The sequence below is a fragment of the Faecalispora sporosphaeroides DSM 1294 genome (genome assembly GCA_000383295.1).
GTDB classification, from domain to species: domain Bacteria; phylum Bacillota; class Clostridia; order Oscillospirales; family Acutalibacteraceae; genus Faecalispora; species Faecalispora sporosphaeroides.
Genome location: KB911072.1, coordinates 57,672 through 115,342 on the forward strand (window position 1 = coordinate 57,672; position 57,671 = coordinate 115,342).

Below are 57,671 nucleotides of genomic sequence, written 5' to 3' on the forward strand. Positions count from 1 at the left end.
TGCCGGCCTCCTGGCAGCCCTGCGTCATGGCGCGCACCTGCTCCGGCGTTTTGTCCTTAAAGCTGTCCGCCCCAAAGAAAAAGCCGCCCGGCTGGTATTCGGTTATTGTCTGAACCTCCCCTTCGGTCGGGGCACGGAACAGAAAGACCTGTCCCACCTTTTCTTTCAGAGACATTCCGGCCAGCGTCTGCGCGGCCTTGGGATAAGCGTCCTTAAAAATGCCCGTCCCCTCCGCCACCGGCACGGAGGAGGCCTGCGAAGCTGCCTCCGAAGACTGCGGCTCCGAACGGGAGGGAGCGCTTGTCTGGGGAGTGCCCGGCTGAGAGACGCCCGGCAGCGGATTTTGAATTACAAACGGCGAAAACGGGCCAAGCAGGGCAAAGGCCCCTGCCCCTGCCAGCAGAATGCCTGCCAGCACGAGCATGGGGACGATGCTTCTTCTTCGTCTGGTGTACTGAGGTCTGTAATGCTTTCTACTCACTGTTTCAGCAGCTCCCTGTAAAGTCGGATGTATTCATTGGCCGAACGGCCCCAGCTGTTGTCGCACGCCATTGCACGGCGCACCAGAATCTCCCAGCCCGCCCTGTTTGCGTAGCCCTCCAGCGCGCGGTACAAGGCGTACAGCATATCGCCGCTGTCGTAGGTCTGGAATGTAAAGCCGTTGCCCTCGCCGTCGCCGCTGTCCTGAATGGAATCCTTCAGGCCGCCGGTTTCGCGCACAACCGGAATGGCGCCGTAGCGCAGGGCGATCATCTGCGATAGGCCGCAGGGCTCGCTCTTCGAGGGCATCAGGAAGATGTCGCAGCCGGCGTACACACGGCGCGAAACCTCCGGCACAAAGCCGATATACGTACACACGCGGCCGGGGTAGCGGCCCTGCATCTCGCGGAAGAAGCTCTCGTACTCGTAATCTCCGGAGCCGAGCAGCACAAACTGCGCGTTTGTTTCCGCCATGATGCGCTCAAACGACTCGCGCACCAAGTCAAGGCCCTTCTGCGCGACCAGCCGGGTCACCATGCCAACCAGCGGGGTATCCGCATCCTGCAAAAGGCCAAGCTGCTCCTGAAGCGCGCGCTTATTCTCCGCCTTGCCGGTCAAATCCTCCGCGCTGAATGGCACGGGCAGCGTGGCGTCGTTTTGCGGGTCGTAATGCACGGTGTCGATACCGTTCAGAATCCCCGAGAGCTTCCAGGAGCGTGAATTCAGAATTCCCTCCAGTCCATAGGAGAACCAGGGGTCCAGAATCTCTTTTGCATAAGTAGGGCTGACCGTCGTTATCCAGTTGGCGCACTCAATGCTGCCCTTGAGCATGTTGACGCATTTGTCGTATTCCAAAAGCTGCGCGGCAGAATCCGGAATGCCGAGAACATCGCGCACCAGCTCCATGCCGTATTTGCCCTGATACTGAATATTATGGATCGTCATGACCGTTTTGATTCCCTGATACCACGGGTTATTGGCGTAAAAGAGCCGGAAATACACCGGAACCATAGCGGTCTGCCAGTCGTTGCTATGGATGATGTCCGGCTTAAAGTCGATGGCGGGCAGCATTTCGAGCGCCGCGCGCGACAAAAACGCAAACCGCTCCGCGTCGTCGTAGTGGCCGTACAGGCCGGGGCGCTTAAAGTAATACTGGTTGTCGATCAGATAGTAGATCACCCCGCCCGCTCTCGCCTCAAACACGCCGCAGTACTGTCTGCGCCACGCCACCGGCACCGAAAGGCTGGTGACAAAGTGCATCCGGTCGCGCAGCTCCTGCGGAATATCGTCGTAAAGCGGCATCACTACCCGGCAGCCGATCAGGCGGCGGCGCAGGGCCTGCGGCAAAGAGCCGGCCACGTCGCCCAGCCCGCCGGTAGCGGCAAAGGGCAAAGCCTCACTGGTGCAATATAATACTTTCATCACTACGCCTCCTGTCAGTTACACGCATCGTCCACAATACGGCAGAAATGAAATTTTGCTTTCTCTCCGCCTGTTTTGCAGAAGATTTCGTTATACAATGCTCCCCTTGCTGATAAAGACCGGATAGGACTGGAACCCCATCAGAGAGCGCTCTTCCTTGATCTCCACATCCTTGTCGATGACCACGTAATTCAAACGGCTGCCGCGTCCGATAATGCTGTCCTGCATAATCACGCAGTTGTCGAGCTTTGCGCCCTTCGCCACCTTGACGCCGCGGAACAGCACGCAGTTATGAACCTCGCCATCCACCTGGCAGCCGTCCGCGATGAGCGAATTGGTCACGTGGCAGCCAAGGCCGTAGCGCGCGGGCATGTCGTCGCGCACCTTGGTGTAAATCGGGCGGTCCGGGCAGAAGAGCTGGGCGCGCACCTGCGGCAGCATGAGGGCCATATTGGCCTCGAAATACGCGTTCATTGAGTTGATGACCTGCATAAAGCCCGTAAATTCATGCGCGTACACGCGGTAATGCGGTATATTGCGTTGCAACAGATCGCGCGGAAAATCGTACAGATTGCGGCTGATGCAGTCCTCCACCAGCTTCATCAGCAGCTGGCGGTCGATGAGGATGATATTCATGCTGAAATTGCATTCCCCCTCCATGTGAGGGTCGATCAGCATATCGCGCACACGGAATTCGGGGTCGAGCTGCAGAACGCCGATATTCGACACCTTCGGCGGAATCTTGCCGTAGCGGTACACAATCGTAATATCCGCCTGCTTTTCCATATGGGAGGCAATCACCTTTTTCAGGTCGATGTTCGCGACGATGTCGCAGTCGCTGAGCAGCACGTATTCCTCTTTTGAGCTGGAGAGGAAGCGGAACGCGGCGGAAAGCGAATCGATGCGGCTGTTGGAAATCGAGCTTTGCGTGCCAAAGGGCGGCAGCATGTACAGCCCCTCGCGTTTGCGGGACAGATCCCACGCTTTGCCGGAGCCAAGATGATCCATCAGCGACTGATAGTTGCTCTTGGTCAGCACGCCGACCTTATTGATGCCGCAGTTGACCATGTTGGAAAGGGGAAAATCGATCAGACGGTAACGCCCGCCGAACGGCACGGAGGCCATTGCGCGCTTTTCCGTCAGTTCGCGCACCCTTTCTTCGTGAACATTCGAGAACAATAACCCTACCACATTATTTCCGCGCATTATTTCGCCACCTCCTCCGCGTCGATCATCGCCTTCGCCGGCACTACGGTATCCGGCGTGATCACGCAATTTTCGCCTACCACGGCGACGCCCCATTGGGATTTATCGTCCATCTCTTCGGGCCGTGCGCCGACGACGGCGCCCTTGCCGATGACAACATTTTCAGAAACAATCGCATACTGAACCACGGCGCCCTCTTCCACCCGGCTGCCCGGCATGATGATGGAGTCGCGCACCACGGCGCCCGGCGCGATATAAGTGCCGGCAAACAGCACCGTAAAATCCACCTCACCGTACACGTTGCAGCCCTCGGCGATCAGCGAGTTCTGCACCATGGCCTCCGGGGCGAGGTAATGCGGCGGCATCACCGGGTTGCGGGAATAAATCTTCCACGAGGGCTCGCCCAGATCAAGCTCGGTGTGCGGGTTGAGAAGATCCATGTTCGATTCCCACAGGCTCTCAATCGTTCCCACGTCCTTCCAGTAGCCGTTGAACTCATAGGCGAACATCCTCTCGCCCGCCTCCAGCATCGCGGGCAGCAAATCCTTGCCAAAATCGTTGGAGGATTTGGGATTGGCCTCGTCCTGCTCCAGATATTTGCGCAGCTTGCCCCACGAGAATACATAAATGCCCATCGAGGCCTTGTTGCTCTTCGGCTTTTTGGGCTTCTCGTCAAACTCGTAAATCGAACCGTCCTCGCGCGTATTCAGGATGCCGAAGCGCGGAGCTTCTTCCCACGGCACCTCAATTTGAGCGATGGTGCAGTCCGCCTCTTTCTCCTTATGGTATGCGATCATTTTGGAATAATCCATTTTATAAATATGATCACCCGAAAGAATCACCACATAGTCCGGGTGATATCGTTCAATAAAGGGAATATTCTGATAAATGGCGTTCGCCGTGCCCTTGTACCAATCGGCCTTGCGCCCGCGCTGATACGGCGCCAGCATGTGAACGCCGGCGTCCATGCTGTCAAGATCCCAGGGCTGGCCGCTGCCTATGTAATCATTTAGTACCAGGGGCTGGTACTGAGTAAGCACTCCGACCGTTTCAATGCCCGAATTGACGCAGTTGGAGAGCGGGAAATCGATGATGCGGTATTTTCCGCCATAAGGCACCGCGGGCTTTGCCAGATTTTTGGTCAGCACCCCCAGACGGCTGCCTTGCCCGCCGGCCAGCAGCATGGCCACAACTTCTTGTTTTGGCAACATCGTAAATTTACCTCCTTGGCTTGTGTTTTGAAAAGCGCCGCCGTTTATGATGGCTGTTTTGCCTGCTTTTGCAGCCTTCCGCCGCTCTTTTTCGGGCGACGGCGCTTGCATTTTAAATAGAAGACGGACATGGGAGGCAGCGTGAGGCTGACGCTCTGCTCATACCCGTGCATTGGAATCGGGTGAGAGGAAATAGCATCCCCGTTGGTGATGCCGGCACCGCCGAACTCCGCCTGATCGGAGGAGAAAACCTCCTCATAGACGCCGTCCCATGGCACGCCGATACAGTAGTTTTCCCTTTGAACCGCCTGAAAATTACATACGACAATGAGTTCTTTCCCCGCCTGATCGATCCGGCGGAAGGAAATGACGCTCTGGGTGTAGTCGTCGTTTGAAATCCAGGAAAAGCCCTCCCACGAAAAATCGATCTGCCACAATGCGGGATTCTCCAAATAAAAATGATTCAGCGCTTTAAAGAAGCACTGGGCCTGCTGATGCAGCGGATATTCCAGAAGAAACCATTCGAGCTGCTTTTCGTTGTTCCACTCCACAAACTGGCAGAATTCCGTACCCATAAAAATCAGCTTTTTCCCCGGGTGCGCCATCATATAGCTCATAAACGCGCGCACACCGGCAAACTTCGCTTCTTGATCACCGGGCATTTTGTTGATCAGCGAGCATTTGCCGTGCACCACCTCGTCATGCGAGATGGGAAGAATAAAATTCTCAGAAAAGGCGTACATAAACGAAAATGTGAGGTTGTCGTGATTATATCTGCGGTAAATGGGGTCGAGCGACATATACCGGAGCATGTCGTTCATCCAGCCCATATTCCACTTGTAATTGAAGCCGAGACCACCGCAGTAGGTGGGGCGGGAAACCAGCGGCCACGCGGTGGATTCCTCCGCGATCATCATCACATGGGGGGACGCCTCAAACACCGCCTCATTGAGCTTTTGCAGGAACGTGACGGCCTCCAGATTCTCCCGGCCTCCCTTCTCATTCGGGATCCATTCCCCCGCCTTGCGGCTGTAATCGAGGTACAGCATCGACGCGACCGCGTCTACCCGGATTCCATCCACATGGTACTGCTCCAGCCAGAACACCGCGCTTGAGATCAGAAAGCTGATCACCTCGCTGCGTCCGTAATCGAACACGAGCGTTCCCCAGTCCCTATGCTCCCCCTTTTTGGGGTCCGCATATTCATAGCAGGGGGTGCCGTCGAAGCGGGCCAGGCCGTTTTCATCCTTGGGGAAATGCGCGGGTACCCAGTCGAGAATCACGCCGATCCCCGACTGGTGGCACTGATCCACAAAATACATAAAATCCTTCGGCGTGCCATAGCGGGAGGTCGGGGCGAAATAGCCCGTCACCTGGTACCCCCAGGAGCCGTCGAACGGATATTCCGTCAGGGGCATCAGCTCAATGTGCGTATACCCCATCTCCTTCACATACGGCAGCAGCTCTTCCGCCAGCTGACGGTAGGAGTAGGTGCTGCCGTCGGGATTTTTACGCCAGGAGCCCGCGTGCAGCTCGTAAATATTGACCGGCTGGTTGTAGTGGGGCTTTTGCGCCTGCCGCCGCTTCCATGCCGCATCCTTCCACGGAAAGCCGTCCAGCGAATAATATTTGGACGCATTGCCGAAGCCGTCTTCAAAATGAAACGCATAGGGGTCGCTTTTAAACACCTTGGTGCCGTCCGCCTGCTCAATGCAGAACTTATACGACATATACTCCGGCAGAACAAAAGGCAGATGCCCCTCCCAAACGCCCTGGCTGATCTTCTCCATTGGATACTCGTCGGCATCCCAGCCGTTGAACTCTCCCGTAACAGAAACCGAGAGGGCGTTCGGCGCCCAAACCCGGCACACCATGCAGGGGGACCCGTCCCGTTCCGTTTCGTGCATGCCCATATACTCATAGGCCCTGCAGTTCGTCCCCTGATGGAACAGATAAAGCGGCGTACCGGAGCCCAGTGTTTTTGATGACATGTGAATCCACTCCCTTCCAGAGCTTTCTAGTTCCATCATACCATAAATCTTTAAAATTTCAATAGTTTTTAGTAATTCTCTTAAAACAATTCAATTTGATTCATCTGTAATTTGTATATATACAACAAAAAATTGCAAAGTCGATTAGGTAATGGGCAATAGAATGAAACCAGAAAACAAAACGGAAAATAAAACGGTGCGTTTTCAAACCGCATTACTGTATCTTACCGGATGATTGGTGTCAGATTTTAGAAAAAAAGAGGACGCGCTGTATTTTAGCACTGAATGCCTTATTTGCTACTGGCGCATGAAAAACGGGGCCGATTGCGTTCCCCCTGCTCACAATGAGGCGGCTTTTACGGCTTCCAGTTCCGTTCCCGAGCTTCTCTTTTGAGAAGCCGAATGAAATAGCGAATTTATTTTTCGTAATTCTCGACTGTCTTTGCCGATAGCCTTCTGCAATCACAATGGAACCGAAACTCCTTTCATGCATCCTCCAACAACATAAAAAACCGCTCCTTTCAGATCAGACAACTAACCTGAAAAGGAACGGTTCTATTTTTGTATCGTTGTCTCAATTCAGTGGAACTTATCGCACCAGAAGAAACAAAACACAATTACCGATATTCTGTTGTAGTACCAGAATTTGGCTTACCCATGCGGTTTTTATTTATGATCGACGCTGAACATGTGGGAAATCAGGTCAAGCACCTTGTTGCTGTAGCCCCACTCGTTGTCGTACCAGGAAACCAGCTTGACGAAATTCGGGTTGAGCATGATGCCCGCTTCCGCATCGAAAATGGAGGTGCGGGGATCGCCCAGGAAATCGGAGGATACAACCGCGTCCTCGGTATAGCCCAGAATACCCTTCATCTCGTTTTCGGAGGCATCCTTCACCGCCGCGCAGATCTCCTCATATGTGGCGGATTTCTCCAGACGGCAGGTCAGGTCGACCACAGACACATCGAGGGTGGGAACGCGGAAGGACATGCCGGTCAAGCGGCCCTTGAGCTCGGGGATGACCAGAGTCGCAGCCTTCGCCGCGCCGGTGGAGGAGGGAATGATATTGCCGGAAGCCGCTCTGCCGCCTCTCCAGTCTTTCGAGGAGGGGCCGTCTACGGTCTTCTGAGTTGCTGTGGTGGAGTGAACCGTCGTCATCAGGCCTTCCGCAATGCCGAACTTGTCGTTGATGACCTTCACCAGCGGCGCCAGGCAGTTGGTAGTGCAGGACGCGTTGGAAACGACCGTCATGTCGGAGGTATAGACATCGAGGTTGACACCGCACACAAAAGTGGGGGTATCATCTTTAGCGGGGGCGGAAATAACAACCTTCTTTGCGCCCGCAGCAATGTGTGCCGAAGCCTTTTCTTTTGTGGCGAACACACCGGTGGATTCCACCACATACTCCGCGCCGTCAGCACCCCACGGAATATTTGCGGGGTCTTTCTCCGCGTGAACGTTGATCGCCTTGCCGTTTACCAGCAGCTTACCGTCCTGTGTGCCGATTTCGCCCTCAAATCTGCCATGCATCGTGTCATATTTTACCATATACACCATGTAGTTCAGGTCGATAAAGGGATCGTTGATCCCGACGATCTCGAATACATCCGGCTGTGCAACCGCCGCACGGAAGACCAGACGGCCGATACGGCCAAATCCGTTGATGCCAATTTTAATAGACATAGTACAACCTCCTAAAATCGATTTAAAGCTTTCCTTGTCTTACCATTATTTTATATGATTTTCGGGAATATTACAAGACTTTGGGAAAATTTTAACTAATTAAAACTCTTTTTTTCATATCTGGCATCAGCATTCCCCATGCAGGTCAGCTTTACACCCAGCGTGAGCAAAAACAATGCGATCACCAGGTACAAAACGCTGCTCTCCATGCTCATGGAGCAGAACTCCCCACGGCCCATGGCGTACATTAAAATATTCGGCACCGTAACGGTCAGCGCCAGCAGGCCGTAGCACATGCCGGCAGACACCATCAGCCTGCGGCTGCGCAGGTCGTCCACACCCGCCCAAAATCGGGACTCGGCAAACAGGCATAGGAGCAAAAAAATCACCATAAACATGGAATACAGGCTCTCGATCGTGTTGACCACCTCGGTGTACCTGACGAACATCACCGTCAAATCAAGGCAGGACCACAGCGGCACCATCAGTGCGCCGGCCGGCAGCGCGGCATAGGGATTTCTCCCCACGGCCAGGCCCCAGGTGAGCACCAGAAAATTGATGGCCGCCAGTGCCCCAAGCAGCCCCAGCGCCCCGTAAAGGCCCGGGTGCTGCACCCAGATCGGCAGCTGCTCCAGCGTGTCGTCGTACCAGGTGTCGCGCCCGGCGGCGACCAGCATCAGCTGGCGCAGCGAATAGATCAGCAGCGCGGCGCCGCTGAGTCCGCCGAAAATCACGGCCGGAAATCCGGACAAATCCCCAAAGGTGAACGAAATGGACTTCTCCCGGTGCGAGAGCAGCAGAATCCCCGCGCAGCCCAAAATCAGCGCGGCGGATACAATCCCCGCCGTCACGTTCCCATCCGTAAAAAATCCTGTCTTACTGTCTACAAAGTTCATCAGCTGATACAGGCGAACCGGTATCGCCAAAATACATGCGACCGCAAACGCGATCCACATTTTCTTCATCATGCTTTCTGGCCCTTTCTCATCTTGTTCGGCGGTCGCGCAGCGATGTCCCCCGTTTTGGCAGTCTTTCAAACCTATGACCCATTTTATATCACGCATCCCGCAAAGTCAATACAGGCGACCGCTTTGCGGGGAAAGGAGCCCGTATGAAAGGAAAAACCGCATGGTGCATGATTTTATTCTTACTGCTGCTGCTGATCCCCCTGATCGCGCTGGGCGCAAAGATACCGGACAAAGAATCCGGGCCGCCCACATCTTCCGCAGCGGAGAACAGGCCGCCCGCGCCGCAGTCCGCGGCCAGCCAAGAGAGCACGCGGACATCCGCCGTTTTTAAGATACTGGATGAGCCTACCGGTGAAGTGCTGACCGTGGACGACAAGGAATTCCTCTACGGAGCCGTTGCGACAGAGATGTCTCCCGAAAGCCCGATCGAAGCCCTGAAAGCGCAGGCAGTGAGCGCCTACACCTATTACAGCCGCCTGCGGACGCAGCAGAAGGAGAAACCGGACGCCTCTCTCAAGGGCGCGGATTTTTCGGCGGACATATCCGGCTGGAAGCTCTACACCACCAAAGCGGAAATGCAAAAGCGCTGGGGCGGCAAATTCGACACCTACTACCAAACTCTTGAAAAGGTAGCGGACGCGGTTTACGGACAAACGCTGCAAGAGGACGGCCAATTGATCTGCGCAACGTACTATGCCATCTCTTCCGGTAATACCGAAGCCGCTAAAGACATTTGGGGCGGCGATTACAGCTACCTGGTGCCGGTTGCAAGCCCCGGCGACCTGTACGCGAGCGGTTACAGCACCACCGTCGCGTTAGCCCCTCAGCAGGTACAGCAGGCATCGCAGAAGCAATGGGGCATTTCTTTGAACGGCGACCCTTCCAAATGGTTCGGTAAGGCGGAGCGAACCTCCTCCGGCTCCGTAAAGAACCAAACGCTCGGCGGCAAAACCGTGAAGGGCGGCGAGGTTCGCACGGCGTTCGGCCTGCGCTCCGCAAATTACACGGTCACTTACGCCAACGATAAATTCACCTTTTCCGTAAAAGGCTACGGGCACGGCGTGGGCATGAGCCAGGCCGGGGCGGAATACATGGCCCGGCACGGCTCCGACTACAAGCAAATCCTCGAGTGGTATTACCCCGGCGCGAAGTTAGTTTCTGTTTGATAAACTCGATGAAGCATAGATTCAAACTCAATCTGCGAGCATAAAGAAAGGGACACGGCAGTCGCCGTGTCCCTCCTTTTGTCACGTTTCGCGCAGATACGCACAAAGCGGCGGTCTGGAAGATGAAGTCCAAACCGCCGCCACGCAAATACAGCTAACAGAAATGATTCAGTTCGTTATGAACCCTTAATTACTTCAGGGTGGAAACGTTGTTGCCCTTTACACCGACAGAAGCTGCGCCATTGGCGACAACAAACTTAACGGATACATGGGTGTTGCCAACCTTAGCCACTACAAAAGCAGTGCCGGGGTTCTGAGCTGTTACTCTGTACACGCCGTTGCCACGGGGAGCGATGGAAACAACCTTACCATTTACGGTAACAACCGGAACAGCAGTTGTGCCGGTGGTGGAGAATTTCACATCGTACACTTTGCCGGGAGCAAAGGTGTAAGAAGTAGTATCAGCCTTCAGTGTGCCGTTTACCTTTACTACAGTTACAGCCAGAGTTGCGGTAGCGCCGTTAGCATCAGTTGTGGTGATGGTAGCAGTACCCTCAGCAACGCCCTTAACCTGGAACTTGTAGCCGCGGGGATCAGCAGCGTTGAACAGCTCAACGGTTGCGATCTGAGTATCGGAAGAAGTAGCGGTCAGAACCGCGCCGGAGGAGGACTTCGCAATGTACTGGTACACAGCGCCGGTGCCCAGAGTTACGGGCTTGGTGGTGTCCAGAGTTACCTTGGAATCGGGCTTCTCAATCGCAGTTACGTTGATAGAAGCTGTGAGGAGATCCTCAACCTCGTAGCCATCTTCGTCAATGACAGTAGCAGAAATGGTACCCTGATTGTCAACTGCACGGTCAGCATTGTAATCAACAGCCTTCACGGTAGCTACATTGCCCTCAGTGGTTACGGTGATGTAATCGTCGTTTACATCAACATCCCACTCAACAGTATAGCCAGCCGGCAGAGCTGTGCCAGCAGGATAATTTGCAACAGTAACAGTTTCGGACTGGCCCTTAGCAATTCTCAGGTCAGTTTTATCGAACTTTACACCAGCAAATTTCACAGAAGTAATCACATGCTTATCAGTGGAGCTATTTGCAGATTTTGTCTCCAGAGTATAGCCTACTGTGTTCAAGTCTTCTCCGTCTACAGAACCTTCACCAGAAGTAAAGGCAGTTGTGCCAACAGCCAGATCATCTGTAATAACCAGCTTGGTGGCATCATCGATACCGCCCTCAACGTACAGCTTACCTGCGGGGAATGCGAACTGGCCTTCACCGCTGATCGCGCCAAGATTGGCCTCAGAAACAGTTACTTTAGAATCTTCTTCGATCTCCAAAGAGTCAACACTCAGCTTGCCACCAATGGTAACAACTGTTTCACCGTTTGCTTCCACAGTGGTATCATCGCCACCGTTGATCACGGCCTTAATAGTGCCAGAGAAGTCTTCCAAGATCAAATTGTTATCATAATCGACATCTACATTGCCCAGAGTAACGTTGTCGCCAGCCAGCTTAATGTCACCATTTTCGCCCTTAAGCGTACCTTTAACGGTAACAGTAGCGTCGCTGGAAGCATCAACTTCAATCGCATTATCAACACCATCATCATTGTCCGCGGTCACATTGCCACTGATCACAGTGTCGATATCGTCATCCTCTGCGTCGATCTGGATGTTATCGACATCAACATTACCACTGATCTCGCCGCCTTCAATGACAGCTGCAGCCTTGTCTGCGTCGATTGCTTTTACTTTACCACCGGAAATGGTAATCTGTTCTGCCTTATCTTTAATGGTACCAACAGAACCGTCCTGTACCTCAACCGTTTTAGCTTTCAGATCACCGGTTGTACCATCTTCAACGATAATAGAGCCATTTCCAGCTTCCAAATTGCCGATCGTTCCACCCAGTACTTTTACGCTGTCATCACCGACAACGATCTTGTCATAGGAACCAACGGAAACAACACCATCGAGAGCGTTTTTGCTATCTTTGAACGCGTCACTGCTGTCCCAATCCAAACCAGCCTTGACCAGATAGGTCTTGCCACTCTTCTTATTGATTTCCCAATTTGCTGATACCGGAGTGAAACCATCATTCAGACTCAGGTTAGCGTCGTATTTCTTTTCCGCATATACCTTGATGTCCTGCTGAGAGCTGTCAATATCATCATACTTAGATCCATCAGCAACTACTTTACCCAACTTGATTTCGAGGGTATTGTTGCCAGTAGACAGCAACTTCGCGGATTTACCACGTTCACTCTGATTGGGAGCGGCTTTGGGTTCCTGTCCCTCGAACTCCGTCACCAGACGAATCGTGTTGCTCGAAATCGGTCCGCCATTCGTAACGTCTGCGTCAAGAGTAGAACCAGTAGTTACAGTTGTGTTCGCCAACACAACCTTCTCAAAGATTTTACTGGAATTTTTCAGATCCAGACTATCTTCAATCACGCTCGTTACAGTACCGGATGTTGTGCTGTAAACGGGAGTCACACCATCTTCGCCCTTAACAGTTGTCAAATCCAGAGCAGCATAAGAAGCTCTGATTTTCTGAAGATTCGTAGCACTGCCTTGAGGAACCGCATAGTAGGCACCGATGTCCAGATACTTCTGGTTGACCGCAGCCTTCGGTACATCATCAGGTCTGTCGGTTACACCGGTAGCTTCATCGGCTTCGCCGAGAAACACCTCGCCTGCTTCGTCGCAGTACACAGTAATGTCCTTATCGGCTCTTACGGTATACTCCTTGTCGTCGCGGTCGTAGGTCGCAGTGTAGCGGATGTTCAACACTTCTTTACCAGAAGCATTACCTCTAACAACGAAATAGTAATCATCGCCATCTTTTTCAACGCTCAGGATCTTGTCGCCTGAAACATGAGAGGCTTTGTCAAACTCCACATCGGAAGCATCCTCGTTGTCGTAGGTTTCTACGGTGACGTTGCCAAGAATGTCTTCGACGGGAACTCTATCGCTCTTAGAATCTTGGCTTACCAGAAATGCTTCTTTGTCTTCGTTCAGAACATGGCCAGCACCGGTCTCCAGATGGAGAGTACCAGTTTCGGTTCTGGTAGCAGCGGATGCAAAGTTCAGGGAAGAAAAGCTAGACACGACCATGGCGGAAGCCAGGATCAGTGACAAAACTTTGCTTTTGGTTTTGTTCATCCTTTTTAGTCCTCCTTAAAAATTTGTTTTGTTGTGCGTATTTGCGTTGTGCTTATGAAACGTAAACATACATGGCAGCCCCGGGTTTCGCCCCCCGGGACAAGCGGAAGCAGCCAGCGTTTCGTAAGAAACAAACAGCCACACCGCTTATATGTTTAGTTGAATTATAAGGGATGAGGGACAGAATGTCAAGGACATTTTTGCCTTTTTTCGAAATTTTAACACCCCGCAAAGCCTTGGTACGCCTGGATTTCTCAGGATTTTCCTTGGCAAAATCAGTTATGTCCAATTCATAGACGAAATGTTAACAATTTATGAATTATTACATTTTTCTGTCTTTTTTCTTTCCATCGCTTTCTTGGTATTTTTCTGGTGAAAGCGCACGCGCGGGCAGGCCGTTTTCATAATAAATCCCTGAAACCGGTTCGCCGTTCTGCCACTGGCCAGTGAATTCGATTTGCCCGTCGGCGGAATAAGAGGTGCCCATTCCGTGGCGCTCCCCGTTCTGCCACCGGCCGGTATAGCGGATGCGGCCCTCGGCATCAAACAGCGTGACGCCGCCGCAGGGGATGCCGTTTTGCCACCGGGCGACCAGCAGTGCGCCGTCTTTGGCGTGAAAGCTGGCCCCCACGCCGTGGCGCCGCCCGTTTTCAATCGCGCCCGCGTAGCAGACGGAGCCGTCCGGGCCAATCACCGCGCCGGAGCCGCCGGGGCGGTCGTTCCGCCAGGTGCCCGCGTAAAGGCTGCCGCCGTCCGGCCGAAAGCCGACTCCCGCGCCCTCGCGGCGGTCGTTTCGCCATGCGCCCGCATAGCACAGGCGGCCCGTTTTGTAGTAGTAAGCGCCCAGGCCGTCGCGCCTGCCGCGGGAATAGGTGCCCTCATACGCGGTTTTGCCGTCCGGCATTTCCGTGCGGCCCCGGCCGTGGCGCAGGCCATCCAGCATCTCGCCGAAATAGCGGTAGCGCTCCGTTTGGCTGAGGACGATCGACTGCACCGCACGCGGGATTTCCTCGGCGGCCTCCGGCGGCACGGGATGCACTCCGGAACAAAGACCCGGCGCACGGACGGCACCGTCCGCCCCGCGTTTTGCCACCGTGTAGCGGGCAGCTGCGCGCCCCCCGGGCGGCTCCGAACGCAGTTCGCCGGCCAGCTTGGGAACATCCGGCTGGGTGGATTCTTTTTTTGGAAAATTCTGCATTTTTTCCGGTTCGGCACATAAACGGCCCCGAACCATACCCAATTTTTCTTCCATTTTCTGAATCTGCTCCATTAAATCAGAAACCGCAATCTCCTGCGGCTGCGGCAAAACCGGGGGAAGCGCTTCTTCCTGCGCGCGTTCTTCTTCCTGCGCGTCCGCCGGTTCGGGCAAGGGCTTGTCCGGTACGAACACAGGGATGGTCGAAATCGCGCCGCTGCCCAGCCGCTCCCGCAGCTCGTCGCGCCGGCAATATTCCTCCTCCGTGCAGTAGCAGAAGTCGCCGTCCAGCCTTGCCGCGAGAATCTGCGGCTCACCCGCTTCGGAATCGATCATCGCCTGCTCCGCCGTGCCCATTTGAACCGGGCAGGCGCGCAGAACCGTTTCGGTCTGCTCTCCGTTTGCCTGCCGGCGCGTCCACAACAGCTCGTCGGGGTGCTCCGCTATTATGGAAAGAGACTCCTGCACTTCGCCGCCGGGCGCGAAATACTCCGCGCGCCGCAGATGATGCTCCCCGTCGTATTCGGTACGGCTGCGCACGCCTCCGTTTTCATTATAAAAAGAAAGGGCCCAACCGCCCGGTATGGAGCTTGCCCGCTCGGTCAGGCGGCGATCGCTGTGCTTCTCCCAGACAAAGCTCCCCCCAGAGATTGCATAGCGCAGCTGCACCTGCATTCCGTCCTCCTGGTCTGAAATGCGCCCTTTTTTATGTACACCGTCCCGAAAAAAATCGCGGCGCGCCTGATACAGCGCCCCGTGCAAAGAGGTAAGGGCGCTATATCCTTTCCTGTAAATCGTCAATATCTCGTGCTCCGAAACCTGCATGGCTCGAAATCCTCCCAAGGCCGGGCCGTCCGCCCGATCCGATGTAAATCCGCGCCTTCCACCCGCGGCGGGCGCGTCTTCTACTGAGTAGTTTATCTGATTCAAAAGTCTTTGGCAAGGGAATCGTGCCGGTTTTTCGCATATTTTCCCAAAACGAAAGCTGCCGTAAAACGGTGCGAAATTTCACATCCGTTTTACGGCAGCCGTGCCTGGGCCGTGTTTATTTGAACATATACTCCATGTTATCCAGCACACCATTCACTTTGCGCATCGCCTTGCCCGCGGTACGCTTGAGCTGACGGTTGCTTTTCATCGCCTTGCTGCTGACGCTGGCTACTGCCAGGCCGGCCACCAGCCCCGCACTTATGCCCTTTACAAATCCCTTTGTTTCGTTATACATATCGCATACCCTCCATATGGTGTAGATCATTTTCAGACCCAACATTATTTATTCCCTCCACATTCCATAGATAATCAGAAAGATTATGGCAAAACCAATTTTCATATTGAGCTTTTCCAAATGCTTTGCAATAGATCATCTGCTTTGCGCACCTGCGCGGATCGCCTGTTTGCTCTCCCGCCCGCGGCGGAAGGGACGCGGCTTTTCATTTTTTAACGATGGATTTGCAATTTATAGATGGACTTTTCGCCCCGCTTGGATTATGATTGGTATGACAAACGACAATTATTCCCAAACGAAACCCGAAAGGATACCCCGAATCATGGCAACCCTGAACATTGTTATGGTAGAACCGGAAATCCCCCAGAATACGGGCAACGTGGCGCGCACCTGCGCCGCAACCGGAGCTACCCTGCATTTGGTGGGGCCGATGGGCTTTACCATCGACGACAAAAAACTCAAACGCGCTGGGCTGGATTACTGGCATTTGCTCGATATTCGTTACTACGTTACTTTGTCCGATTTCTTCAAACAAAATACCGGTGATTTTTTCTATTTTTCGACCAAAGCGCCGCGCACCCACACGCAGGTTTCTTACCCGGACAACAGCTACCTGGTGTTCGGCAAAGAGACCGCCGGGCTGCCGGAAGAGCTGCTGCGGCAAAATCCCGATTCCGTTGTGCGCATCCCCATGCTGGAGGAGGCGCGCAGCCTGAACCTTTCCAACGCGGTGGCGATCGGCGTATACGAGGCGCTGCGCCAATGGGATTACCCCCGTTTGACCCGCATTGGCCACCCGCGCAGCTTTACGTGGTGATTTTTTTCGCAAATCGAATTTATATTGGTTCGCGCACTTGAAAACACGGCAAAAATAGGATAAAATGGGATCGGATAATTAATAATTTAACAATATTGATCGGCAGCCCCCATCCGGCCGGATCGGATGATGAGAACCGCTCATTTGTTGTTCCAAGAGTTGACCCAAACAATGGTTTTTCTCCCCGCCTGCGGCCGGGAATCGAAATCGACCATCTGCTTCACAGAGAATCCATATATCATAAAAAATGAAGGAGTGCAGCTTATGAACTATCTGAACAAAAAGAGTGTGGAAGATATTGATGTTGCGGGCAAACGCGTTTTGGTCCGCTGCGACTTTAACGTTCCTTTTGACGGCGAGGGAAACATTTCGGACCCCAAGCGCATCGATGAAGCGCTCAAAACCATCCGTTATCTGCTCGACCATCACGCTAAGGTGATCCTTTGCTCTCACCTGGGCCGCCCCAAGGGCGAATTCAACCCCAAATATTCTTTGGCCCCCGTGGCGGAATACCTCTCAAAGGTGCTCGGCCAGCCCGTGCAGATGGCGAAGGACGTGATCGGCGACAGCGCCAAGGCGATTTGCGCCTCCTTGAAGGAGGGCGAAGCGGCTCTTCTGGAAAACGTGCGCTTCCATAAGGAAGAAGAAAAAAATGATCCGGAATTCTCGAAGGCGCTGGCCTCTCTGGCAGAGATCTACGTCAACGACGCGTTCGGCACCGCGCACCGTGCACACGCTTCCACCGCGGGCGTGGCGGCCTACCTGCCCGCCGTATGCGGCTACTTGATTCAGAAGGAAATCACCGTCATGGGCAACGCTCTGGCAAACCCGAAGCGCCCGTTCATCGCGATTCTGGGCGGCGCGAAGGTTTCGGATAAAATCGGCGTGATCAGCAACCTGCTGGACAAGGTGGACACACTGATCATCGGCGGCGGCATGGCCTACACCTTCATGAAGGCGCTGGGCTACTCCATCGGCACCTCGATCTGCGAGGACGACAAGCTGGATCTCGCGCAGGAAATGATGGCGAAGGCCAAGGATAAGAACGTCAAGTTCCTGATCCCGCTGGATAACGTGGTCGCCGACAAATACGACGAGAACGCGAACCATCAGATCGCCGATTCCGACCAGATTCCGGACGGCTGGATGGGCCTTGACATCGGGCCGAAAACGCAGGAGCTGTTCACCTCCGCCCTGAAGGGCGCTGGAACGGTGGTATGGAACGGGCCGATGGGCGTGAGCGAGTGGAAGAACTTTGCGGCCGGTACGGTGGCGGTCGCGAAAGCCGTGGCCGAAAGCGGCGCGGTTTCCATCATTGGCGGCGGCGATTCCGCCGCGGCTGTGGAGCAGCTCGGCTTTGCGGATAAAATGACGCATATCTCCACCGGCGGCGGCGCTTCTCTAGAATTCCTGGAGGGCCTGGAGCTGCCCGGCATTGCCTGCCTGAACGATAAAAACTGAGGAGAAAAGGGGCAGGCGGAGGTCTGCCCTTTTTTTAACCGGGGCCGCCCCGCCGTTCCATTGCCGGGAGTCGCTCCGATACCGATCAAAACTAGAAAGGATGAAACTCCTATGAATAAAGAATTGAGAAAAGCTGTCATCGCCGGAAACTGGAAGATGAATAAAAACCCCGAGAAGACCAGGGCATTGCTGGCCGAGGTCGCCCCGCTGGTCAAGGATGCCAAGTGCGAGGTTGTCGCCTGCGTTCCGTTTATCGATCTTCCCGCGGCGGTCGAAGCCGCGAAGGGCACAAACATTCAAATCGGCGCGCAGAACTGCCACTGGGAAGAAAGCGGCGCCTTTACCGGAGAAATCGCGGCAAACATGCTCACCTCCATCGGCGTCTCCCATGTGATCATCGGCCACAGCGAGCGCCGTACCTATTTCGGCGAAACCGACCAGACCGTCAATAAAAGGATCCGCGCCGCGCTCGACGCCGGGCTTTCCGTGATCCTGTGCGTCGGCGAAACGCTCGAGCAGCGCGAGCAGGGCGTCACCGAAGAGCTGGTCGCACTCCAGACAAAAATCGCTCTGCTGGGCGTAACGAAGGAAGATCTCGCCCGCGTCATCATTGCTTACGAGCCCATCTGGGCCATCGGCACGGGCCGTACCGCCACCTCCGCGCAGGCGGGAGAGGTCTGTAGGGCCATCCGCAGCGTAATCGCAGCGCTCTACGGCAAACCGGCAGCCGACGCTTTTACCATTCAGTACGGCGGTTCCATGAACGCCAAAAACGCCGCGGAGCTGCTGGCGCAGGGCGACGTGGACGGCGGCCTGATCGGCGGCGCGTCGCTGAAAGCCGCAGATTTTGCGGAAATTGTCCGCGCGGCTTCTGAGGGCTGACCCCCAACTGTATCACAAAGGAGAACTGTTATGAAAAAACCTCTGATCTTAATGATTCTGGACGGCTTTGGCATCGCCCCCGAGTACGGCAACGCCATCATGGCCGCCAAAAAGCCGAATCTGGATCGTCTCTTCCGCGAAAATCCCCTCTCCCAGATCGGCGCATCGGGCCTGAATGTCGGCCTGCCGAACGGGCAGATGGGCAACTCCGAGGTTGGCCACACCAACATCGGCGCGGGACGCATCGTGTACCAGGAGCTGACCCGCATCACTAAGGAAATCGAGGACGGCAATTTTTACAAGAATCCCGCCCTTGTCAAAGCAGTGGCGGCCGCAAAAGCCAAGGGCACGGCGCTGCACCTGATCGGTCTGCTTTCCGACGGCGGCGTTCACAGCCACAACGGCCATCTCTACGCGCTGCTGGAGCTGGCTAAGCAAAACGGCCTTTCCAAAGTCTATGTTCACGCACTGCTCGACGGCCGCGACGTCCCTCCATCCTCCGGCAAGGGCTTTGTGGAGGATTGCCTTGCGAAAATGCAGGAAATCGGCGTGGGCGAAATCGCGACGGTGGCGGGGCGCTACTACGCGATGGACCGCGACAACCGCTGGGAGCGCGTCTCCAAAGCGTACAACGCGATGGTGCTGGGCGAGGGCGTACAGAATTCCGACCCCGCAGCCGCCGTTGCCAAGTCGTATGAGGATGGCGTGACCGACGAATTTGTCATGCCGGTCGTCTGCGGGCCCGAGGGCCGGATTTCCACAGACGATTCCGTGATTTTCTTCAATTTCCGCCCCGACCGCGCCAGAGAGCTGACCCGTGCGTTTGTCGACCCCGATTTTACCGGCTTCCCCCGGGCAAAGGGCTTTTTCCCGCTGACCTACGTCTGCATGACGCAGTATGACGCCACCATGCCGAACGTGGATGTCGCGTTTCATCCCCAGAGCCTGAAAAACACGCTGGGCGAATATCTTTCAAATCTGGGCATGACCCAGCTGCGCATTGCTGAAACGGAGAAATACGCGCATGTGACCTTTTTCTTCAACGGCGGCGTAGAAACCGTATACCCCGGCGAGGACCGCGTGCTGATTCATTCCCCGAAGGTCGCCACCTATGACCTGCAGCCCGAAATGAGCGCATACGCCGTGACTGACGCTCTGGTAGAGAAAATCGACAGCGGCATGTACGATGTGATTATTCTGAACTTTGCCAACTGCGACATGGTAGGACATACCGGCATATTCGACGCAGCCAAAGCCGCGGTTGAGGCCGTTGATACCTGTGTCGGCCGCGTGATCGACGCGATCGAGCGCATGCACGGCACCGCGATCATCACCGCAGACCACGGCAACGCCGAAAAGATGTACGAAGAGGACGGTTCGCCCTTTACCGCACACACCACAAATCCCGTCCCGTTCTGCGTGGTCGGCTACCCGTGCAAGCTGCGCGAAAACGGCAGGCTGGCGGATATTGCCCCCACAATGCTCAAAATTCTCGGCTTGCCGCAGCCGGCGGAAATGACGGGCGAAAGCATGATTGTGGATTGACCATTAGAAGATACCAGATAGATACTCAGGGAGGATGCCAATCGGCCTCCTCCCTTTCTGTTGTTTCAGATTGTTTTGCCTGATCAAGTCAAATATTTAAATCAGCCGGCCACTGACTCCGCATGATGCAATTGCGTTTTCGCTGAGAAAACGATACAATAAACAGGAATGAAAAACAGGAGGAAAATCCATTGCGGAAAATTCTATACTGTGCATCCACACTCTCTCATATTCGGAATTTTCACTTACCCTATCTGAAAGCATTTCACGATCAGGGTTATGAAGTATGGGTCGCAGCCAACGAAGAGGATTCCATTCCTTATGCAGATCGCGTTGTTGCCTTACCGTTTGCCAAAAGCCTTATCAGCTTGCAAAATATTAAAGCAATCTTTTTGGCACGAAAGATTTTAAAGGAACAACATTTTGAGTTGATCAGCACCCATACGGCACTCGCCAGCGCTGTAGTACGGGCAGCAGTTTTACTGCTCCGGAAGCGGCCAAAGGTTTTCTGTACGGTTCATGGATATTTATTCAATGAAAATGACGGAATCAAAAAATGGATCTATCTTTTACCGGAAAAAATCTGCGCGCATGTCACTGATGTCCTCATGGTAATGAATCAGGAAGACTATAAAATTGCGCAGAAACATCACCTCTATAAAAAACATCTTCATTTCATCCATGGTATTGGGTTTGAGTCCTCGCAATTTCAACCGGTATCTCTTGAAAAGAAATTACAAGGCCGTAAAAAGCTTGGATTTCATGATAGAGATTTCTTGTTGGTGTACGCCGCAGAATTTTCGAGACGAAAAAATCAGGAAGTTCTGATTCGCGCTTTCGCAAAGGCTGTCCCTGAGGCTCCAAATGCGCACCTGCTGCTGGCAGGCACCGGCGCACTGTTGGAGCAATGTATCAATATGGTAAAAGAACTCCATATGGAAGATCGAATCCATTTTCTTGGGTATGTACAAAACATGGAAGACCTCTATCCGATATGCGATGTCGCTGTTTCTTCCAGTAAAACAGAAGGGCTGCCCTTTAATGTGATGGAAGCGATGGCATGCGGACTTCCGGTGCTCATTAGTGATATCAAAGGGCACCGAGATCTGGTGGAAAATCAAAAAGAGTTCCTATTTCACACGGAACAGGAGCTCACCGAAAAAATTATCCGCTATCTTTTGGAGTCTGAATCCTTCACTGACTGGAAATATGCACTGGCAAAATACAATTTAAACACCGTTAAAGAACAAATTATTCAACTTTATAACAGTTGATCACTATCATTGCGTACATAAAGTTCGCAACCCGATGGAGATATAGAAAGCCATTGGAGTCCCGATGAAATGACTGGTATTCAGACATTCATAGAAGAAGTTGGCCCCAATGGCTCAAAGAAAGAATCGTACGTTCCGTTACAAAAAACGCATTTATTCACGGTTGCGAAGTTTCAACGCCATTCCGGTTCATTGTTCCCATACAGGTACCCGGCCGTTGGGGGCGATTACCGCTATGCGCAACTTATTCTAGCTTATCCAACGGGTCGCCGTTGCTAATGACTCCGGTATGAAATCGCATTTTCATATTTCTTCACTATTGTTAACTATCCCCTTGAACACAGTCAAGAAAAGAATTTTGATATCAAAAAGGAAGGTCCAGTTTTCTATGTAGTAAATATCGCATTTTATTCGTTCCTCAATGGAGGTATCCCCGCGCCACCCGTTCACCTGCGCCCAACCGGTGATTCCCGGCCGGACAAGATGTTTCAGCATATAAAGTGGAATTTCGTCCCGAAACTTGTCCACAAAGTATGGGCGCTCCGGTCGAGGCCCTACTAAACTCATGTCTCCCTTAAGAACATTGACGAGCTGTGGAAGCTCGTCAATACTCAACTTCCGAATCAACGCGCCAAATCTTGTTCTCCGATCATCATCCTTTGTTCCCCAGGTAGTCACGTCAGAACCGTCGCTTTCCGTTTTCATAGAACGAAATTTGTACATATTAAATCTTTTTTTGTTTCTGCCAACCCGTTCCTGCTTATAAATAATTGCTCCTGGAGATGTCAGCCTGACCCCGAATGCCGTAATCATCAAAATGGGAGAAAACAAAATTAATGCGACTAAGGAAACACTACAGTCAAACACCCTTTTCACAAAGCTATTGAGCATGTTGTCCAATGGGACTTTACGAATATTGATAAGTGGTATGCCTTCCACTTCATCAATATATGGTTTTGCAGGAAGATATTTGGTATAAAAAGGCAGTAAATTGGATTTTACTCCAGCTTTTTCACAAATCTCAATGATGCTTCCTAATTCAGAAAATTCATTCCATTCCAGCGAAATAATCACTTCGTCAACACCTTTATTCTCCAGCAAAAGAGAGAGCATGCTAAAATCGCCTACATATTTTATTTTCCTGTCGGAAACGTCTTTTTTGTCCGGACTGAGGTACCCCACGAAATCATATCCCAATCCGCGATTCGATTGAACCTTATCATAAAATTCCGCCGACACTTCATTCCAGCCGACAATAAGAAGATGCTTTAAATTATAGCCCTTTGCCCGCATACGACGAAGAGATTTTCTGATCATCAAACGATTAATAACGGAAAGCGTTGTATTAATCATTCCAAAAATCAGAATTACCATACGAGACACATGAACTTCCTTTAAAAAGAACATGAGCACAAAAATAAAAATCACACCAAAAAAATTGGCCTGAAAAATCTTACCGGTCTCCAACAAAAAGGACTTGTGCCGGAAAGAATTATGAAGATCCAGATAGTGATACAGGATAAAATAAACCGGAATGATGTATATCATAGCCTGAATGTAATAATTCAGGCTGATATAATATCCCTGGTAATTATGAAAATGGACAAAAAAAGCGAGAACCATCGAACCGGCGCACAGGGCGGCGTCTATGATTGCAAAGAGTATATTAAATAATTTCTGATTTTCTTTAATCATATTAATTCTCCAGTAGAAATATTTTATGATTTTGTTTGATTATAATTGTATAAGATTCGACCGAATAATACAACCCTTTCAGATTAACAGATTTCTCAGGATGGATCGCAGCGAAATGAAATGCCCGCCTCGGCATGAGACCATTAAATTCGCTCTGCGTTATGAGCTCCTCACCATATCACGTTCTATTTTATTTTTATGGGCTTCCCCATACGAAAGGTGTAGTGGAAATGACTCCAAACAAGAAAAAGGCACCAACAGAAGCACCTCAAGCAGTCAATCCCCTGCCTTCAGGCGGTGCTTTGGCAGGCATACCTGAAAAAAACCGGCTCCTTATTCCCGTACTTTTAGCAATCGTGGCCATCCCCCTGCTTGTTCATCTCGTCATCATTGATGTGAATCCCGACGAGGTTCCTTTGATCGGCCTTGCAACTTACGGTGATTTTTTTTCTCAGTCAAAGGCGTTTCTTCTTTTCATAGTGATTCTTCTGATTTTTGTGTTTGGTATACTCTTTCGTAAAACATTATTCCAAAAGGCAGATCAAATCCCCCCCGCTTACCTGGCCGCGAGTGGTGTATTCATGTTGCTCACACTGCTCTCCGCTGTGTTTTCAGAATACCGGTCTATCGCATTCTGGGGAATACATGACCGCGCGGAAGGCGCTGTTATCCTCTGCTGCTACATCATTCTGTTTTTATATTCCTTTTCTGTTTGCCGAACAGAAAGGGATACCCGGCATTTGGTCGTCGCTCTTGGGATTGCGACTGTCATTTCATCGGTCATTGGTTTTTTTCAATATATCGGGCATGATCTTCTTTTTACCGGCCTTGGCAAGGCTTTAGTAATTTCTCCGTGGGATTACGATAAAGTCACAAATTTAAGTTCTATGTCTGAATCCGGCAGACTCTATGGCACTTTTTATCACTGGAATTATGCCGGCAGTTTTGCCGCTATTACCGTGCCGATCTTTTTGGTGCTTGCATTAAACGCCAAATCCTGGCGCTCCAGAATTCTGCTTGGGTGTGTTACCCTGACGGCACTTTGGATTTTAATCGGCAGCACTTCCAGAGCGGGGCTAATTGGCGTTGCTGTCGCTTTTATTTTTGGGCTGATTGTTTTCGCAAAGATGATCATAAAACATTGGAGACTCTCTCTCTCTTGCATTGCGATTGTTTTCGTAGCTGTTATTGGCCTTAATATTGCTAGCAACGGTCAGCTATTCGCTCGTATTCCCACACTTTTTTCAGATATAATCAGTGTTTTTCAGACCAGCAAGCAAGCCGATTACCTTTCAAAGCTTCCTGTAAAAGATGTTTCGGTGCAAAATCATACCGCAACCGTTGTGACACAAAGCGGAGATACCTTAAAGGCGAATCTGACAGAAGAAAACCTCACCTTTCAGGATGGAAACGGGCAGACTGTGAAGATGGAGAAGAAAAACGGCGCTTTTCGAACCACTGACAAGCGATTCCAAAATCTCAGCGTCAATTTTGTGGCGATGGGGTTAAATGGAAATTCAATTGGTATGTGCATTAACGTGGATAACCAGCCGCAATTCTTCTTCCGAATCGACTCTAATTACAACCTCCAGCTTACTAACTCTACCGGAACGGCGAAAATTGATTCCTTGGAAACACCGCCGTCCTTTGGTTTTGCAGGAAAGGAAAAAATCGGCTCTGCCCGCGGCTACATCTGGTCGCGTTCCCTTCCGATGGTTTCCAAGCATCTGCTGCTGGGGGCAGGCCCGGATACCTTTGTGCTGAATTTTCCGCAGAACGACCTGCTTGGTAAATACTGGGCGTATGGTACCACAAACATGTTGGTGGATAAGCCCCACAATCTTTATCTTCAAATACTGCTGGGTGAAGGCTGCATCGCGCTGTTGGCATTTTTGACAATCGTCATCCTGTATTTGTTTGACAGCATTCGTTTATATGCACTCAAGAAAACATACCTCCCGAGAGAGATATTGGCTTCTGCCATTTGCCTCGGCATAACAGGTTATTTGGGAGCCGGGCTATTTAATGATTCTGTTGTTAGTGTTGCGCCTGTTTTTTGGATACTTCTTGGTGCTGGTATTGCATTGAATCTGCAAAACCGCAAAGAGCGACTAAAAGATTTGTCCCAGCAATCTTAAATTGCAATCTGCTGAAGCGCCGTGGCAATTAATAAAAAAGAGAGGTGTGCCATCTTTTTCGAGCTTGTGCAAGCTGAGCGAAAACGGCAGGCTGGCGGATATCGCCCCCACAATGCTCAAAATTCTCGGCTTGACGCAGCAGGCGGAAATGACAAGAGAAAGCATGATTGTGGACTAGTTTGTCCCTCTGAATGATACTAACAGCCAGTAAATACAGCAGGGGCTTTCCAAAATTGGAAAGCCCCTGCTGTATTTTGTCAGTCAGCTCTTTGATGCCGAAAAAAGCGGACTGTCGGGTTTGTCTGCGCGTCATAATAATAAAAAGGAGTCTTTTCCTAAAATGAACTGCACCCCGGTTGTTAGACAGTATGATATACTGAAAACGAATGGGGTGCAGTTCATATCCCTGCCTCTTTCTCTTTTGATATTTCTCAGATCGCAGTGTCTCATACTCCCTGCGATCTTCAATAAACCAAGAATAAAAGCAGCTTCAGCGCCTCCGCTTACTCGCTGGCTTCCAAATCCAGCTTGCCGCCGGCCTTCGGCACGGCGATGCGGCGCAGGTAGCCGGGCACGCGTTCGCCGCCGAGGCGCTCTGTGAGAAGCCGCTCCAGATTGCCGCCGGAATTGCCCAGCAGGCTTGCCAGCAGTTTTGAGGCGTTATCGACAGACGGGATCTCCTGAAAACGCACCAAAATTCGTTCCCCGCTGAAAATGAATTTGATCACGCGGGTATTCGGCGTTTCGAGGAAAGAGAGATACAGCTTCAGCACCGGGCGGCCGTCCTCGTCGCGGGTCAGGCGCGCCATGTTGCCGGTAACGTAGACCTCGCCGTTGATGTTCAGCACGCTGCGTCGCGGTTCGCCGTCCAGCCCCGCGCGGATCGTCTGCCGCTCCTCTCCGTCCGAAAACTCGATCGTGCAGAAATCCGGTGCGAACGCAAACGATACCCGCTGAATCGGCGGCAGAAAGCTGTCTTTCTCCACAGAGAAGATAAACGGCAGTATGGTGCCATACAAATTTTCCAGCTTATAAGAGCGGCCGTTGATCCATTTGGCGTCCGCACTGAGCTGCGGTACGGAACGCTGCGGGAACAGCGCCTGTTCAATCCGTTCTATCAGCGTGCGCCGCCGGCGCACCGGGATCGTATCGGGAAACAGCGCAAGCGAAGCCTCCGTTCTTTTCAGGGCGCGGGCGGCGCCCATGTTTACCGGCAGCGGCAACGCGGAAAAAGCCTCCTGATTGCCGAAATACTTCCGGATGACCTCGGCGCTTTTATCCACAAACAGGCCATGGCTGCCGCTCGTGATCGCAATCACCGTGTCAATCTGCGGGATCACCACCACATACTGGCCGAACACGCCGTTAAACTGGTAGGCTCCCGGAATCGGAAACTCCCACAGGTGGTAACCGTAGGCCGTTTCGTGCTCGCCCATCAGGGTACGCATGCCCATATCGGTGGATTCCGCAATCCACTGTTCTGAAAGCAGGCGGCGGGGTTCGCCGTCCACCGTCCACAATCCCTTCTGCAAATACAGCTGACCCAGCTTCGCCATATCCTCGGGCCGCAGGAACAGCCCCCAGCCGCCCTTCTCGATCCCCATGGGGCAGCGCTCCCACACCACATGGTCGATACCCAGCGGCTCAAACAGGCGCGGCTGCAGATAATCCGTCAGTCCTTCCCCCGCTTTTCGCTGGATCAGTGCGCTGAGAAGGTAGGAATTCATGCTGTTATACGTAAATTTCTCGCCCGGCTCATACGCGCAGTCCGACGCCAGGTAGGATTTGAGCCAGTCGCGCTCAAACACGCTGTTCGCCTCATGAAAACGGATGCCGGACGTCATGTTCAGCAGATGGCGCACGGTGATCTGCTCCACCCTGCGCCGGCGGAACGGCGGGGGCGGCAGCTTATCGGCGAACAGCTCGGCAATCCGGTCATCGAGCGCAAACAATCCCTCTTCAACTGCCATGCCCACCGCCATCGCGGTGACGGATTTGGAGAGCGAATACACCATCTGCGCGTAAATGCCGGAGTACGGCTTCCAGTTCGCCTGGGCGATCAGCTTGCCGTGGCGCAGAACCACAAGGCAGTGGACCTTGATTTCCGGGCAGGCGTCGAGCTCGCGGAGAAAACGCTCCAGATACGCCGAAGAGACCCCCTGGGCCTCCGGCGTAGAGCGCGGCAAGGGCTTGCGGGAAGGCCCGGCAGGGTACCGGGGCTTTTCCGGAACAAACGGAACCGGCGAAAGGTGGCGCAGCTCGCCGCGCATCCCCTTTCTCACCGCGTCCACAGCCTTAAACTGCGCTCTCAGATCCATCATAACGGCAGCTCCTCCAGGCGGCGGCGAACCATATCCAGCGCAAAGGACGCCGCCGTGTACCGGTAATAGCTGCGGGGGCGTCGCTGGCTGAACACCTTTACCTTGCGCACGACTGTGCCGGCCTGATCGCTGAGGCCCACATAAATCAGGCCAACGGGCTTTTCCTCGGTGCCGCCGTCCGGTCCGGCGATACCGGTGATGCCGATGCCGATGTCGCTGCCGGCCTTTTCCCGCACGCCCTCGGCCATGGCGGCCGCAACCTCTTCGCTCACCGCGCCGTGCTTCTCCAGCAGTTCCTCCGGCACGCCGAGCAGCAGCGTTTTGATGCGGTTGGCATAGGTGACCGCCCCCATCTCAAACACTTGGGAGGAGCCGGGAATATCGGTAATCCGCTTGGCAAGGAGCCCGCCGGAGCAGGACTCCGCCGTCGCGATCGTCATCTTTCTCTCACTGAGAAGGTTTACGGCGAGCTGCTCCAGGCTGTCGACATTGATGCCGTACACGCAGTCGCCGATCCGCTCGCGGATGCGCTCCGCAACCGGGCGGCACATTTCCTCCGCCTTCTGTGCGTTTTCCGCCTTGGCGGTGACGCGCACGTACATTTCGCCCTCTTTGGCATAGGTGGCAACCGTGGGGTTCGAGGCGTCCGTCATGTCGGAGAGCATCTCCGCCACGGCGCCCTCGCCCTGGCCGAACACATGCACGTTCATAGAAAAGATACTCGCGTTTTCGCGCTTCATCAAAAACGGAATCCCGTAGCTGTGCAGCATGGGAATCAGCTCTGACGGCGGGCCGGGGAACATCATGATGATCTTGCCCTCTTTGGTTTCCACCGCGCAGCCCGGCGCGGTGCCGCGGTCGTTCGGCAGAACAGTGGCGCCCTGCGGCAGCATCGCCTGCTTGATTTGATTTTGACCCATATGTCTGCCGTTAAAATGCTCCTTCAGGCGCTCCATGCTCTCCTCGTGCAGAACAAGGGGCGCGCCGGCGCATTCGGCGATTGTTTCCTTCGTCAGGTCGTCCTCCGTCGGGCCAAGGCCCCCCGTGGTGATGACCAGGTCGCTGCGCTCGAGCGCACGGGTGAGCGCCTCCTTCAAACGACCGTTGTTATCGCCCACCGTACAGGAAAACATCATATCGATCCCCAGCTCGGACAGGGCCCGCGCCACATAGGAAGCATCGGTATTAATGACCTGGCCGAGCAGCAGCTCGGTTCCCACTGATATGATTTCCGCTTTCATAAAATTGGCATCTCCTTATTTTCCCGGATATCGTAATCTCATTTGATCAAAAAAGCGACTGCACTCTCCCCGCGCCTTCGGCGGGGAAACTGCGGTTCCCGTCAAAGCTTTTTTCAGGCGGGCGAGTGGTAATATCCGATTTTGACCAGCTTTACCTGAGAAACACATTCCTCGATCAGCGCATCGGTGTCAAGCTTCTGCTCCGCCTGCTCCACAAAATGCAGGTTCGGCTTGGTGCGCGGGTGCTTTGGCGTAAACACCGTGCAGCAATCCTCAAATGGCTGAATCGAAATTTCAAACGTATCGATTTTGCGGGAAATCGCGATGATCTCCGTTTTATCCATGCCGATCAGCGGCCGGAACACCGGCATATCCACCGCCGCCTCGGTGCAGGCGATGGCCCGCATCGTCTGGCTGGCCACCTGACCCAAGCTTTCGCCGGTAATGAGGGCCTCGCAGCCATTGTCCACCGCGATCCGCTCCGAAATGCGCATCATAAAGCGGCGCATGATGATCGTGAAAAGCTCCTCGGGGCATTTCGCCATGATCTCTTCCTGAATATGCGCAAAAGGAACCACGCGAAGAATCATGCGGCCCGAATAGTCGCTGACCTTGGTCAGCAGATCGACCACCTTCTGCTCCGCGCGCTCGCTGGTATAGGGCGGGCTTGCAAAATGAACGGGAACCAGCTCCACGCCGCGCTTTGCCATGCACCACGCCGCCACGGGGCTGTCGATGCCGCCGGAAATAAGCAGAGCCGCTTTTCCGCCCGTGCCGACGGGAATTCCGCCCGCGCCGGGCATGGAGCTCCCGTGGAGGTACGCGCCAAAATCGCGTACCTCCACCATTACTACCAGGTCGGGATTGTGAACGTCGACCGTCAGATGGGGAAAGTTCTCCATTATATATGCCCCGACCTCGGCAGAAATTTCAGGGGATTTCAGGGGAAAGCTCTTGTCGGAGCGCTTGCTTTCCACTTTAAAGGTTTTCACGCGGTTCAGGTCGCCGGAAAGATACTCGCCGCACGCGGAAAGGATCGACTCCATCTTCTTTTCGGCCACGCACGCGCGCGAAAACGCGGCAATACCGAAAATTTTGCCGATCTTCTCGGCAACCTCATCCAAATCTTCGTCCCCTTTGGGGGAAATCGTAATGGTGGACTGCGACACACGAATATCGAAATTGCCGAACCGACTGATGCGGTGGCGGATATTCCGAACGAGCGACGCTTCAAAACTCTTTCGGTTCAGCCCCTTGAGCACCAGCTCGCCCAGCTTAATTAAAATGATCTCTCTCATACAAACTCCTTAAGATTTTTTCACCAGCTGCTCCACGCCCTGCCTGAGTGCGGCCGTAAGAGCGCCGATTTCTTCCGTTGTGGTAAAGCGGGAAAAGCTCACCCGCAAAGAGGATTCCACCAGCTCGGGCGCAAGACCCATGGCCGTGAGCACATGGCTCGGCTTTGCCCTGGAGCAGGCCGAACCGCTCGAGACATAGATGTTTTTTGAGGACAGGAAATGCAGCATCGTTTCGGCGCGGATGCCCGGAACTGAAAAGCTGCATACATAAGGCACCGCGTCCTCCGGCGAATGGATGACAACGCCTGAAAGCCCGCCAAGCTGCTCACGCAGAGCGGTGCGAAGCGTTTCAAAATGCGCGTTCAGCTCCTGCGGCTGCGGCATGGCGTGCACCGCCGCGCCGAACCCGGCAATCGCCGGCAGCGGCTCGGTACCGGGACGCACCTCTTTTTCCTGCCCGCCGCCGAAGGCTCTGGACGGGAAATCCTTCTGCCCCGCCACATACAGCGCGCCCGCGCCCTTCGGCCCATGAATTTTGTGAGAGGAAACCGTCATCAAATTGATCCCCACGCGCGCGGGCTTGATGGGAACCTTGCAGAACGCCTGCACCGCGTCCACATGCAAAAGCGCCGGGGATTTGCTGCGGCGAATCGCCTCCGCCGCCGCCTCCACCGGCATGCGCACACCGGTTTCGTTATTCACGAGCATCATGCTCACCAGAATCGTATCGCCGGTAATGGCCCGCTCCACCTGCTCCGATGAGATATGCCCCGTGGCATCCGGCATCAGGTATTCCACGGTAAAGCCGTCCCGCTCCAGCTGCTCCATCACACGCAGAACGGAGGGGTGCTCCACCGCTGTTGTAACGATCCGCTTTCCGCGTCTGCCGTTGCGTTTCACGGCGCCGAACAGGGCAATATTGTTCGCCTCCGTTCCCCCCGAGGTAAAATAAACCTCGGCGGAATTTACCGAAAGCCTGTCCGCAACCGCCTGGCGGGCCGCGGTCATCTCGCGCTCCGCCTCAAAGCCCATGCTATGCAGCGACGAAGGGTTGCCGTACGCCTGTGTCATCACATACAGCACGCGCTCTGCCGCCTGCTCGCACACACGGGTGGTGGCAGCGTTGTCCAGATATATTTTTTCCAAAGCCGAAAGCCTCCAACCAATAATAAATTTTATTTTAAAGCAGACCTCTGATTTCTTCTCCGCCGCGTACCGGAGAAAACGACTGTTTTGAATGAGAAAGTCTCTTTTCAGGAAAACGGTCTGTTCTTTATAATCAGTTCTATTATACCACAGGCGCGGCGTTGCGGTACATCTTTTCAATTGAAGGTATCCTATCTGCTCTGCGGATATTATACACGAAAATTTCCCAATAGTGAATATGCGTCCGCTTGCATTTTTTGCAAATCCGCGCTATGATTACATACACAAAGAGTCGGATTCTCTCAGCCTGCCGTAAAGCGGAGGTATACCGCTCAGAACCGCGCAAAACGGCAGACCCGCAAACCAGCGGGCACCCGGGCATGTGGCCGCAATTTGCAGAAGCGGCTTGCCCTGCGGGCACACGGTACGCAGCGGGCAAAGCAGCGCAGCGGTTTGGCAGTGTGAGAGGCAGATTTCCTTTTCTTTTGCAAGGAGGAACCAAAATGGCAGAACTGAAAAACACTAAACAGCGCGGGGCGATTCTGCGCTTTCTGGAAAACAGCCCGGATCCTGTTTCGGCGGAGGATATTTTCGTTTTGCTGAAGCCCTCTTTCCCCCAGCTGGCCCTTTCTACCGTGTACCGCAATCTGGAGCGCTTTACCGCCGCCGGGGTACTGCAAAAAATCAATTTTGAGGACGGCGTGATCCGCTATGCGCTGGCCAAGGGCCACGACCACTATTTGATCTGCACCGGATGCAATAAAAAAATCAAGCTGGACGACTGCCCGCTTTCTCCGCTGGAGCTTCAGCTCGCGAAGGCGACGGGCTTTGAAATTGAACGCCACAGCCTGACGATCTACGGTAAATGCCCTGACTGTCAAAGAAAAAGAGGAACTCGTGTTGCTGTCAAAAAAGCAGGGCGGGCAGAATAAAAATATTCATGAACTGTGAAGACCGGGAATCCTCCCGGTCTTTTTTATCGCGGTAGAAACCGGCGGTTGAGCCGAAAAAGCACCGTTGCCGCCGGATTCTACTGCTGGTCGGTTGCCCGATTTGCGCAGGAGCAGTAGTATGAAAGAAGAAGGAGGCGGTCACCATGACCTATGAAGTAAAGCCCGAAAAATTCGGCGCTTTTTTCTGCCTGTTAAGAAAGCAAAAGGGCTTTACACAACGGGAACTGGCAGAGCAGATCGGTATATCAGACAAAGCAGTCAGCAAGTGGGAGCGCGGTTTGAGCATGCCCGACATTACCCTGCTGATTCCGCTGGCAGATCTGCTTGGCGTAACCACGACAGAGCTGCTGAGCGGCCAGTACATTCAAGAGCCGGATCGCCTGAACATACAGGAGGTAGAGCAGCTGGTCACCGGCGCCATCGGCCTTTCTGCCGGAGAGCGGCAGCAGCAGCGAGATCGCCGCAAAAGAAGGGGCGCGTTCTATTTGCTTTGCCTGTTCCTGTCTGCGACGGAAATCCTGCTGCTTTCCCTTTGGGGCTATTCGGCCCGCGTGCTGTGGGAAAACCTGTTTCTCGTGGAATTTCTGTGCCTGTTTTTCGGCGGATGGCTTCAGTTACTGGTGAAGGACACCTTGCCCGCTTATTATGACGAACATAAAATTCACACTTACAGCGACGGCTTTTTTCGCATGAATCTTGCAGGAATCCGGATCAGCAATCGGAACTGGCCGCACATTTTACGTGCCGGTCGTTTATGGACCTTCTTCGTCCCCATCCTTTTTCCAGTCCTTTTTGTTTTTATCCAACACATCTTTTCCCCCGAAGTATGGAGCGGCGGAAAATTATACTTCACCCTGCTCGCCGTTCTCGGCCTTTTTCTACCGATTCTGATCACCGCTAAGGCAAACGAATAAATTAGAAAATAAACAATGCCGCAGATACACAAAGCTCTGCGGCATTTTGTTCCTATTCCCACAGCTTTTCTAAAAACTGCCATTTAAATTCCAAAATGGATCACATACTTCTCTTCTGCTTTGGCTGCCTTCATCAAATAAATGAGAGGGAACAGCTTCTCTGCATTCTGCTTAATAAAAACTTTGATAAAAATCTCTAACGACTCCGGCGGCAGCAATGTAATTCCCCAATAAGCAAGGCCCTTCTCTTTTCTCTGTAACGTATGCCAATAACAGTCAATCTGCTGAAAATCGGACAGAAGCGGCGCAATTATGTCATCATCAATTGCAATACAATGATATCTTTCCGGCTCATAACTGTTGAACTGTTCCCAGAGCCCTGGATTTTTTTGCATTATACCAAACTCATGCTTTGCCATACACACTGCACCTCCACGCTGTGTTCTCTCTTTTACAAGACATCTCATTGGTCCAAACGATCTGTTTCTAAATACCGAACCAATAAAATGGCACCCGGTAAATACTCCTTTTCAAGAAAACGAGCTTTAATAATACCGGTAAACAGAAATCACACGGCCAAGCACCAGCGCGCTCTGAGAAAAGATTGGAGAAAACGCGGGGTTTTCCGGCTGCAAGCGAATGTACTCCTGCTCAAAGAAAATTCGTTTTACCGTAGCCTCGTCGTCGATCAGCGCAACGACGATCTGCCCGTTTTCCGCCGTATCCTGTCGGTGAGCGATAATGTAATCCCCGTCGAGAATCCCGGCGTTTTTCATGCTGTCGCCCTGTACGCGCAGCGCGAACAGCTCCTTTTCGGGGTAACGGTGCCCTACCAAAGGCAGGTAGCCCTCTACCTCCTCTACGGCCAGAATCGGCACGCCGGCGGTTACTCTGCCCAAAATTGGCACACGGCTCACCTGCTCGGCCCCTTCAATATGAATGGCGCGATTGAGGCCGGCCTCGCGCCGAATGTAGCCCATATCCTCCAACGTTTTGAGGTGCAGGTGAACGGTCGAAGTGGATTTCAGGCCGGTCGCCTTGCAGATCTCCCGCACGGAGGGCGGCAGGCCGTATTGTGCTCTATCTTTTAAGTACTCATATATTTTTTTCTGGCTGCTGCTGAGTCCTTTCATCCCATTTCCTCCCAGGTATTCTAAGTCAATTTTATCATACCACAGGGCTCTATAAATTGCAAACAAATGTTTGCGGATTTTTCACAATTTTTTTGTTTTCAGGGCCCGTTTCTCCTTATTTTAATGCAAAATGACATGACTCCAAAAGTTAAAAGAATATTCATAGCGTATTAACAACTGCCCCGTGAATTCAAATTATAATATGAGTGTATTCAAACGATGGAGCCGCACCATCAGAATACAAAGTTCTACCCTCCTCAATATACCCCTCAAGCTAACGAAAAAAGACCGAATCAATTGGATTCGGTCTTTTTTCTCTTTGCTGTATTTTTTGTTTGATTTTTATTTTTAAAATCGAAATCATTCGTTGCAGCGGGTCTTTTCTTCCGCCTTTCGCGGGAGGAAAGACCCGTTTTTTTACTTTTTCACCGCAGATTTGTCTGGAACGGCATATTTGTTCTTTTTTCTGGTCAAAATAGCCTCGGAGGTGCTTTTACAGATGAGCAGTCTGCATTTTAAATCAGAAAATCAATCCCCAAAGAAAAGCAACAAGGGTTTTTATGTCGCGCTGGGCGTTTGCCTGGTTGCCGTTGGCGTCGCCGCCTGGACTACGTATGACAGTGTCGTGAAATATGCCAACCCGCAGGATACGTCCTCGTATTCCACCTCGCCCACCGGGCGCACGCAGTCGGGCGTTTATGCCAGCAGCAAGCCGGAGGAGTCCTCGTCTCAGCCGCAGGCCAGCGCACCGCAGTCCGCTGCCCCGTCTTCGTCCAAACCGGCTGCATCGTCTCAGGCACCGGGCAAGACCGCTTCGAGCAAACCGGAGCAGCCCGCCAAACAGACGGCGGCCAAACCCGCATCTTACGTTTACCCGGTTGGGGAAACCCCGAAGATTACCAAAAATTACAGCGGAGACAACCCCATCTTTTCCGACACGATGCAGGACTGGCGTGTTCACTCCGGCACAGATTTTGAGGCAAAGATCGGCGACCCGGTCAAGGCCATCGACAGCGGAAAGGTCACGGACCTGTACGCAGACGGGAATCTGGGCAATGTTGCAGTGATTGAGCACAGGGACGGAATCACCGCGTACTACTGCGGCCTCGGCGACACCTTTCTGGTGAAGAAGGGCGATGAAGTAGACGCGGGGCAGAAGATCGGCTCTGTGAACGTCGTTCCGATCGAATCGGTGGAAAAGCCGCATCTGCATCTGGAAATCAAAAAATCCGGCAAGCTGATCGAACCGGCCACCCTTTTCAAATGAGTAAAGCCGTACAAAAAAGCGATAAAACAGGTCAATCCCCGCTGGCAATCGCCGGCGGGGATTTTTTACAAACTTTCACCCAAACTTTTCATCGATTTAAAATCATTTTCTTTTTAATCGGCTTAATTTGAACCAATTTTAAAAATTTCTGACATTCGCCGCCGACCGTATGAAGAAGTCGACCGTTCCTTCCAGATTTGCCCAGAAAAAAGCGGATTTGACAACATAAATACTTTCGATTTGACAAAGATTAAATGCGAAAGGAGGTGAATGTTTGAAAAAAAGAAAAAAATTTTTTCAACGATTGACCGGCTGGCTCACCGCACTTACTCTGCTGGCAGGGTCGGCAGTGGGATACTACCACTACACCCTGCCCGACCAGTTCCGCGTGACGGCGGGAACCAAGCTGCGGCTGAACCAGACCGGCCTGAGCATTATCGACACGGTCAACAAAGAAGAAATTACCGCGTCGGCTTTAAAATCCGCAAACCAAAATTACCATGCTCAGCTGATGCTGTTTGACGTAATCCCTATCAAAACGGTCAGCGTGAAGGTGGTGCAGGAAAAGCTTTTGGTGCCCTGCGGTACTCCTTTCGGCATCAAAATGTTTACAAACGGCGTGATGGTGGTCGGCGTGGCCGACATTGAGAGCGCCGGAAAAATGATTAATCCCGCCGCTGTGGCGGGCGTGAAGGTGGGCGACATCATTACCGCGGTGAACGGGAAGGCCGTTACCCAAAACAGCCAGGTGGCAAAGCTCATCGAAAGCAGCGCCGGCGAACCGGTCAAGCTTTCCATTAAACGGAACGAAGAAGCACTCACAGCAACCCTTACCCCTATTCTGTCCGATGTGGACGGAAGTTATAAGGGCGGCCTTTGGGTGCGCGACAGTACTGCCGGTATTGGCACCGTAACCTTTTATGACCCGTCGAACGGAGCGTTCGGCGGCCTTGGGCACGGCATCTGCGACGTGGACACAAACGAGCTGATGCCGCTTCGCAGCGGCGACGTTATCTCCGTGACCATCAGCGGAATTGTCAAGGGCCAGAAGGGCCGCGCCGGCGAACTGCGCGGCTATTTCAACAACGATTTCCCTGTCGGCCAGCTGCAGGCCAATTCTGAAGCCGGCGTATACGGCACACTGAATGCCTCTCCTGTTCCTGCGCAGGCGATCCCCCTTGCCGCAAAGCAGGAAGTAAAAACAGGCGCCGCACAGATTTACACCACAGTGGACGGAACGGCACCCAGGCCCTATGGCATTGAAATCGAATCGATCAACTATCAGGACGGCACCAAAACGAAGAATCTGGTCGTTAAAGTGACTGATCCTGATCTGCTCGGCAAAACGGGAGGAATTGTTCAGGGAATGAGCGGCAGCCCAATTGTGCAAAACGGGAAATTAGTGGGCGCTGTAACCCATGTATTTGTCAATGATCCGACGCGCGGCTACGGAATTCTGGCAGAAAACATGTTGGAAATCTCTGAAAAAACGAGTCTGGAGAGCACGGAAAAGGCATCTTAACACGAAATATTTTTATATTTTGAAATATAATTACCAAATTCGCGTAAAAAATATTGTGTAAGGTATTGCCATAAATGCCAATATATGGTATTATAAGCCTGTAAATTAAAAAACAGGGGGATATGTTCATGGAAAAACATTTAAAACTGCTGATTTCTAATGACACTGACGAATTTGCTCGAAGCTATTCTCATGATTTTGAAGTTGCGGGTATTGATGTCGTCTATTCTCCAAAGGATGGACTGAGGGTCTTAGACCATATTGATCTCGAACAACCCGACGTCGTTCTTCTGGACCTGTTCATGCCCCGACTGGATGCGATCGGAGTCATTCATGGGATTAGAAAAAAGTACGCCTCCAAGGCGCCTTCCTTCATTGTCATGTCTACATTCAGCAGCCCCACGCTGGAGCGTGAGGTAATGCTTTCCGGAGCTGCATATTTTGTAATCATACCGTTCGACGCAAAAGAGCTGGCCCAGAGGATCTTAAAAATATGCGGCAGTATCGCCCCAAAATCGGAACAGGCTTCGGTACCGGCACCAAAAGGCAAACCTTCCCTTGAAATTCAGGTCACAGAAATCCTTCATCAGATCGGTGTCCCGGCTCATATTAAGGGGTACCATTATCTGAGGGATTCCATTATTATGGCCGTGCAGACACCAGACATTATCAACGCCGTAACCAAACAGCTGTATCCCAGTGTGGCCAAGCGGTATGAGACAACTCCCTCGCGTGTGGAGCGTGCGATTCGACACGCCATTGAGGTTGCCTGGGACAGAGGCGACATCGACATCCTGAATTCCTATTTTGGGTACACGATTCACAACACCCGCGGAAAGCCCACAAACAGTGAGTTTATCGCCATGATCAGCGACAAGCTGCGGCTGGAGATGAAGTCCGCCAGCTGAAGAAAAAAACTCCTTTCCCCAATCAGCCGGATGAGGATCCGCTTTTCAGGGAAAGGAGATTTTTTGCGATTTTTCAATGATTTGCAAAATCAAAAACGGTCCAGACTACATCGACCTGCTTTTGGTAACAAAGAGCAGGGAATTGGGAACCGGGCGCTCCCTGCCGTCGGAGGGCTTGTTGCGCAGCAGCAGCGTGCTGCTGCCGTAATTGCGGCTGAGCAGCGTGGCGGAACCGCCCGCATCCAGATTGCCGGCCTGCACCGCTCCCATATCCTTCATCAGCTGTGCGAATTCCTTGAGCGTCGCCCCCGTGGAATACTGCGACTGCCGACCGTCTACCATGATGAAAAACACGGTTCCGTCGGCACGAAGGCCGACGCCAAGCCGCGGCGAAAAGGTTCTTTGATCCGCATCCTTTTGCGCGACGACGTTGCCGTCCTTAACAAGGAGGGTATCATACAGGCCGATCGCGTTCTGCAGCTCGGATTTCATCTGCGGGTAATCGGCATTGGAAGCGATCACGGGAGTGCCGTCCTTTTTTATGCCGAAAAAGTTCCAGCGGTAGGCGCGGGAGGACACGGCGCCCTGCAATTCAACGCCGTCCTTGACGACGACACCCCACGGCTGATTGGTGGTCATATTGAACATGTCGCCGTTGATCGCCGCGACGACCGGTTTCCCCCTGGCCATGGCCGCGGCGGCCTGCGCGCGCACCGTGGCGGCATGGTAACCGCCCGCATATGTAGTGTCTCCCGGTGTGCCGACCGTAATGCCGATCTGCCCCGCAGAGGGATCGTATTCCAGCATAAAGCACTCATTGATTTTACAATTTAAATTGGTATACGTAAATCTTGTTTCCACTAGACCGGGCGCCACCGTTCTGCTGTAATCGCTCATCAGAGAGGTCGCGACCAGATTGGTCAGGCTGAGCTGGCCGAACACCGGCACCGCCGCGGAAGCCGTGGCGGACATCTGCACGGCAGCCAGTAGAACAGCTGCTGCGGATACAATTTTACGTTTTGTCGATTTTGATTTCGCACTTTTCGGTTGTTTCATCTTTGCTGAGGTCTCCTTCCTTGCGTTAGTTCCATCTTAGACCATCAGGAAGATTATGTCAACCAAAAACAGGCATTTTCTTCTTAAAAATACATGTTAAATTCCGGTAATTTTTACTTGGCTGAAAATCTCTCCGATCGCCTCGCTCATCATCAGCGACGCACTCTGATCCGCAGGCGTGGAAGAGCGGTTGATCACGACCAGTCGGCTGCCGGCAAACGAATGGATCAACCCGGCGGCCGGGTACACGGCCAGCGAGGTTCCGCCGATGATCAGCATATCCGCCTTGCGGATCGCGCTGACCGCACCGTTGATCACGTCCTGATCAAGCCCCTCCTCATACAGCACCACATCGGGCTTGACGGTGCCGCCGCAGGTGCAGGTGGGGATCCCTTCGCTGTGCAGAATAAATTCGGCGTTGTATTCTTTATGGCATTTCTGGCAATAGTTGCGGTGAACCGAGCCATGCAGCTCGTATACCCGCCTGCTGCCCGCCTTTTGATGCAGGCCGTCGATATTCTGGGTCACGACCGCCAACAGCTTGCCCGCCCGCTCCAGCTCCGCCAGCTTGCGGTGGGCTGCATTGGGCTGCGCGTCCAGACACAGCATTTTTTTGCGGTAAAAATCAAAAAACTCCGCCGTGTGCCGCACATAAAAGCTGTGGCTCAGCATTTCCTCCGGCGGGTAGCGGAACGACTGGTGATACAGGCCGTCCACACTGCGAAAATCGGGAATTCCGCTCTCCGTAGATACCCCTGCCCCGCCGAAAAACACAATTCGGCTGCTTTCGTCTATCATCTGCTGGAACTGCTCCATCTTTGTCATTCAGAATCCTCCCATCGTCCGTCTCTTTCCTTTATCTTAGTCTGCAAAGTGCGGAAAATCAAGCGTCTTATCTATTCTGCCGGTTTTACCGGCCCGAAAACCGCAAAAAATTCAAAATTTCTCAAAAAAAGGATTGCGTTTTGCCTACAAGTATGATAGAATAATCCACGTTGCAATTCCGGGTGTGGCGCAGTTGGTAGCGCGCTTGACTGGGGGTCAAGAGGCCGTGAGTTCAAGTCTCGCCACTCGGACCAGCTTTAAAACCGCATGAATGCTGAAAAAGTCAGTGTTCATGCGGTTTCTCTTTGTTTTCGTTTAAACTTAAACCAACTCGAATTATCACTTTTATGTGGACTAAGTGTGGACTGGAAAAACTAATATTTTCAACCTCATCCATGGTTGGGAGATGAGGGCGCTACTTTTTATGCTCTGCTCCAAACGATCATCCAGGCATTTATGTTTCTTTGGACGAAATCAATTTTAATGCAAGCTCTTTGATGTTTTCTTCTATTGCTCCAATGGTTCTAACAAACTCCTCGTCGCTTTTTCCCGTCGGGTCATCCAACCCCCAATCGATCTTGTGCTTACAGGGGAGATAGGGGCAATCGACATTACAACCCATTGTAACAACCATATCAATTGGTGGAAGTTCTGAAAGCAGCTTTGAACGCTGTGTCTTTTCCATGTCAATCCCGTAAAGCTGTTTCATCAAGCGAACTGCATCCTGATTGATTTGCGATTTTGTTTCTGTTCCTGCCGAATAGCTTTCAAATACATCGCCGGCAAGATGTTTGCCCAACGCCTCTGCAATCTGGCTGCGGCAAGAGTTGTGGACACAGATAAATGCGACTTTAACCATATTTATCCCCTGAAAGAGTTAACAGGCGATCGCCTTTGATCTCATCGGAACTCCACGCAATCAGCGCAAATTGACTATGTGCATGTTCATCAATACGGTTGAGCCATTCTACTTCGTTTGCTGCTTTTGCCGCCAGTATGGGGTTGGTGGTGTTCGCACCATAAAGGGATTGATTGATTACCCACCATCTTGCAGCAATCCCCGCCCGCTTCAAATCGTCTTCCAAACGTAACGCCTCATAGAAAGGGGTTGCTTCGGGCAAAGTCACAATGACAACCTCGGTCTCATTGGATTTCAACCGGGGCAACAACCGCATTACCGATTCAGGAATTTCACCCTTGGTACGTTCGATTTCGTGGTTGTAGCTCTGCGTAGATTCCAGTAAAAGAAGGGTGTGACCTGTGGGCGCTGTGTCGATTACTACTACTTGATCGTTGGCTTTATCCACCACCTCCGCAAAGGCACGGAATACGGCGATTTCCTGTGTGCAGGGAGAACGCAGATCCTCCTCCACATAGGAAATATCTTCATCGCCCATGCCCGAAGCGCGCGCCTTAAAAAGCACCTCAGATTGATACTTTTTCAGTTCTTCGGCCTCGTCAATATGACTCATGGAAACGTCGCTCGTTTCATCCAGCACAAATTTAAGATGTGCGGCGGGATCAGTGGTGGTGAGGTGGACTCTCTTTCCACGCTTTGCAAGTCCCAGCGCAACAGCAGCGGCAACAGTAGTTTTACCTACGCCGCCCTTACCCATTGTGAAAATAACACGCTTTCCGTCTGCCGCCAGTTCATCTATCACATCGTTCAACGAAGGGATACCGGCAGCGTTCAACGTTTCCGTGTGCATGGTAACATGGTCGGTATTCAGCAGGGCGCGCACATTAGAAAGTCCCGTGACATTATATGCCCGCAACGGCACCATAGAGAGCGAAAGCGCTTGTAGGCTTTCAGGCATTGCAGTGAGAGCCGTCTGCTGCTTTTCATATAAGCTGGAAGATAAGGCGTCACTGTGTTCCGTCAGTACGCCGTTGACAACCAATATTTGATTGTGAACGCCCAACGCAGAAAGCTCACCGGAAGCCCGTTCTGCCTCCTTGAACGGTGCAGTTTCGGGGCGGGTGACGAGAATCAGCGTGGTCAGGTTTCTATTAGCCAGTGTTTCCACAGCCCGCTTGTAAATCGCTTTCTTGCTTTCTAAGCCGGAAAGCTGGCCCAAGCAGGACGCGCCATGTGTGCTTTCGCTGATGAAATTACTCCACGCAGACGGAAGCTGGAGCATCCGCAGCGTGTGGCCCGTAGGGGCCGTGTCGAAAATAATATAGTCATATTCCTGTTGTGCTTTACCGTCTGTAATAAAGCTGGAAAACTCGTTAAAAGCTGCTATTTCCACTGTACAGGAGCCGGAAAGCTGCTCTTCCATATTGGCGATGACCGACTCGGGCAGTTTGCCGCGATAGGGTGCTATCACGCTTTCCCGGTACTCGGCCGCGGCCTGTATGGGATCAAGGTTCGCCACGACCAGATTTGGTATGTCGTGGATGGGCGTTCCCTTGTTCGTCAATTTCATCGAAAATACATCCTGTAAGTTGGAGGCAGGGTCGGTACTAATCAGCAATACCCGTTTTCCGTTGTCTGCAAGAGATACGGCAGTAGCACAGGCGATGCTGGTTTTACCAACACCGCCTTTTCCAGTAAAAAAGAGGTACTTAGTCAAAGAGACCGTCAAGGGATGAAAAAGCTCCATCAGCAGCAACCTCCCTTACAATCGCAGCCGCCAGACTTTTTCCTGGTGATTTTTACTTTTGCAGCCTCGCTCTGTTTTGTCAGCATTCCTTCAGGAAGATCGAGCAGCTTCGTAAATTCTTCATTGGTGGGGTATCGGCCTGTAATCACAATTTTGCTATCTACCACAACGGCGGGCAAGCCTTCCGGCCCCTTGGTATGGATATAAGCGTTAATCGTTTGGTCGGTGATAAACTCCCTCGGTGCACTGCTAAGATTAAAGCGTTCTACATTTACCCCGCGTTTTTTCAGTGTGTCCAGCACAGTGGAAATACGCAGCAGTTCAGGATCGACGCCCACTCCGCAAAGTCCAGTAGGGCAGCACATGGCCGGTTCAAATATTTTCATTTTTTTCATAACAGACAACTCCATTCTAGATTCAGTTTTCAGGCTCTGCATCGGAGATTAAGAGGTCTTTTGCTCGTTTTCACCACAGCCTTTGCAGCAATCGATGTTTTCTTTGCAAATGCAATTTTCCTTATCAGATGTGATATGACAGAAAAATTGCTTTGTTTTACTGATGGTATCCGCATTCAGCGAATAGTACGTCCATTTGCCTTCCTCTCTGCTTTTGACAAGTCCACACTCGCACAGAAGTTTCATGTGATGGGACAGTGTGGATTGGGACATCTCAAACTTCTCTAAAATCATGCAAGCACAAAGCTCCCCGCAGGAGAGCATATCTATAATCATTGCTCTTTTGGTTTCGCCCAGCGCTTTAAACACCTTTATATAATCCGAATAGTTTTCCATATCGGTTCCTCACATTCATAAACTTCGATATGAATATTATATGTATCAAATCGATAAACGTCAATATAAATTGAATTAAAATCAAAAATCCCATCCTGCAGTTTACACAGGACGGGATTTTTCATACCTATTCGGTTTTAGGCGGTGCGCTAGACGCGTCACGGTTATTTTGTACCGGTAGTGTCAGTTTTTTCTCCCTCACCGGGAATGAGTTGATTCCCGGCGCCGTCGGCCGCGGCTTTGAGCGCCTCCCTCATTTAACTGTACAATTTTCTCAGTCATGGTTTGCTGTCTCCTTTCAGTATGTGTGTCGTAACTTCATTCTATCAAAGACTGCATACTATGTCTTTTTTATCCATTTAGAAATTTGCGCGACTTATTCTACCTTATCGGATGACCGTCCTTATCATAGAAAGTGGATATGGTTCGTTCGCACTCCCGAAACAGAAGGCACCCGAACGCAAACAAAAGCAGCTCCTGCTGTCACGCAAGAGCTGCTGCCTAATCTACCAGTATGGACAATTCATTTTTCAAATCATGAATGATCATTCCGAGGCGCGCCATGCGCTTAAGGTCCTTCGCTTTTTTGGCCTCCTGGTAGCAGACCGAATACACTGTTAGCTTGCTTTGCAGGACCGCTTTCTCATTTTGGCTCATATCCAGACCTCCATCAATCTATTTGTTAACATAATACTAGAAAAGTATGTCTCAGGTATGAACACGCAGATTTTGGTTCGGGCGGCCCAAAGGGAGCGAAAAAGGTGATTCTGCACAGCGGAATCCATGGCAAACCCAAGGTCTTTGCCCCAAAGGCTGTGCCTGTAATTTGTACAATAGCTCTAATTTACTTCAAAAAGTAGTTGTGCTACTATATATTTACAGAAAATTATTGGATGTATTGAGGAAGAGGGCGGGTGATTTGCCATGGAAGTGATTCTGAAAAATATGATGGAACAGATGGTTCTTCTAAAACTGGATGAAACCATCGACAAGCTGGGCTGCTGCCAGTGTGACAAATGCAGAATGGACATTGCTTCTTATGCCTTAAACCGCCTTCCTGCCAAATATGTGGCCACCTATGAGGGGGAAGTGTACTCAAAGCTTGAAACACTTTCTCTTCAATATGAAACAGACCTGTTAAATGCGCTCTATCAGGCGGCGCAGGTGGTTACCCAAAACCCGCGCCACAAAGCTGTGTAACCTGTTTTAAATGCTAAATCAATATTTATTGCTTTCCGCTTCCGGCTGTTTTCGGCGGCGGAATTTTTTTGCCCGCTGCAGCTGAAAGCACCCGGCTCCATGGGCACCCACCGCGATTCGCGCGGAGACTTATCGGTCAGAATCCGTTTGAAGCGCTTTCGCAGATTTCTTTTTTTGCCGCGATAAGTCCCAGATTATCGCCGATCGCACTGAAAAGCTCCCCCAGAATGTTCACCTCGGCGGCGCTTTTTCCCTGCGAAATGGAAATGGCAATGGCCGCGGCGGCCAGCACAAAATCATCCCCCGAGCTACACATTCTCATCACCTCGGAATATCATATGCAAAAAAAAGAAAACCGCCCGGCTAACGGGCGGCTTGCAAGGAAGGAAAACGAAAAAGGATTTATGGTAATGAGTCCTGTTGCACAGGCTCTTGTTGTTGGTCTGCTGCCCGGCGGCACGGTATTCCGTCCACTCCGCCGGACTGTGATGCAGTGTTTTGTTTCATTGATATTACTATACCCTGCCGATGTGTACAGAGTGTTGCAATTTAGTTAGGATATCTTAAATTTGAAATGAAAAAAATTTGAACGGATGGCTGCGAATGGCAGAGCAGATCTGTTGAGCGCGCAAACACAGCGCCTTCACCGTTCGTTCCGAAATCTGCCGGAAAGCGCTAAAACCCCCATGCTCCGCAAAAACCGAAGCAGGGGGTTCTTTTTGGTGCGTTTCAAACTCAGTGGATCGCTTTCTTGCGGTACTTTTTCCCCGCCACCTCGACAGTTCCGATGGTAATCAGCGCGTCGCTGTCAAACCCGAGCACGATGGATTTGAGCTTCGTAATCTCCAGACGCGATACCACAACATAAATCACCGTTGTTTCAAGCCTGGAATAGCCGCCCTGCCCCTCAAGCAGCGTAACGCCCCGCCCAAGACGGTCGGTCAGCGCGGCGGCAATGTCCGAATAGCAGTCCGAAACAATCATGACTCCCTTGGAGCTGTCGAAGCCCTCCACCACAATATCGATCACCTTGAACGCAATAAAATAGGTGACAAGCGAATACATTGCGCGATCCCATCCATATAAAAAGCCGGCGGCACCAAGAATAAACACATTGAAAAACATAACGATTTCGCCGATGGAAAAGCTGATCTTCTTATCGAAGATGATCGCGATCATCTCCGTTCCGTCCAGCGAACCGCCGGCGCGAATAATCAGGCCGACGCCGGCGCCGTTGATGATCCCGCCGAAAATCGCCGCGAGAAATACATCGTGCGTCAGCCCCGAAATGGGGTGAAGCAGCGAAACCCCGACCGAAAGACAGATAATCGCAAACAAAGTGGAAAGGACAAAGGTTTTGCCAATCTGCCGGTAGCCCATGATCAGGAACGGGACATTCAAACAGAAGGTGAAGATCCCCAGCGGGAAATGCGTAAGATAACTGCTCATGATGGAAATGCCCACAATACCGCCGTCGATGATATTATTTGGAATCAAAAAGATTTCGAGTCCGATGGAAGAAAGCGTCGCACCCAGGAGGATCATCACCGATTTCAGCAGCAGCGTCCGCGTTCTATTTCTGTTATATGTCATAGTTGCTCCCCGTTCCACTTAGTTGATACTTTTATTGTAGCATAAAATGAAATCTCTGTTGTGAAAAAATTTTTTTAAGAAGTTTGTGGATTATTGGGTAAAATGATGTCATCCACATAAAAGAACGATGAAAAACGTGGTTTTGAGAGAAATCGCCAATATGCTCAACCCCAAAGCCGCATTACCTCTACTGCTTTCGGGCCGTTCGGCCCCAGCTCTGTCGACGCCTGCTCCGGTTTATGGTATTCTAAGCTACAATGCAAAAGCGAGGCGGTAAGCCCCGCTTTTAGACGGATTATCTTGGCGAGCGCGGTGGCCCGGGCGGATGCGGAGGTCTGGGCGGTCCTGTCGGATGCGGGGGCCTTGGCCGCCGGGACGGCGGCCTCCATGGCAGCCCGGAGCACTGCCCGCAGGGCGGGAAAAGCCACCAGAAGGGCATCGGCATTTTAAACTCCTCCTTTTTTTCCTATTCTATGCGGCTTGTCACACAATGGGAAGGGGATTCGATTTTCGGGCTATCTTCTGCCGAATGAACCGGAACGTTTCTAAAACACCCACTCTGGAATCGAGAAAATAACAGACCCTCCGCTTGCAGAATCCGGCATCTTTTCAGGCCGATCCATAAAAATTGGTCTGTGCGCTCAAAAACTGACAGCCATACAAAAGCGCGCCTCAAAGAACCCTTTCGCAGGTCTTTGAGGCGCGCTTCGTTTTTCATAGGGAACGTAAAATCAAACAGTTTTCGCTTTACTTGAAATCCCATCTTCGCTTATGGCGCTTATACAGCACTACTGCGATATACAGCAGCAAAAATCCGGCGAGAATGGCGATCAGCGTCGCCGTCTGCCCCGGGCCGCCCATCTTCACCTCCGCCCACAGGGTGTCGAGCAGCAGGTTGGTATCGTCCGGCAGCGTGGCAAAGGTTTCGGCCTTCTCCAGAATCTCTTTGGGCGGGTAATAGATCGGGTTATTCTGAACCTCCTCCGGCAGCAGGGCCTTGGCGGCACTCTCCGGTGTGGAATAGCCGATATAATCCACGTTGGCCGCAGCGATTTCAGGATCGCACAAGAAGTTGATGTACGCTTCCGCCGCCGCCTTATGCTGCGCGCTGGTGGGAATGCACATGGCGTCCACAAAGAAGTTCGTGCCCTGCTTGGTTGGAATCGCAAAGCCGATGTCGGAGTTGGAGTCCACCAGAGTGGCCGCGTCGCCGGCGTAATAGGGCGCGAGCCAAGCCTCGCCGCTGGCCATTTTGTCGAAAATCTGATCCATCACGTAGGCCTGCACCAGCGGCTTCTGCTTTTTCAGCAGCATGGCCGCTTCCTCCCACTCATTCGGGTCGGTGCTGTTGAAGGAAAAGCCCAGGCGCTTTTGAGCGATGCCGAACGCATCACGCGGGTTATCGAACATCAGGATTTTCCCCGCGTATTTCTCGTCCCACAGAATGTCCCAGCTGTCCACCGTTTCTTTTACATACTTTTTGTTATAAAAGATGCCGACGACGCCCCAGGTATAGGGCACGGAATATTCGTTGGTCGGGTCGTAAACAGGCTTTAAAAAGTCCTGATCGATATACTTGCTGTTCGGAATATTTTGATAGTCCAGCTTCTGCACCAGATTTTCCTTGATCAGCTTCGAGATCATGTAATCCGACGGAATGATCACATCGTAATTTGCGCCGCCGCTGACCAGCTTTGCATACAGATTCTCGTTGCTTTCAAAGGTGGTGTAGTTCACCTGAATCCCCGTTCTGCGGGTAAATTCCTTGTTGACGTCGATACTGTCGTCGACGCCGTTGGAGATATATTCTCCCCAGTTATACACATTGATGGTCACGCCTGTTTTGGGCGTCGCTTCCCCGTCGGCCCGGGCCGAAACGGGGAGCGCCGCGGGCCATAAAAAGAAAAGGGAAAGCGCGAAAGCCGCCAATCTTTTTTTCAAGAGCCTATGCCTCCTCCCTCTCCGCCTCCTGCTGTTTGTCCTTCGAGCGGCGGACATTGACGATCAGCAGCAGCACCAGAATCGTACCGAACAGCAGCGTACTCAGCGCGTTGATTTCGGGGCTGATCCGTTTTCTGGTCATGGAATAAATATAAATCGGCAGCGTTTGGGTTGTTCCGCTGGTAAAGTAGCTGATGACAAAATCATCGATCGACAGTGTAAACGCCATGATCATGCCGGTGACAACGCCGGGGATGATTTCGGGCAGAACCACCTTCAAAAAGGATTTGACCGGCGGGCAGCCCAAATCCTGCGCTGCTTCGTACAAATGTGGATCCATCTGCCGGAGCTTCGGCAGCACAGACAAAATCACATACGGCAGAGAGAACGTGATGTGCGCCAGAATCAGCGACACCATGCCGAGCGAAACCCCGCCAAGCGCGCGGGCAAAGAATACAAACAGCAGCATCAGCGATACGCCGGTGACGATTTCGGGGTTCACCATCGGGAAATTCGTGATGTTCATCACGGCCTTGCGCGTAAAGCGCTTCATGCCGTTGATGCCGATGGCCGCCGCCGTACCGATCGCCGTCGCCCCCAGCGAGGAAATCAGCGCGATAATCAGCGTGTTCTGCAGCGCCTCCATAATCAGGCGGTCCTGAAAGAGCTGGCGATACCAGCGCAGCGAAAAGCCCGACCACACCGAACGGCTCATGGTGGAGGAATCGTTGAACGAAAAGATGATCAAAATAAAAATCGGGGCGTACAAAAACAGGTACACGAGCGCCATATACAGGCGGGATACGGTTTTCGTCATATCAGCATCCCCTCCCCGTCTTCACTGCCGCCCTCGTCGAACTGGTTCATGATGCCCATGCAGATCAGGATCAGCACCATCAGCACCAGCGATATCGCAGAGCCAAGGTTCGGGTTGTAGGCGCTGCCGAGGAACTGCATGTCGATCAGGTCGCCGATCAAAAGGTTCCCGCCGCCGCCCAGCATCTTGGAGATTATGAACGTGCTCACCGATGGTACAAACACCATCGTCACGCCCGAAATGACCCCCGGCATGCTCATGGGCAGCGTCACCTTGAGGAACACCTTACGCCGTCCGGCGCCAAGATCCTGCGCCGCTTCGATCACGCTCTCATCGATTTTGGTGAGCACCGAGTAAATCGGCAGAATCATATACGGAATATAATTGTACACCATGCCGAGCACCACCGCGCCTGCCGTGTTGATCAGGTGCAGCCGCCCAAGCCCGAGGCCGGCAAGGAAGGTGTTGATGATCCCGCTGTCTTCGAGCAGGGTCATCCACGCATAGGTGCGCAGCAGAAAATTCATCCACATGGGGAGCATGATCAGCATGATCAGCATTCCCTGCCGGTGCGAACCGGTGCGCGAAATCAGGTACGCCAGAGGGTACCCCAGCAGGAGCGAGATCACCGTGGCGATCAGGCCCAGCCAGATGGAGCGCAGAAACACATTGGAATACTGCCCCACCTCCGCCAGGTTTTTCAGTGTGAAAGCGCCGTGCTGGTCGGTAAACGCAAAGTAGCCCACCAGAATCATCGGAACGATAATGAAAATTCCCATCCAGACAAGGTAAGGCGCGAACGCCGTTTTCGATTTGATCATTCAGCTCTCAGCCTCCTCTCCCTCTTCCGCGGGCTGAGAATCCTCCTCCATCTCGTCGCTGAAGGTACTGTAATCGCCAAACATGCCGGAATACTCTGATTTTTTCATGATATGGATGTCGTCGGGCTGCAAAATCAGGCCGATCTCGTCGCCGACCTCCTGGTACTCCGTGGACTGGATCATCCATTTAAAGTCCTGCACATCCACAATGATCTCGTAATGCACGCCCTTGAAGTTGACGGACGTTACCACGCCGGAGATATGGCCCTCCACAGGGGGGACAACCTCGATGTCCTCGGGGCGAATGACGACGTCCACCGGCTCCATGGGGCGAAAGCCCTTATCGAGGCAGTCGAATTTACGGCCCGCGAACTCCACGAGGAAGTCGCGGTGCATCACGCCGTCGAGGATATTGCTCTCGCCGATAAAGTCGGCGATAAAGGCGTTCTGCGGCTCGTTGTAAATATCCTGCGGCGTGCCGATCTGCTGGATGCGCCCTTTGTCCATGACGACGACGGTGTCGGACATGGAGAGGGCCTCCTCCTGATCGTGCGTGACAAACACAAACGTGATACCCAGCTGCTGCTGAATTTTTTTGAGCTCTGTCTGCATGTCCTTGCGCAGCTTTAAATCGAGCGCGCCGAGCGGCTCGTCCAGCAAAAGCACCTTGGGCTCGTTGGCCAGCGCCCGCGCGATGGCCACGCGCTGCTGCTGCCCGCCCGAAAGCGAATTGACGCTGCGGCGGGCGAACCCGCCGAGGTTTACCATTTCGAGCATGCGGCCAACCGTTTCGCGAATCTGCGCTTCCGGCTTTTTGTGTACGCGCATGCCGAACGCCACATTTTCAAACACGTTCAGGTGCGGGAACAGAGCGTATTTTTGAAAAATGGTATTGACCTCCCGCTTATGCGGCGGCAGGTCGTTGATTTTTTTACCGTTAAAAAAAACATCGCCTGTGTCGGGCGTTATAAATCCGCCGATAATGCGCAGAGTCGTCGTTTTGCCGCAGCCCGAGGGCCCCAGCAGCGTAACGAACTCGCCGTCGCGGATATTGAGATTGAAGCTTTTCAGCACATTCTCCTTGCCAAACGACACATCAATGTTCTGCAATGAAATAATGGTGTTATTCTCCATTTGTGCATCCCCTTTGCGGTAATCGTCAAAGTTGCGCCAAACCAAAATTTCGGCTCTAACGCAAGCCCAGCCCCGCCGTATTCGCTGCCCCCCGCAAAGGATTTTTCACAATCACTGCTGACTGCGGCAACAGAGCGAAGCCGATATTTCTCAGATGCAAACGCAACTAATAAAAAAGCGGTGTTTGCCCAAAAGAGAGAAAAGCATATCTCCCTCCCGCCCTCGGCGGGAAAAAGCGCCGGTCGTGCTCTTTGCGCAACACTCTTTAAGATAATAGAGTGAAAACCGCGATTTGTCAAGATATGATTTGATTTTTTACCGAATTTTGATATTTTATGAATATATCATACGAACCACACGGGTTTTAATCGATTTTTCTTCCGTATCCTTTGATTTTCACGTTTTTATTTTCGGTGAACCGGTATAAAAAAGCGGCAGGGGGGAAGCCCGCCCTGCCGGAAACAATCATAATATCCAGTATGGTTCTAAACGATTTGATCGGCGTTTACCGTCACCAGTATAGCACCGATGCACCCCCGGGTCAAATCGGCCTTAAATTTTAAAAAAGATCGGAAGATCGGACGAAAATCAGGAAACAGGAGTCAGAAGCGTTTGAGCGGCCTGCATCACATCGGCAGGCACCGGCTCGCTCACGGCTGCTTGCTGCGCGCTGCCCGCCGCCGTTTTCGCGGCCGCCTCGGCCACAGCCGCGGCCTGCCGCGCCTGAGCCTCCGGAGTCAACACACTCGCCACGATCACGCCGTCGGCGCCGATGGTGTAGATTTTATCCCCGATGGTGCGCGTCGTTTTGATGGCGTACTCGCCGTTCTCGTAGTAATATTCGTTTCCGTCATATGTAACAAAGCCCGTTGTGGGGTAGCTCAGCTGAGTGAGCTTGAACCACGTCGTCCACTTATTTCTGGCCCGGCCGAAAACGGGTTCTTTTTTCATGTCGTAACCGACATCGCGGTTGTCTACGCCGACGTTGTTGCCCACATATACGCCGACATGGCCCGGCTGATACAGAATCAGGCCATGGGTTCTGGGTAAAGAGGACCAGTCGCTGTAATTGATGGTTCCCTTTGACTTGGCGTCCCTCAGCATTCCGCTGCCGGTACCGGAGACAGACAGCAGGCTGGGATTCGGATTCGTCTGATTGCCCGTCCACCACAAATAGGATTTGATCAGGCCGGAGCAATCCGTATAACGCATTCCGTTTCTCAACTGGCCGTAGGAACCGTAACTGTATTTCCATTTTTCAGTACAGGCTTTCAGAACATGCTCGGACAAGCCGACGCCGGTTTTGACCTCCGCTGCCTGCGCGGGTGCACACAGACCGGTAACCGTTAACAGGCAAAAAACAAACGCGGCGGCCACCGCCCATAATTTCTGCATCCCTGAAACCCTCCCTGCTTTCATCCCCAATTTCGTCAAAAACAGAATTGCCTGGCATTTCTTCACCGCCGAAGGCGGGAAAAGAAACATTCCGTATTCTGCTTTTCAATGTGGATCGGTACCCCACATTACAATATATTACAACTGTAACAAATTGGTTACAGTTTAACATAATCCTAGGAGGATTTCAAGTTAAAATTCCATTATTTTGATTTTTTTGGAAAGCAATTTGTAGAAAATAACAGGAATAATTTACCAAAACTAACAAATTCCCCTGTCCCGTGCGGATTTTCAGAGGCTGTCCCCTAAAAATTATGTCACTCAAAAATTCCCGGCGCCGAAAACCGCACGGCCCGAAAATCACGGCCAGATCACAAAGCAGAAGGGGTGCCCCGCCGGATCGATCATGGTAATCCATTTTTCGGGATCGTACTGAACGCCGGCCATTACCGCTCCGCAGGAAACCGCATGCCGTACGGCATGCTCCATATGCTCCCGATCGCGCACCTTAAAATCCAAATGAACCATTTGCTGTGGAGCGCCCGGTTCGTCGGGCCATACAGGCGGAACGTAATCCTCGTTTTGCTGAAAGGCGATTTTTACGCCGCCGGACGGGGAGATGATATCCGCCCACTCTCCATCCTCGCCGTAGTTTTTCTTCCAGCCCAGAAGCCGGATATAAAAGTCCGATAAAGCGTCGGCCTCTCTGCACTCCAGCACAACAGCGTCAAGTTCGATGGGAAGCAATTCTTTTACATTCATTACGACACCTCTTTTTCTGTGATACTGCCTCACATTTGTGGGCGAATCAATCGCGCGGCCGGCATTCAAACGCTGTGGCAGCCGGGCCCATGCTTCGTGCCCGCGTGTTTGGAGAAGGGGCATCTTCCTCTTGTCGTGTGCACAAAGCCGCCCGCAGCAAAGCCTCCGCCTCTCCCGCGGGCATCGGGCGGTGACAATAGAAGCCCTGCACCTCGTCGCACCTCCACCGGCTGAGAAACTCCAGCTGCGGCTCCGTTTCCACTCCCTCGGCAGTCACCTTCATTTTCAGATTTCCGGCGAGGGTGATCATCACCTTTGAAATCGCCCGGTCCTTCTCGTTTTTTTCAATGCCGTGCACAAACTGCATGTCCATTTTAATCCGGTCGACCGGCAGCAGCTTTAGCCGGCTGAGCGAAGAATACCCCGTGCCGAAATCGTCGATGCAGATCGACACGCCCAATTCCTTTAACCGGCGCAGCACCTCGATGATGTGATCCGTATTGCCGTTCACCACGCTCTCAGTGACCTCCAGCTCCAGGCAGTTCGGCGGAAGCTGCGTCGTCTGCAATATCTCGCCCACAAGCGCAATGAACTTCGGGTTCCTGAGCTGCTGTACCGAAACGTTAACCGCCATGCGCAGATTCGCGCAGCCCATCCCCAGCCAGCGCCGATTCTGCCGGCAGGCTTCGCGCATTACCCATTCGCCGACCGCATAAATCAGCCCGGTCTGCTCAGCCAGCGGAATGAACTCCGCCGGGCCGACGATCCCCCGCCCCGGCAAATTCCAGCGGGCCAAAGCCTCCATTCCCACAATGCGGCGCGTGGCCGCGTCGAGCTGCGGCTGGTAATGCAGCAGAAGCTGGTTTCTTTCCAGCGCATGGTAAAGCCGGTTTACAAGCTGCGACTTTGCGTGTATTTCCTCTCTGATTTCGCGGGAGCAAAACACATAGCGGCCCTTCCCCTCGCTTTTGGCGCGGTACATGGCCGTATCGGCATTTTTGAGGAGCGTCTCGGGGTCGTCGCCGTCCTGCGGGTAAGCGGCCACACCGGCGCTCACCGAAATAAAAAACTCCTGCCCCGCCAGCAGAACCGGCTTCTGCACCACCTTCATCAGCCGATTCATAATCGCGGCCAGCTCCTCCCGGGAGGAAATTCGGCCCAGCATCAGGATGAATTCATCCCCGCCGAAGCGGGCTACCGTATCCCCCTGCCGGGTCGCGCCGCTCAGCGTTCTGGCTACCTCGATCAAAAGCCGGTCCCCCTGGCCGTGCCCCAACGTATCGTTCACCGATTTGAACGCATCCAGATCCAAAAACACGACGCCGATCATTTGGCGCGCGCTCTGCGCCCGGCGTATCCCCTCGGCGAGCCTTTGCTTAAACAGAGTGCGGTTCGGCAGACCGGTGAGCTGATCGTAAAACGCCAGGTAATCCAGCTTTTTCTCATCGTCCGCCTTAATGACCGCGTCGGAAAGGATGAGCCCGACAATCTCGATAAAGGCGATGGAATCCAGATTCCACATGGAAAGCGGGCGCCCCGCGTGAAACCCGACGAGTCCCATGATCTCCCCCTTGTTCCGAATCGGCACGGCGACAAGGGCGCGAATGCCCTGCGCGAGCAGTTGGGCCCGCATCTCCGCGTCCGCCTGGGGCAGAAAGAGGGTGTCCTTGAGCACGAGGGCCTCGCTGCCGTGAAACCGGCGGAACATCTCTGAGCGGATATTTTTCATCGTGTCGCCCAAAGCGCCGCGGGGCAGATCAGCCGTTTCCGACCTCCACTCGATCGCGTAGCGCACGGTATTTTCCCGCATGCTCATCATCACCAGACAGGCGCAGTCGCATTCGATGAAGCGCCCGCACTGCTCCAGCGCCGCATACAGCTTTTGGTCGACATCCCTTTTGCCGGAGGACACGAAGCTGTGAGAAATATCCGACGCGATGGACTGCATGGCGACGTGGTTGATGTTTTCCCGAAGTCTGGTGGTATAAATTTGATTGACGTATATTGCAAAGGCGGCGGCAAACGCAATGACTCCGATTCGGTCCAGATAATATCTGGCGGACAGCACAATCACCGCAGGCGGCGTGTAACCCCACGCAAACAGCTGTGTTAAAAACGCAGTAACGATCACGGTGGAAAGGATCATGAGCCGATTGAACAGCAGGCAGAGCATCATGAACAAAAAAACGAACGACCAAGCGACAAAAATCCCCTTGTCTGCAAACCAAAGCGTGCAGAACGGAATCAGCAGCGCAAAGCACAGAGACACCAACATTTCCTTCGCGCTCTCCTCAAGCCGCACATGCTCAATCGAGGCCAGAAAAACACCGAGAAGCGCCAACAGCCCGCTCACCACCTGCACTGGAATGGCGTTCCGATGCCCGGCATAAAAGGGCCAGTTTATCTGCAGAAGAACCGCGCCGACAAACAGCATCACCCCCAAATAGAGATACACGTTCGTGCGGGCCGATTTGGAAAGGATCATCTCGTTCTGCCTGATGGTGACCGGCTGCAGAAAATGATACCGGCTGATGCAGTAGCCGACCGCGAAAATCATTACCAGCGCAAAAATCGCCGCCACCTGCGGGAACCGGATGTGAAAAAAGACGGGCAGAACGTCTGTGACAAACCCCAGCACGGAGGCAAAGAAAAAGGAAAGGGAGATAATTCCCGCCTGCTTTTTCTCGTCGATTGAAGCGGAACGCCTCCCCCACCGCAGCAGCAGCACCGCTGCCGCCGCGGCGTAAAGGAGAATGTAAATATAATAAAACCAGTCCCATCCGTCCGTCTTTGAGACATTCACCCAGCCGTTTTCCGTGTGAACCAGCGTATCGGGATTCCGGCCAAAAAGCGGCAGAATGGTATAGGCGAAGACCGACACCGCGGCAGGCAGATACATCAGGAAAAAGAACCACCGCTTTTTCAGCGCTCCCTCCCGCCCTGTCAGCAGCAAAGCGGCGTGCATCGTCAGGCTGCCGATGATCCCCCAGCCCAGCGGCGCAACGCGGCGGCCGACGGAACTGATTTCTTCCGTTCGCGCCGCACCGGTGAGCGCAAGGCCAAACGCCCACACCGCAAGCGCCGCGCAGATCGCCAGAAACAGCCCGTTCAGGCGCGTTACGCTGCCGTGAACGGCATAAAGTCCGCAGGCCACCGCCGCGCCGCAGGTGGTTAAAAGCAATACGCTGTACGTTTCTACGATCAAATCCTCACCCCTCGCTGCCACTGCGGGCGGCCTGTGCTTGCGCCGCCTGTTGCTTCTCATCCATGCGCCGGGTCACGCTGCGTCCAAAATCCGGGCAGCGGCGGAAAACCCGCTCCAGCTCTTCCGGGGGCATCGGCCTGTAATAATAAAAGCCCTGCACCTCATCGCACCTTCTGCGGCTCAAAAAACAAAGCTGCTCCTCGGTTTCCACCCCCTCGGCGATCACCTTCAACTCGAGGCTTTTCCCCAGGCTGATGATGGCCTGCGCGATTGCCCGATCTTTATCGCTGTGCTCAATTCCCCTGACAAACTGCATATCCATCTTAATCCGGTCAATCGGCAGCAGCTTCAGCCGCTCCAGCGAAGAATACTCCGTTCCGAAATCGTCAATGGAAATGCAGACCCCCAGCCGTTTGAGCTGGTTCATCAAAACGACCATATCCACATTGCGGCTGTTGGCTTCACTCTCGGTCACCTCCAGCTCCAGGCATTGTGGCGGCAGCCCTGTTTTCTCGAGCACCTGTGCCACCTGCTGCACAAATCCCCTGTTCTCCAGCTGATGCACAGAGATATTTACGGCGATGCGCACCGGGGGCAGGCCCATGTCCTGCCATGCTCTGCACCGGGCGCAGGCGGTTTCGAGCACCCACGCGCCGATGGAGCGGATCAGCCCCGTCTGCTCCGCCAGAGGGATAAAAACGGCCGGGCTGATCAATCCCCGGCCCGGCAGCTCCCACCGCAGAAGGGCCTCGACGCCGGAGATTTTCCCGGTGTGCAGATCGACCTGCGGCTGATAGTGAACCCTGAGCTGCTGCTTCTCTACCGCGCGGTAAAGCAGGTTGCTCAGCCGCGCATTTTCCATCGCCTTGTCCTTATGAATCTGCTGGCACAGGGCGTATTGATTCTTGCCGTGCGCCTTGGCCTCGTACATGGCAATGTCGGCGTTTTTCATCAGTGTTTCGGCGTCTGTTCCATCGTACGGGTACAGCGACACGCCGATGCTGGCGGTCATGTAGAATTCCTGCCCGCGCAGAACGACCGGCTTTTGAACAGCCTCCAAAACCCTGCGGATCACCTGAACCAGCTCTTCCTCGTGCGCCACCCGACTGAGCATCAGCACAAATTCGTCCCCGCCGATCCGCGCCACCACGTCGCCCGGCCCGATACCGGCGGCGATCGCCCTTGCAACCTCCCGCAGGAGCAGATCGCCCGTATCGTGCCCCAGCGTATCGTTGAGCGATTTAAAGGCGTCCAGATCGATAAAGGCCACCGCGATTTTGATATTTTCTCTCTC

At 52.9% G+C, this 57,671-nt stretch carries 49 protein-coding genes and 1 tRNA gene (2 of these 50 cut by a window edge); 15 read left to right on the forward strand and 35 right to left on the reverse strand.

Features of this window, described 5'->3' with window-relative positions:
- The 7 genes from G340_RS0112290 to G340_RS0112325 all read right to left on the reverse strand — a co-directional run.
- On the reverse strand, window positions 1-481 hold the beginning of the coding sequence (locus G340_RS0112290) for a glycoside hydrolase family 3 N-terminal domain-containing protein (RefSeq protein ID WP_326522396.1). It extends 800 nt beyond the left edge of the window; 481 of the gene's 1,281 nt are visible here — the first part of the coding sequence; the start codon lies at window positions 479-481; its stop codon lies beyond the left edge, outside the window.
- The gene (gene glgA, locus G340_RS0112295) at window positions 478-1,902 is read right to left on the reverse strand and encodes a glycogen synthase GlgA (protein WP_020073952.1); all 1,425 of its coding nucleotides are present in this window, start codon (window positions 1,900-1,902) and stop codon (window positions 478-480) included. Before glgA ends, G340_RS0112290 begins: the two co-directional genes overlap by 4 nt.
- 90 nt (window positions 1,903-1,992) lie before the next feature.
- Window positions 1,993-3,108: a glucose-1-phosphate adenylyltransferase subunit GlgD gene (gene glgD / locus G340_RS0112300; protein WP_020073953.1), complete on the reverse strand. Its 1,116-nt coding sequence runs from the start codon at window positions 3,106-3,108 to the stop codon at window positions 1,993-1,995.
- Window positions 3,108-4,319, reverse strand: a complete 1,212-nt coding sequence (locus tag G340_RS0112305; RefSeq protein ID WP_020073954.1) for a glucose-1-phosphate adenylyltransferase — start codon at window positions 4,317-4,319, stop codon at window positions 3,108-3,110. The genes glgD and G340_RS0112305 overlap by 1 nt, the downstream gene beginning before the upstream one ends.
- Window positions 4,320-4,363: 44 nt before the next feature.
- Complete coding sequence (glgB, locus tag G340_RS0112310) at window positions 4,364-6,310, reverse strand: 1,4-alpha-glucan branching protein GlgB (RefSeq protein WP_020073955.1); 1,947 nt, start codon at window positions 6,308-6,310, stop codon at window positions 4,364-4,366.
- Window positions 6,311-6,976: 666 nt separating this feature from the next.
- Window positions 6,977-7,993 carry a type I glyceraldehyde-3-phosphate dehydrogenase gene (gene gap, locus G340_RS0112320; RefSeq protein ID WP_020073957.1) on the reverse strand — a complete coding sequence of 339 codons (1,017 nt, stop codon included), beginning with the start codon at window positions 7,991-7,993 and terminating at the stop codon, window positions 6,977-6,979.
- 95 nt (window positions 7,994-8,088) lie between these two features.
- Window positions 8,089-8,961, reverse strand: coding sequence for a hypothetical protein (locus G340_RS0112325; RefSeq protein ID WP_020073958.1), 873 nt, complete (start codon window positions 8,959-8,961; stop codon window positions 8,089-8,091).
- A gap of 167 nt (window positions 8,962-9,128) precedes the next feature.
- On the opposite strand from G340_RS0112325, the gene spoIID reads away from it, so the two are divergent.
- On the forward strand, window positions 9,129-10,127 hold the full coding sequence (spoIID, locus tag G340_RS0112330) for a stage II sporulation protein D (RefSeq protein ID WP_326522397.1): 999 nt from the start codon (window positions 9,129-9,131) through the stop codon (window positions 10,125-10,127).
- Window positions 10,128-10,317: 190 nt separating this feature from the next.
- Here the strand turns inward: spoIID and G340_RS16750 are convergent, their stop codons facing one another.
- The 3 genes from G340_RS16750 to G340_RS16755 form a co-directional block, all read right to left on the reverse strand.
- Complete coding sequence (locus tag G340_RS16750; protein WP_020073960.1) at window positions 10,318-13,296, reverse strand: Ig-like domain-containing protein; 2,979 nt, start codon at window positions 13,294-13,296, stop codon at window positions 10,318-10,320.
- 322 nt (window positions 13,297-13,618) lie between these two features.
- Window positions 13,619-15,316 (reverse strand): MORN repeat-containing protein, encoded by a 1,698-nt coding sequence (locus G340_RS0112360; RefSeq protein ID WP_020665330.1) that lies wholly within the window; start codon window positions 15,314-15,316, stop codon window positions 13,619-13,621.
- 220 nt (window positions 15,317-15,536) lie between these two features.
- Complete coding sequence (locus G340_RS16755; RefSeq protein WP_009062021.1) at window positions 15,537-15,716, reverse strand: hypothetical protein; 180 nt, start codon at window positions 15,714-15,716, stop codon at window positions 15,537-15,539.
- Window positions 15,717-16,038: 322 nt separating this feature from the next.
- Here G340_RS16755 and G340_RS0112370 point away from each other — a divergent pair, with 322 nt between their 5' ends.
- The 5 genes from G340_RS0112370 to G340_RS0112390 all read left to right on the forward strand — a co-directional run bounded on the left by G340_RS0112370 (window position 16,039) and on the right by G340_RS0112390 (window position 21,695).
- Window positions 16,039-16,533: a tRNA (cytidine(34)-2'-O)-methyltransferase gene (locus G340_RS0112370; protein ID WP_020073962.1), complete on the forward strand. Its 495-nt coding sequence runs from the start codon at window positions 16,039-16,041 to the stop codon at window positions 16,531-16,533.
- Window positions 16,534-16,797: 264 nt separating this feature from the next.
- Window positions 16,798-17,994 carry a phosphoglycerate kinase gene (locus G340_RS0112375; RefSeq protein ID WP_027103997.1) on the forward strand — a complete coding sequence of 399 codons (1,197 nt, stop codon included), beginning with the start codon at window positions 16,798-16,800 and terminating at the stop codon, window positions 17,992-17,994.
- A 111-nt stretch (window positions 17,995-18,105) separates the two neighbouring features.
- Window positions 18,106-18,876, forward strand: a complete 771-nt coding sequence (gene tpiA, locus G340_RS0112380) for a triose-phosphate isomerase (protein ID WP_020073964.1) — start codon at window positions 18,106-18,108, stop codon at window positions 18,874-18,876.
- 30 nt (window positions 18,877-18,906) lie between these two features.
- Window positions 18,907-20,421, forward strand: coding sequence for a 2,3-bisphosphoglycerate-independent phosphoglycerate mutase (gpmI, locus tag G340_RS0112385; RefSeq protein WP_020073965.1), 1,515 nt, complete (start codon window positions 18,907-18,909; stop codon window positions 20,419-20,421).
- A gap of 191 nt (window positions 20,422-20,612) precedes the next feature.
- Complete coding sequence (locus G340_RS0112390; RefSeq protein WP_020073966.1) at window positions 20,613-21,695, forward strand: glycosyltransferase; 1,083 nt, start codon at window positions 20,613-20,615, stop codon at window positions 21,693-21,695.
- A 303-nt stretch (window positions 21,696-21,998) separates the two neighbouring features.
- Here G340_RS0112390 and G340_RS0112395 read toward each other — a convergent pair whose 3' ends face one another.
- On the reverse strand, window positions 21,999-23,390 hold the full coding sequence (locus tag G340_RS0112395; protein ID WP_020073967.1) for an undecaprenyl-phosphate glucose phosphotransferase: 1,392 nt from the start codon (window positions 23,388-23,390) through the stop codon (window positions 21,999-22,001).
- Window positions 23,391-23,620: 230 nt separating this feature from the next.
- Here G340_RS0112395 and G340_RS0112400 point away from each other — a divergent pair, with 230 nt between their 5' ends.
- Window positions 23,621-25,528: an O-antigen ligase family protein gene (locus tag G340_RS0112400; protein WP_020073968.1), complete on the forward strand. Its 1,908-nt coding sequence runs from the start codon at window positions 23,621-23,623 to the stop codon at window positions 25,526-25,528.
- 503 nt (window positions 25,529-26,031) lie between these two features.
- Here G340_RS0112400 and G340_RS17270 read toward each other — a convergent pair.
- From G340_RS17270 to G340_RS0112425, 4 genes are all read right to left on the reverse strand, one after another.
- Entirely contained in the window at window positions 26,032-27,849 is a 1,818-nt protein-coding gene (locus tag G340_RS17270; protein ID WP_020073970.1) for a serine hydrolase domain-containing protein, read from the reverse strand.
- Window positions 27,846-29,090 carry a competence/damage-inducible protein A gene (locus tag G340_RS0112415; protein WP_020073971.1) on the reverse strand — a complete coding sequence of 415 codons (1,245 nt, stop codon included), beginning with the start codon at window positions 29,088-29,090 and terminating at the stop codon, window positions 27,846-27,848. Before G340_RS0112415 ends, G340_RS17270 begins: the two co-directional genes overlap by 4 nt.
- A 113-nt stretch (window positions 29,091-29,203) precedes the next feature.
- Entirely contained in the window at window positions 29,204-30,388 is a 1,185-nt protein-coding gene (gene thiI / locus G340_RS0112420; protein WP_020073972.1) for a tRNA uracil 4-sulfurtransferase ThiI, read from the reverse strand.
- Between the two features lie 9 nt (window positions 30,389-30,397).
- Window positions 30,398-31,534 (reverse strand): cysteine desulfurase family protein, encoded by a 1,137-nt coding sequence (locus tag G340_RS0112425; RefSeq protein WP_020073973.1) that lies wholly within the window; start codon window positions 31,532-31,534, stop codon window positions 30,398-30,400.
- A gap of 503 nt (window positions 31,535-32,037) precedes the next feature.
- Between G340_RS0112425 and G340_RS16765 the strand changes: the two genes are divergently transcribed.
- Together G340_RS16765 and G340_RS0112435 are read left to right on the forward strand one after the other, a co-directional pair.
- Window positions 32,038-32,466 (forward strand): Fur family transcriptional regulator, encoded by a 429-nt coding sequence (locus G340_RS16765; protein ID WP_020073974.1) that lies wholly within the window; start codon window positions 32,038-32,040, stop codon window positions 32,464-32,466.
- 164 nt (window positions 32,467-32,630) lie between these two features.
- Window positions 32,631-33,401 carry a helix-turn-helix domain-containing protein gene (locus G340_RS0112435; protein WP_020073975.1) on the forward strand — a complete coding sequence of 257 codons (771 nt, stop codon included), beginning with the start codon at window positions 32,631-32,633 and terminating at the stop codon, window positions 33,399-33,401.
- Between the two features lie 83 nt (window positions 33,402-33,484).
- Here the strand turns inward: G340_RS0112435 and G340_RS0112440 are convergent, their stop codons facing one another.
- Window positions 33,485-33,820, reverse strand: coding sequence for a hypothetical protein (locus tag G340_RS0112440; protein WP_020073976.1), 336 nt, complete (start codon window positions 33,818-33,820; stop codon window positions 33,485-33,487).
- 126 nt (window positions 33,821-33,946) lie between these two features.
- Window positions 33,947-34,534, reverse strand: coding sequence for a transcriptional repressor LexA (gene lexA / locus G340_RS0112445; protein ID WP_020073977.1), 588 nt, complete (start codon window positions 34,532-34,534; stop codon window positions 33,947-33,949).
- A gap of 499 nt (window positions 34,535-35,033) precedes the next feature.
- On the opposite strand from lexA, the gene G340_RS0112450 reads away from it, so the two are divergent.
- From G340_RS0112450 to spo0A, 4 genes are all read left to right on the forward strand, one after another.
- Window positions 35,034-35,801 (forward strand): M23 family metallopeptidase, encoded by a 768-nt coding sequence (locus G340_RS0112450; protein ID WP_154653199.1) that lies wholly within the window; start codon window positions 35,034-35,036, stop codon window positions 35,799-35,801.
- Window positions 35,798-35,932, forward strand: a complete 135-nt coding sequence (locus G340_RS18500; RefSeq protein WP_326522398.1) for a hypothetical protein — start codon at window positions 35,798-35,800, stop codon at window positions 35,930-35,932. Before G340_RS0112450 ends, G340_RS18500 begins: the two co-directional genes overlap by 4 nt.
- 143 nt (window positions 35,933-36,075) lie before the next feature.
- Window positions 36,076-37,323 (forward strand): SpoIVB peptidase, encoded by a 1,248-nt coding sequence (gene spoIVB, locus G340_RS0112455; protein WP_020073979.1) that lies wholly within the window; start codon window positions 36,076-36,078, stop codon window positions 37,321-37,323.
- Between the two features lie 128 nt (window positions 37,324-37,451).
- The gene (gene spo0A, locus G340_RS0112460) at window positions 37,452-38,231 is read left to right on the forward strand and encodes a sporulation transcription factor Spo0A (RefSeq protein WP_020073980.1); all 780 of its coding nucleotides are present in this window, start codon (window positions 37,452-37,454) and stop codon (window positions 38,229-38,231) included.
- A 105-nt stretch (window positions 38,232-38,336) separates the two neighbouring features.
- Here the strand turns inward: spo0A and G340_RS0112465 are convergent, their stop codons facing one another.
- Both G340_RS0112465 and G340_RS0112470 read right to left on the reverse strand, forming a co-directional pair.
- Window positions 38,337-39,287: a phosphodiester glycosidase family protein gene (locus tag G340_RS0112465; RefSeq protein ID WP_020073981.1), complete on the reverse strand. Its 951-nt coding sequence runs from the start codon at window positions 39,285-39,287 to the stop codon at window positions 38,337-38,339.
- A gap of 96 nt (window positions 39,288-39,383) precedes the next feature.
- Window positions 39,384-40,112: an NAD-dependent protein deacylase gene (locus tag G340_RS0112470; protein WP_020073982.1), complete on the reverse strand. Its 729-nt coding sequence runs from the start codon at window positions 40,110-40,112 to the stop codon at window positions 39,384-39,386.
- Between the two features lie 178 nt (window positions 40,113-40,290).
- Between G340_RS0112470 and G340_RS0112475 the strand changes: the two genes are divergently transcribed.
- Window positions 40,291-40,366 (forward strand) — tRNA-Pro (locus G340_RS0112475).
- Between the two features lie 200 nt (window positions 40,367-40,566).
- Here the strand turns inward: G340_RS0112475 and G340_RS0112480 are convergent.
- The 5 genes from G340_RS0112480 to G340_RS18255 all read right to left on the reverse strand — a co-directional run bounded on the left by G340_RS0112480 (window position 40,567) and on the right by G340_RS18255 (window position 44,166).
- Window positions 40,567-40,971 (reverse strand): arsenate reductase ArsC, encoded by a 405-nt coding sequence (locus tag G340_RS0112480; RefSeq protein ID WP_020073983.1) that lies wholly within the window; start codon window positions 40,969-40,971, stop codon window positions 40,567-40,569.
- Window positions 40,964-42,718 (reverse strand): arsenical pump-driving ATPase, encoded by a 1,755-nt coding sequence (arsA, locus tag G340_RS0112485; RefSeq protein WP_020073984.1) that lies wholly within the window; start codon window positions 42,716-42,718, stop codon window positions 40,964-40,966. Before arsA ends, G340_RS0112480 begins: the two co-directional genes overlap by 8 nt.
- On the reverse strand, window positions 42,718-43,113 hold the full coding sequence (arsD, locus tag G340_RS0112490; protein ID WP_020073985.1) for an arsenite efflux transporter metallochaperone ArsD: 396 nt from the start codon (window positions 43,111-43,113) through the stop codon (window positions 42,718-42,720). The genes arsA and arsD overlap by 1 nt, the downstream gene beginning before the upstream one ends.
- 48 nt (window positions 43,114-43,161) lie before the next feature.
- On the reverse strand, window positions 43,162-43,509 hold the full coding sequence (locus tag G340_RS0112495) for an ArsR/SmtB family transcription factor (protein ID WP_020073986.1): 348 nt from the start codon (window positions 43,507-43,509) through the stop codon (window positions 43,162-43,164).
- Between the two features lie 501 nt (window positions 43,510-44,010).
- Complete coding sequence (locus G340_RS18255) at window positions 44,011-44,166, reverse strand: hypothetical protein (protein ID WP_020073988.1); 156 nt, start codon at window positions 44,164-44,166, stop codon at window positions 44,011-44,013.
- Window positions 44,167-44,433: 267 nt separating this feature from the next.
- On the opposite strand from G340_RS18255, the gene G340_RS0112510 reads away from it, so the two are divergent.
- A complete protein-coding gene (locus tag G340_RS0112510) occupies window positions 44,434-44,709 on the forward strand; it encodes a late competence development ComFB family protein (RefSeq protein WP_020073989.1) in 276 nt (91 codons plus the stop codon).
- Window positions 44,710-44,845: 136 nt separating this feature from the next.
- On the opposite strand, the gene G340_RS17990 is transcribed toward G340_RS0112510, so the two are convergent.
- The 11 genes from G340_RS17990 to G340_RS0112575 all read right to left on the reverse strand — a co-directional run.
- Window positions 44,846-45,025, reverse strand: coding sequence for a DUF6774 domain-containing protein (locus G340_RS17990; RefSeq protein ID WP_154653200.1), 180 nt, complete (start codon window positions 45,023-45,025; stop codon window positions 44,846-44,848).
- A 419-nt stretch (window positions 45,026-45,444) separates the two neighbouring features.
- Window positions 45,445-46,302, reverse strand: a complete 858-nt coding sequence (locus G340_RS0112525; protein ID WP_020073992.1) for a YitT family protein — start codon at window positions 46,300-46,302, stop codon at window positions 45,445-45,447.
- A 164-nt stretch (window positions 46,303-46,466) separates the two neighbouring features.
- On the reverse strand, window positions 46,467-46,730 hold the full coding sequence (locus G340_RS0112530; protein WP_020073993.1) for a hypothetical protein: 264 nt from the start codon (window positions 46,728-46,730) through the stop codon (window positions 46,467-46,469).
- Window positions 46,731-47,049: 319 nt separating this feature from the next.
- Window positions 47,050-48,243, reverse strand: coding sequence for an ABC transporter substrate-binding protein (locus tag G340_RS0112535; RefSeq protein ID WP_020073994.1), 1,194 nt, complete (start codon window positions 48,241-48,243; stop codon window positions 47,050-47,052).
- 4 nt (window positions 48,244-48,247) lie between these two features.
- On the reverse strand, window positions 48,248-49,060 hold the full coding sequence (locus G340_RS0112540) for an ABC transporter permease (RefSeq protein ID WP_020073995.1): 813 nt from the start codon (window positions 49,058-49,060) through the stop codon (window positions 48,248-48,250).
- Window positions 49,057-49,881, reverse strand: coding sequence for an ABC transporter permease (locus tag G340_RS0112545; RefSeq protein WP_020073996.1), 825 nt, complete (start codon window positions 49,879-49,881; stop codon window positions 49,057-49,059). Before G340_RS0112545 ends, G340_RS0112540 begins: the two co-directional genes overlap by 4 nt.
- Window positions 49,882-51,015 (reverse strand): spermidine/putrescine ABC transporter ATP-binding protein, encoded by a 1,134-nt coding sequence (gene potA / locus G340_RS0112550; RefSeq protein WP_020073997.1) that lies wholly within the window; start codon window positions 51,013-51,015, stop codon window positions 49,882-49,884.
- A 588-nt stretch (window positions 51,016-51,603) separates the two neighbouring features.
- Complete coding sequence (locus tag G340_RS0112560) at window positions 51,604-52,410, reverse strand: hypothetical protein (protein WP_326522399.1); 807 nt, start codon at window positions 52,408-52,410, stop codon at window positions 51,604-51,606.
- A gap of 360 nt (window positions 52,411-52,770) precedes the next feature.
- Window positions 52,771-53,172, reverse strand: coding sequence for a VOC family protein (locus G340_RS0112565; protein WP_020074000.1), 402 nt, complete (start codon window positions 53,170-53,172; stop codon window positions 52,771-52,773).
- Between the two features lie 46 nt (window positions 53,173-53,218).
- Window positions 53,219-56,398 carry an EAL domain-containing protein gene (locus tag G340_RS0112570; protein ID WP_326522400.1) on the reverse strand — a complete coding sequence of 1,060 codons (3,180 nt, stop codon included), beginning with the start codon at window positions 56,396-56,398 and terminating at the stop codon, window positions 53,219-53,221.
- Window positions 56,382-57,671 carry the end of an EAL domain-containing protein gene (locus G340_RS0112575; protein WP_326522401.1) on the reverse strand. It continues 1,851 nt past the right edge of the window, so 1,290 of the gene's 3,141 nt are visible here — the last part of the coding sequence; the start codon falls outside the window, past its right edge — the gene reads right to left on this strand; its stop codon occupies window positions 56,382-56,384. Before G340_RS0112575 ends, G340_RS0112570 begins: the two co-directional genes overlap by 17 nt.

What these genes read in the sequence shown, in the direction of transcription:
- thiI (WP_020073972.1), bottom strand. Translation starts at nt 30,388, where the DNA reads ATGAGAGAGATCATTTTAATTAAGCTGGGCGAGCTGGTGCTCAAGGGG.
- G340_RS0112375 (WP_027103997.1), top strand. Translation starts at nt 16,798, where the DNA reads ATGAACTATCTGAACAAAAAGAGTGTGGAAGATATTGATGTTGCGGGC.
- glgB (WP_020073955.1), bottom strand. Translation starts at nt 6,310, where the DNA reads ATGTCATCAAAAACACTGGGCTCCGGTACGCCGCTTTATCTGTTCCAT.
- G340_RS0112450 (WP_154653199.1), top strand. Translation starts at nt 35,034, where the DNA reads ATGAGCAGTCTGCATTTTAAATCAGAAAATCAATCCCCAAAGAAAAGC.
- G340_RS0112525 (WP_020073992.1), bottom strand. Translation starts at nt 46,302, where the DNA reads ATGACATATAACAGAAATAGAACGCGGACGCTGCTGCTGAAATCGGTG.
- G340_RS17270 (WP_020073970.1), bottom strand. Translation starts at nt 27,849, where the DNA reads ATGATGGATCTGAGAGCGCAGTTTAAGGCTGTGGACGCGGTGAGAAAG.
- gap (WP_020073957.1), bottom strand. Translation starts at nt 7,993, where the DNA reads ATGTCTATTAAAATTGGCATCAACGGATTTGGCCGTATCGGCCGTCTG.
- G340_RS0112480 (WP_020073983.1), bottom strand. Translation starts at nt 40,971, where the DNA reads ATGGTTAAAGTCGCATTTATCTGTGTCCACAACTCTTGCCGCAGCCAG.
- G340_RS0112440 (WP_020073976.1), bottom strand. Translation starts at nt 33,820, where the DNA reads ATGGCAAAGCATGAGTTTGGTATAATGCAAAAAAATCCAGGGCTCTGG.
- G340_RS0112395 (WP_020073967.1), bottom strand. Translation starts at nt 23,390, where the DNA reads ATGATTAAAGAAAATCAGAAATTATTTAATATACTCTTTGCAATCATA.
- G340_RS0112400 (WP_020073968.1), top strand. Translation starts at nt 23,621, where the DNA reads ATGACTCCAAACAAGAAAAAGGCACCAACAGAAGCACCTCAAGCAGTC.
- G340_RS0112305 (WP_020073954.1), bottom strand. Translation starts at nt 4,319, where the DNA reads ATGTTGCCAAAACAAGAAGTTGTGGCCATGCTGCTGGCCGGCGGGCAA.
- glgD (WP_020073953.1), bottom strand. Translation starts at nt 3,108, where the DNA reads ATGCGCGGAAATAATGTGGTAGGGTTATTGTTCTCGAATGTTCACGAA.
- G340_RS0112370 (WP_020073962.1), top strand. Translation starts at nt 16,039, where the DNA reads ATGGCAACCCTGAACATTGTTATGGTAGAACCGGAAATCCCCCAGAAT.
- lexA (WP_020073977.1), bottom strand. Translation starts at nt 34,534, where the DNA reads ATGAAAGGACTCAGCAGCAGCCAGAAAAAAATATATGAGTACTTAAAA.
- potA (WP_020073997.1), bottom strand. Translation starts at nt 51,015, where the DNA reads ATGGAGAATAACACCATTATTTCATTGCAGAACATTGATGTGTCGTTT.
- G340_RS0112540 (WP_020073995.1), bottom strand. Translation starts at nt 49,060, where the DNA reads ATGACGAAAACCGTATCCCGCCTGTATATGGCGCTCGTGTACCTGTTT.
- G340_RS0112510 (WP_020073989.1), top strand. Translation starts at nt 44,434, where the DNA reads ATGGAAGTGATTCTGAAAAATATGATGGAACAGATGGTTCTTCTAAAA.
- G340_RS0112470 (WP_020073982.1), bottom strand. Translation starts at nt 40,112, where the DNA reads ATGACAAAGATGGAGCAGTTCCAGCAGATGATAGACGAAAGCAGCCGA.
- arsA (WP_020073984.1), bottom strand. Translation starts at nt 42,718, where the DNA reads ATGGAGCTTTTTCATCCCTTGACGGTCTCTTTGACTAAGTACCTCTTT.
- G340_RS16750 (WP_020073960.1), bottom strand. Translation starts at nt 13,296, where the DNA reads ATGAACAAAACCAAAAGCAAAGTTTTGTCACTGATCCTGGCTTCCGCC.
- glgA (WP_020073952.1), bottom strand. Translation starts at nt 1,902, where the DNA reads ATGAAAGTATTATATTGCACCAGTGAGGCTTTGCCCTTTGCCGCTACC.
- G340_RS18500 (WP_326522398.1), top strand. Translation starts at nt 35,798, where the DNA reads ATGAGTAAAGCCGTACAAAAAAGCGATAAAACAGGTCAATCCCCGCTG.
- G340_RS0112560 (WP_326522399.1), bottom strand. Translation starts at nt 52,410, where the DNA reads ATGCAGAAATTATGGGCGGTGGCCGCCGCGTTTGTTTTTTGCCTGTTA.
- G340_RS16755 (WP_009062021.1), bottom strand. Translation starts at nt 15,716, where the DNA reads ATGTATAACGAAACAAAGGGATTTGTAAAGGGCATAAGTGCGGGGCTG.
- G340_RS0112495 (WP_020073986.1), bottom strand. Translation starts at nt 43,509, where the DNA reads ATGGAAAACTATTCGGATTATATAAAGGTGTTTAAAGCGCTGGGCGAA.
- tpiA (WP_020073964.1), top strand. Translation starts at nt 18,106, where the DNA reads ATGAATAAAGAATTGAGAAAAGCTGTCATCGCCGGAAACTGGAAGATG.
- arsD (WP_020073985.1), bottom strand. Translation starts at nt 43,113, where the DNA reads ATGAAAAAAATGAAAATATTTGAACCGGCCATGTGCTGCCCTACTGGA.
- G340_RS0112435 (WP_020073975.1), top strand. Translation starts at nt 32,631, where the DNA reads ATGACCTATGAAGTAAAGCCCGAAAAATTCGGCGCTTTTTTCTGCCTG.
- G340_RS0112415 (WP_020073971.1), bottom strand. Translation starts at nt 29,090, where the DNA reads ATGAAAGCGGAAATCATATCAGTGGGAACCGAGCTGCTGCTCGGCCAG.
- G340_RS17990 (WP_154653200.1), bottom strand. Translation starts at nt 45,025, where the DNA reads ATGTGTAGCTCGGGGGATGATTTTGTGCTGGCCGCCGCGGCCATTGCC.
- G340_RS0112325 (WP_020073958.1), bottom strand. Translation starts at nt 8,961, where the DNA reads ATGATGAAGAAAATGTGGATCGCGTTTGCGGTCGCATGTATTTTGGCG.
- spo0A (WP_020073980.1), top strand. Translation starts at nt 37,452, where the DNA reads ATGGAAAAACATTTAAAACTGCTGATTTCTAATGACACTGACGAATTT.
- G340_RS18255 (WP_020073988.1), bottom strand. Translation starts at nt 44,166, where the DNA reads ATGAGCCAAAATGAGAAAGCGGTCCTGCAAAGCAAGCTAACAGTGTAT.
- G340_RS0112565 (WP_020074000.1), bottom strand. Translation starts at nt 53,172, where the DNA reads ATGAATGTAAAAGAATTGCTTCCCATCGAACTTGACGCTGTTGTGCTG.
- G340_RS0112545 (WP_020073996.1), bottom strand. Translation starts at nt 49,881, where the DNA reads ATGATCAAATCGAAAACGGCGTTCGCGCCTTACCTTGTCTGGATGGGA.
- spoIID (WP_326522397.1), top strand. Translation starts at nt 9,129, where the DNA reads ATGATTTTATTCTTACTGCTGCTGCTGATCCCCCTGATCGCGCTGGGC.
- G340_RS0112360 (WP_020665330.1), bottom strand. Translation starts at nt 15,316, where the DNA reads ATGCAGGTTTCGGAGCACGAGATATTGACGATTTACAGGAAAGGATAT.
- G340_RS16765 (WP_020073974.1), top strand. Translation starts at nt 32,038, where the DNA reads ATGGCAGAACTGAAAAACACTAAACAGCGCGGGGCGATTCTGCGCTTT.
- G340_RS0112465 (WP_020073981.1), bottom strand. Translation starts at nt 39,287, where the DNA reads ATGAAACAACCGAAAAGTGCGAAATCAAAATCGACAAAACGTAAAATT.
- gpmI (WP_020073965.1), top strand. Translation starts at nt 18,907, where the DNA reads ATGAAAAAACCTCTGATCTTAATGATTCTGGACGGCTTTGGCATCGCC.